Origin of the sequence: Cohnella algarum (assembly GCF_016937515.1) — a bacterium.
In the GTDB taxonomy this organism is placed as follows: Bacteria; Bacillota; Bacilli; order Paenibacillales; family Paenibacillaceae; genus Cohnella; species Cohnella algarum.
Window position 1 is genome coordinate 1,903,848 of sequence record NZ_JAFHKM010000002.1, and the last position, 55,824, is coordinate 1,959,671.

Sequence of the window (55,824 nt, forward strand, 5' to 3'; positions counted from 1 at the left end):
AGATCCCGGTCCATCGGCACCCCGGCGGCCAAGGCGAACAAGGTCAGCGCGCTTCCGAGCGCGGCGGCCGTCAGCAGATTCAGGCCGAGCATCCGGGCAAGGCGGATCCGGAAATGCCGCGGGACGGCGTTCCGGTAGAAGCCGTAGCGCAGCAGGCTGAGATCGCAGTTATAGAACATCGCCCGGCACACCCTTTCTCCGACCGACAGGGCGAACATCGAAATCGCCGTGTAAGGGACAAGCGCCCCCAAGTCCAGCGCGGCGGCATGTTCGCGGTACGCGATTCCGAAAATGACGCCGATCGCGGCCAGCGCGCCGACGATGGCCAGCCGAACGTATAAGGGCTTGTTGACCAAGCTCCGATGCCTGGCGAAAAACAGCGCGTTCAGGTACGCATACCCTTCCTTGCCGTTAAACTTGTCGCTGCTCAGCGCCTTCGGCGAGAAGTCGCTTTCCTTCGTTTTGACTTCGTTTTTCTGCGCGTCCGCCATCATCTGCCCGATATTCAGCAGCGGGTCGTCCCGCTTCGCGGCGGCTTCCACCGCGCCCGCGTAATCGCGGTAGCGCGCGAGCCGAACCGTCGCGTATAAGCCTGCGGCCGCAATCGCAAGCGTTGCCGGCACATTGACGAGCAATGATCCGGTCGGCGGCGCGAACCGGAACAGGATCGGCAAATAGGCGGCCGCGTAGCCGAGGGCGATCGCCAGCCAAACGACCGCGTTGTTTTTGATCAGCACGTGTCCGGTTTTGTCAAACAGCTTCAGGTGAAGAAACTCGACGAACACCCGCCACAAGGCGACCGATACAGCCAGCAGGATACACGGCCAGAGGGTTGCGCCAAGCAGGGAAGCGAACAGAAACAGGGCCGGCACATACGATACGAAAAACAAGACGTACCGGTAGGTCAGCGACGTCCGCATGTAACGGCCGGCCGGCATCCTCATCAGCTTTACCGCGATGTATTTTTCCCGTTTCGGCTCCAGAACGGTGGCGCTGGAGAAGCTGACGACGACGAAGCTGAGCATGGCGAAAATATGGTAAAACAGCAGCAGCCGTTCCTCCTGCGGAAGCGTTTGCCCCCATAAGGCGACCGGCAAATAGACGAGCAGACCCATATAAGCTATTTTCGTCAAAAACGGCCACAGAAGGCTTAAAACGAGCATGACGACGGAAGCCGCCTTTTTCAGCTTCAGACGGGAATAAACGCCGTCCGACACCCGCCCGCCGACGAGCGGAAGCCGCTTGACATAATAGAAAAACCGGTTGGCGGCGGAGGACGTCCGGATCGCGAGCAGCGTATTAAGCGTCCTCAGCATGGCCTTCATCCTTCAGCAGCTCGATGACGCTCCGTTCGAATTCCGGGCTGCGCAGCAGATCGGACGGAACCGACGACAGGCGGCCGTTGTTCAGCACGACAAGCTCGTCGCACAAATCGGAAGCGAGCTGCAAAATATGCGTGGAAAAAATCAAAATATGGTCCTGCTTCATCCCGCGAAGCAGGTTTTTCATTTCCAGCGCGACGATGACGTCGAAGGACGTGAGCGGCTCGTCAAGCAAAATGACCGGCGGCTTCGTGATCAGAAACAGCAGCATTTGCAGCTTGTTTTTCATCCCGTGGGAATAGCCTTTGATCAGGCGGTGCCGGTCTTCCTTGGCGATGCTCATGATTTCGAAATACTCGTCGATGCTGTGGTTCGGCTGCACCTTGTCCCGGTTGATGTCCATGAAAAACCTGACGAATTCGTACCCGGTGAGAAACTCCGGCAAGATCGGCAGCGAGTACACGTATCCGATATCCTGCTCGCGGAGCTCTCTCGTTTGGCCGTTCTCTTCCAGCAGCGCTTTTCCTTCGTCCATCTTCGTCTCGCCGCTCAAGCAATTGAACAGCGTCGTCTTGCCGGCGCCGTTTCGGCCGAGCAGGCCGTAAATGTTGCCTTTCTGAAAGGTGAATCCGGCTCCTTGAAGCACCTTCTTGTCGCCGAATTGCTTGACGACATGGTCCAGGATCAGGCGCCAAATCATCTCCTCCGTTCGAATGCGATACTTCTTTTTACGGGACATCGGTCGATCGGTCGCGTTTATAAGGCGCGATACGCGGGACAACATTACCGTCTCCCGGTATCGGACCAGTGCGGCGGCCGCGCCAGCGACGGCGGCAGCTTCGTGCCGGCATCGCCCTTCGCGGCGTTGAGCTGAGCCTGCGTCAGAAAAAGACTCCCGGTCAAATCGGCTCCCCCGAGATCGGCGTCCCGGAAATCGGCCCCGATGAGGTCCGCCGCCCGCAAGTCGGCCCCTCTGAGGTCGGCCGCGATCAGGTACGCCCCCCGCAAATTGGCGCAGCGCAGATCGGCCCCCTTCAGCTTGGCTCCGATCAGGTCGGCTCCCCGGCGGGCCGCTTTCGGATTCCTCAAAGGCTCCTTGAACCTGCGCCGGGCGTCTTCCCGCGCAAGCTCGCTCGCCTTCAGTAGGAGGACGTTCGTCTCCGCGCGGTGCGCGGAGACGTCCAGCTTCAAGATCGAGCCGGGGTCGAGGAAGGTGAGGCGTTCCGTCGCGTCGAACGCGGCGCGAAGCTCGTCATGGATGGAGCGGGCCGGCTCCAGCGCCAGCGCTTCGGCCAAATACCGAAGCAGCTCGTGCAGCTGAAACATGACCGGAAGCACCTCGAACATTTGCTTGGCCGTTTCCGGCGCCTGCCGCCAGTCTTTTCCTTCATACGTGATTTGCGATACCTTCTGCCCCGCGCCGAAGCAGTCGTAAACCGTGCACCCGCGAAACCCGCGCTGCCTGAGGGTGTCGTGCACGCCGCAGCGGAAATCCGGGCGCAGGTTCGGGCAGGGCTGCCCCGCGTTTTTGTCGATCGCGAAATCGGCCGAGGCCGCGAACGGAAGCGCGACGCAGCACAGGCCGAAACAGTTTTCGCAGTCGGCCTGAAAAGCTTCCGTATACGTTTGCTTGTCCATTTTTACGATACCTTCCGTTTCCTTCGTGTCCATAACTTCATCTTATGATAAATCCGCCACAGATTAAAAGGTGTTTCCTTCCAATGAAACTTGCGGCGGCAAGCGGTCGTCTATTATATAACAGGGATATTTTGGATGGAGCCCGTCGATTAGTCCGACGATTACATCGGATTTTGCGAGGAGGAATTCGAATGAGAACTATCGAAAGAGTCGAAGTTCGCGAGGGCGACTGCTACGGCCGGTTGGCCGGAATCTGGCACCGGGCCGTTCGCGCCACGCACCGTTTTTTGACCGAGGAAGATATCGGGTTTTATCGAAACATCGTGGAAAACGGGGGCCTGGAGGGAGTCGAAATGTGGGTCGAACGGAACGAGTCGAACGAGATCGTCGGATTTATCGGACTTGACGGGACCCGAATCGAGATGCTGTTCGTCGACCCGGAGCACCATGGACAAGGGACGGGCACCCGGCTGATCGAACACGCGGAGAAAATCAAAGGCAGCGCGCTTAAAGTCGACGTGAACGAGCAGAATGAAGGCGCCCGCTCTTTCTACGAACGATACGGATTCGTTCAAACGGGGCGCTCGGAGCTGGACGGGACAGGCCGCCCTTTTCCTTTGCTGCATCTGGAACTGCGGCGGAACGTTACATCCCGCCAGTCGGGGTAAGCGCAGGGTTTGTGCCGCTGCGCCGTTGCCGGTATGATGGGATTAGGCCGAACCGGCCAACCGAGAGGAAAGGAATTTTACATCGATATGGAAATCATCGCCGAACATAAACGCATCCTCGAAGAAGCCGAACGCTTCGCCAGGACGGAGCTGGAAAACGATCCGACCGGCCACGACTGGTGGCACGTTCGCCGGGTCGTGCGAATGGCGGAGCGATTGGCGGCGCAGGAGGGGGCCGACGCTTTTATTTGCGCGCTCGCCGCTCTGCTTCACGACGTCGCGGACGAGAAGCTCAACGAATCCAAGGAGAGCGGACTGCGAAAAGCGGACGATTGGCTTGACGGCCAACCGCTGGATGAGGAGAGCCGCCGTCACGTTCTCGAAATTATCGCGACGATGTCGTACAATGCGGGCGCCAATCCGCCGATGCGCACGCTCGAAGGGCAAGTCGTGCAGGATGCGGACCGGCTGGACGCGATCGGCGCGATCGCGATCGCCCGCACGTTCCTGTACGCCGGCTGGATCGGCCATCCGATTTACGATCCCGATCTCCCGCCCCGCGACGCGATGACCCCGAAGGAGTACCGCCGGGACAAAAGCACGGCGATCAACCATTTTTACGAGAAACTGTTAAAGCTGAAAGACAAAATCAATACCGCCTCCGCAAGAGAGATCGCCGAGGAACGCCACCGGTATATGGAGCAATACGTGGAGCGCTTCTTGTCGGAGTGGGAAGGCCGAAGCTGAAAGGGGATACCGTCATGAGCAAGAAAATGACCGCCGCGATCGCAAGCGCGGCCGCAATCGCCGTTCTCGGAGCGGGCCTGGTTTGGGCGCTCGCTTCTCCGGATAAGGCGGCGAACGGGCGAGAAGAGAAGACGGCCGCCGGCGGCGAGACGAGGTCCGTCTCCGCCCCCCATGCGACGGAGGAGTCCGTTATCGAAGCGGGCAGCATCGAAACGATGGACGGTCAGGATTTGTCGATCGGGCTCGGCGGGGAGAGAAGCAACAATTTCGCGATCATCCCGTGGACGAAAGGCGAGACCGTCGAATTTTCCGTCGAGAACGAGTCGGAAAGCAAGCTGGAAATCGGAATCATGTCCGTCGCGACGGAACGGATCTACAGCCGAATCGTCGAATACGGCTCCGAAACCGTCGCCATTCCCGTTCCCGAAGACGGGGAGTATCGCATCTATGTCAAAAATCACGATTCCGAAGCAGCTCGGTTTCGCTTGATCTTGAGCGAGCCGATCGAAGGGCCGCTCGTCTAAACCCTCGAAGGGAGAGTGCGAATGAAGTTTGCGCCGAAAAGGGACCGCTGGATGTCCGCCGTCATGTGGACTACCACGCTGCTCGTCGCGTTCGTCGGGGTGCCTCCGTTTTTGGACGCGAGCAAAGGCATCGTCGGAAAATCTATCGTTTTCGTATTCTGCTTCGGCTTTGCTTTATTTTGCGTCTGGCTGTGGGCAGGCGTTTCCTATTCGCTAAATGAATCGGAGCTGACCGTCCGGGTGGGTCCGTTCGCCAAATCGATCCCGTACGGCAAAATTACGAAAGTCCGGCCGATCCGGTCCGTGCTGTCGGCTCCGTCCGCCACTTCCGTCGAACGCCTTGAAATTTTTTTCGGCAGGTTCGATTCCATTCACGTTACCCCTTTGGATCGGGAAGCTTTTTTGACGGAGTTGAAAAAGCGCTGTCCGCACGCGAGCATTGTCGCGCATGACGGCGGGGAAGGAGCGTGAAACTTGAATTCGTCCTCTTATTGGAACGAAGTGTTTGACCGGATACGGCAGGGCGGAAACGCGAAGACTTCCTCGTGGCTCCGGCGGTATTTGCCGATTCGGGGACGCGATCCGGCCGCGAGCGTGCTGGAAATCGGCTGCGGCCTCGGAAAGGAAACGGCCTTTCTCGTCGATTGCGGGTACCGGGTTACGGCCACGGACGTTTCGGAAACCGCCTTGTCCGCGGTAAAAAGCGCGTTCCCGTCCGCGAACCTTCTCCTGCACGATACGCGCGACAGGTTTCCGTTTCCCGACGAATCGTTCGATCTTGCGGTCGCGAGTCTTTCGCTGCATTACTTCGGTTACGAGACGATGATTCGAATCCTTGCCGATATTCGCCGACTGCTGAAAAACGGCGGCCCGATCCTGTTCCGGCTCAATTCGGCCAACGACGAGGACGCCGGAAAGGAGCATCCGATCGAGAGGTATTTTTATCGCCCCGAAACGTGCAGAGAGCTGTTCGCGGACTGGAGAGAGGCAGCGCTGAGGGAGGTCGCGGAAGATTATTACGGCAAAACGAAAGTGATGATCGAAGGCATGTTCGAAAAGGCGCCGGCGGGACATCATCTCTAATGCGCGGGGTTGGGCATGTTTCCGCCGATTGAAAGTTTAAGAACGCCGTTCTTGCCTTTTGGTTTCCGTTTTATGGGTGAATAACGGGCCTGAACGAAAATGGGGGTAGGGGATGCGGGCAAAATTCAGCCACACCCGAGTGCTTCGAGCGGCGGCGCTTTTGTCCGTCTTCGCCGGTTGTTTGTATAAGCCTTCGGTTATCCCTTTTGCCATGCCGTTGACCGCTCTCGGCCCGGAAATGGCCGAAGGCCAAAAAGCGGCCAAATGGTGGGCGACCTGGGCCATATACGGGGGCCTCGCCGTTTTGGCGGGTTCTTTTTTGCTGAATCTGGCGAAACCGCTGCTCTTCCATCGCATCATGCAGAGTCTGGCACTGTTCGCGCTGATTGGTATTATCGTCGCATTCGCTGCTTTAAAACGAGCAGGAGGGGATTCGTCCGAAGCGAGGAAGATCACCGCAACTCACTAATCGCCTAAGCATGAAAAATAGAGCTCAGGAACATCGAAACAAGGCCGCCTACAGCCGTTAGCGCGTTTGCGGTCCGTCCGGCCGGAGAGACTCAATGCCCGTCATCGTCGACGCCGACGCCGAGCTGCCGGTTCCGCTCCTTGAATTTCGCGTTGTGGGAGGAAACGTAGGCGACCTTTGGCGCCTCGGGGTCGATATACAGCTTGGCGCTGTTGAGCGCCAGCACGGCGTCGTTGAACGTTCCGGCGATCAAATGGACTTTGCTGTCGTGTTTCACGAAGTCGCCGGCCGCGAATACGCCGGGAATGTTCGTTTCCATTTTGCCGCTGACGTGCACGTTCCAATCGCCCATGTCCAGGCCCCAATCCCGGACCGGCCCGAAATTATACCGCAGTCCGTGATTGACGATGACGGCGTCGACGTCCAGCAGCTTCCGTTCTCCCGATTCGATATGGGCGATCGCCGCTTGGTGGATATCGCGGCCGTTCGCGCTGTGCAGCGACTCGATCGCGTACGGCGTCAGCACCGCGGCCGACGACGACTTCATTTTCTTCACGTTCCGCTCATGTCCGCCGAATTGGTCGCGGCGGTGCACGACGGTCAGACTTGCGGCAATCGGCTCCAGCGCATTCGCCCAATCGACGGCCGAATCGCCTCCGCCGGAGATCAGCACGCGCTTGCCGCGGAATTCCTCCAAGCCCTGCACGGTATAGTGCAGATTGGTCACCTCGAAGCGGTCCGCGCCTTCGATCTCCAGCTTCGCCAGCTCCAGAATGCCGTATCCGATCGCGAGCACGACCGTTCGGGTCCAATGCCGTTCTCCGGTCGCGGAGGTCAGCAAAAACGTGCCGTCCTCCTGGCGGCCCAACGAGACGATTTGCTGCCCGAGCACGATCGTCGGATCGAACGTCTTCGCTTGCTGGACCAGCTGTTCGATCAGCTTGGCTCCCAAAGTCGGCGTAAGGCCGCCGACGTCCCAAATCATTTTCTCCGGATAAATCAGCAGTCTTCCGCCCAGCCGTTCGTTGGCGTCGATCAGCTTCGTTTTCAAATCTCTCATTCCGCTATAGAAGGCCGTATACATGCCGGCCGGGCCTCCGCCGATTATCGTTACGTCAAATAGGTCCAGCTGTTCGCTCACGTGCAGTTTCCTCTCCCCGGGTCGGTCGTCTTTGCCCGCAAACCTCCGGTCCGCATAGTCGTTCCTCATGCTCCCTTCATTTTATTGATAATCATTCTCAATGTCAAACGCGGCTTTCGCCGCCGCGCTTTTGTTCCCGGCAGGATAAATGCGGAACGGCGTTGAAGTTAAAGGAGTTGACAAAAATTGTCGATTTGGGTCGCGATGCAGAAAGGATATGTTTTGCGTATATCCTCGACTGTATCGTGAAGAAAACTATTCGACGAAAAGAGGATACGCATGAGAACCGACTATTGGAAAACGGAACGCCTCCTGCTCCGGGTCCCGACGCCCGCGGACGTCGCTTTGTTCCAGGCGTTCGACGACGAGGTTTCCCGCAATTTGGACATGGTGTATTTGCCCCAATCGGAAGACCGGCAAGCCCGCTGGCTCGAGGGCGAGCTGAAGCCCAAACTGGACGATTCCTATCGCTTGGTCGCCGAGACGCACGACGGCGCGCTTGTCGGAACGATCAATACGTTCGCCTGCCACAGACGAAACCGTACCTTCAAATACGGCATCGCGCTGCTGCCGGAATTCCGGTCGCAAGGCTATGCCGCCGAGATGATCGAACGGGTGGTCCGCTATTATTTTCACGAGCTGAACTACCAGAAGGCGACGCCGCACGTCTATTCGTTCAACCGGGCTTCGATCCGCCTTCACGAAAAAATGGGGTTCGTCCGGGAGGGAACGCTCCGAAGCATGGTCTATTCGAACGGGGAGTACCACGACGAAATTTACTTCGGAATGACCAAGCGGGAGTTCGACGAACGGTACGGGAAATCGGTCTTTTTCTAAGCCGAGGCAGAAAAAATGCTGTTGACTTGAGACAAGTTTTCCCTGTATTGTGTATACATAAAACCAACGAAAGGATGATGGCCGGGTTCATGACGAAGAAGTTCAACCTAAAACCGATTCATAAGCCGACGACCGCCAAGGAAATGGCTTATTCGGAAATCAAAAAAGTCATTTTGAACGGCCATATTTCTTCGGAGGATATTTTTACCGAGGTGCAGATGGCCGAATTGCTCAACACTTCCCGCACGCCGGTCCGCGAAGCGCTCCGGGACTTGATCAAGGAAGGCCTGATCTCGGTCATTCCGCGCAAAGGGATGTCGATCCGGAAGGTGTCCGAGAGCGAGGTCGAGCAAATTTTTTTGCTTCGGTCCACGATCGAAGGCGAAGTCGTCAAAAAAGTCACCCGCGAGTTCGCGCCGAGGCAGCTGGCCCAGTTGAAAAGCATTTGCGACCAGCAGCGGGAGGCGATGCAGGCGGAGGACGATCTGCTGTTCATTCATCTCGATCAAAAGTTTCACACCACTCTGGTGAAGTTTTCGAAATACGAGCTGATCGAACAAATTTTGCTTAACTTGCACAACTTGTCCCAACTGATCGGCCTGAAAGCGATCAAAAAACGAAACCGCATGGAAGAGGTCCTGGAAGAGCACCTGGCCATTCTCGAAAATATGGAGAACGGGAACGAGGAGCAAGCCGTCCTTTCCATGAGCGAGCATTTGCAACGAACGAAGCAGTCGTTATATGTGCAGCCGTAACCAACGATCCGGCTAAAAAAACGGTTCCTCGTCCGCTACATCCGGCTTTTCAGCAAGCGATCGAACGGGAACCGTGTTCGTTGCTCCCCAAGCCCTGCTTATCGTCTTTTATAAAAGCAATGGCACCAATCCGCAAAACCTGCAACCCAAAATCTGCACTCCCTAATTTGCAATCGCCAAGCCCGTATGCTCGTTTTCAAAAAAGCTGACACGCCGTTCGAGATGATCCGACCGATTGATGAGGCGAGAAACCGACCTCTCAACATGAAAGCGATAACTATGACATGACCGGGCGTTAAAGTCTATTTTTTCGACATTTTCCTAGGAATAAAGTAAAGTTTATTGACATGAATCGACGAATGATGCTAGCATAGCAATAACGATAAGACAGGGTTTGGCAGGGGAATTTTACGCGGATTTTGTGCATACACAACACATTACACACAACACAAAGAACACGCTGGAACGGCAAGGAGAGTGAGCGCATGGTCAGAAGCGGCAAGCAGTACGTCGACTCGCTGCGGGACAGCCGGACGATCTATATCGGCGGGGAAAAGGTAAAGGACGTCACGACCCATCCGGCGTTCGCGGGCATCGTGAACACGTTCGCGGGACTGTACGACATGGCGGCGGACCCGGCGAACGGGATGACGTATACGACGGAGGACGGAACGGAAGCGAACAAAATCTTCATGATTCCGCGCAGCCGCGAGGATCTGGCGGAGCGGAGAGCATCGCTGATGAAATGGGCGGAAGCGACGTGCGGCTTCGTCGGGCGGAGCCCGGACCACGTGGCGGGATTTCTCGCCGGGTTCGTCAGCGCGCCGGAGGTGTTCGGGGAGCGGTACGAGAACGTCAAGAAATTTTATACGTATGCGCGGGACAACGACCAGTTCGTGACCTACGTGATCATTCCGCCGCAAATCGACCGGAGCAAGGCGGCGCACGAGCAGGAAGAGAAGTTTTTGCCGGTCGGGGTATGCGAGGAGCGCGAGGACGGCATCGTCGTGCGCGGGTCGCAAATGCTGGGGACGAGCGCGGCGGTGTCGAACTACCTGTTCTGCAGCTGCATCACGCCGCTGCGTCCGGGGGACGAGGAGTACGCGGTTTCGTTCGTGCTGCCGATGGACGCGCCAGGGCTGAAGCTGTACGCGCGGCCGAGCTTCGCGGCGGACAAGCCGAGCGTGTACGACTATCCGCTGTCGACGCAGTTTGACGAAAGCGACGCGCTGGTCGTGTTCGACGACGTGTTCATCCCGTGGGAGCATGTTTTCGTGTACCGGGATATCGAAGCGACGCGGGCGCAGTTCCATGGAACGCCGGCGCACGTGATGGGAAACAACCAGGCGCAAATCCGGCTGACGGCGAAAATGAAGTTCCTGATCGGCGTGGCGCGGAAAGTGACGATGATGAACGGAAGCGACAAGTTCCCGCAGGTGCAGGAGCGGCTGGGAGAGCTGGCGTCGCTGGCGGCGCAGGTGGAAGGGATGCTGAAGGCGTCGGAGTACGACTGCGTGATCGACAAGAACGGCGTGGCGCGGCCGAACGCGAGGTACTTGTACGCGGTCGTCGGGATGCAGGATACGCTGTACGCGTCGGTGATCAAGATCCTGCGGGAGCTGGTCGGCGGAGGGGTGCTGCAGGTGCCGTCGTCGTACAAGGAGATGATCGCCCCGGAAACGCGGGACGACATCCGCCGGTACATCCGGTCGCCGGGGGCGCCGTCGGAGGAGCGGATCCGGCTGTTCAAGCTGGCGTGGGACATCATCGGCTCGGAGTTCGGAGGCCGGCACCAGCAGTACGAAATGTTCTATAACGGAGCGCCGTTCGTGGTGAAGGGCTACGCGTTCCGCAACTACGGCTACGACGAGGCCGTCGGGCTCGTCGACCGCTTCCTCGGCAGCTATTCTTTGCCGGAGGCGTAAGTCAATCGTAACGTATTCCGAATCATTCGCAAATGGCATTATCGCCGTTTGAAAATTTTGAATAATGGGAGTGTTTGAACATGGCAAAACCCGAACTGGAATTTACCGCTTATACCGAATTCGAAGAAAAACCGTTTACGAAAGTGGAAGGACTGTCGGAACGGGTCATCGCCAAAGACGAGGACACCGGGGTAGCGACGCGAATCCTCATCTTCGCTCCGGGAACGGACACGACGCCGAACGGCGTGCAGATTCACGACTTTTGGGAAGAGCTTTACATCATCGAAGGCTCCCTTATCGATTTGACGCTCAATCAGGAATTCACCGCCGGCATGGTCGCCTGCCGCCCGCCGGGCATGAAGCACGGTCCGTGGATCGCGCCGAACGGCTGCAAGACGTTCGAGGTACGGTACTACTCCAAGTAAAGCGAAAACAGCCAATTCAACCTATGGGAGTGCCAGCGAAATGAAATCACGCACGCTGAGAACGTGGATCCGGCATATGGACGAAAGCGGCCAGCTTGCGACCGTGGACAAGCCGGTTTCCACGAGGTTCGAAATTTCCGCTTTCACGAAGCAGTACGACGGAAGCAAAGCCGTCTTCTTCCCGCAGGTGGAGGGGTACGGGATGGCGGTCGTCTCCGGCATCGCCAGCACGCGGGCGCAGTTCGCGCAGGCGCTCGGCTGCTCGGAGAATGAGATGATTCCGAAGTTCCTGGATGCCATCGACAACCCTTTGCCTTCCCGGGAGGTCGCGGAAGAAGAAGCTCCGGTCCAGGAAATCGTCATCGACAAGGACATCGATTTGACTTCTTTATTCCCGATTTCGCTTCATCAGGAGAAGGACTCGGGGCCTTATATCACCGCGGGACTCGCGATCGTGCGGGATCCGGATACCGGCATCCAGAACGTCTCGATTCACCGGCTGCAGGTGTCCGGCCCGAACCGGCTCGGCGCCCTGCTCCTTCCCCGGCATACGTACAACGCCTTCAAAAAGAAGGAGGAAAAAGGAGAGCCGCTCGAAATCGCGATCGTCCTCGGCGTCGATCCGGTGCTGATGCTGGCTTCGCAGGCGATCGCTCCGCTCGGACAGGACGAGCTGGAAATCGCGGGCGCGCTCAAGGGGGAGCCGGTTCCGGTCGTGAAATGCAAAACGATCGATGTCGACGTCCCGGCCGACGCGGAAATCGTGCTCGAAGGCAAAATCATGCCGCACGTTCGCGAGCCGGAAGGGCCGTTCGGCGAATTCCCCGCCTACTACGGCCTGCAAAGCGACAAAGAAGTGATCGAGATCGGATGCGTCACGCACCGCAAGGATCCGATCTACCAAACGTGCCTGGCCGGCTCCGACGAGAATTTGCTGCTCGGCGCCATTCCCCGCGAGGCGTCGCTGCTCCGTTCGATGCAAAACACGGTGTCGACGATCCGCAACGTGCATCTGACGATGGGCGGCAAGTGCCGGTTCCATCTGGTCGTATCGATGAAGAAGCGCAACGAGGGAGAAGCGAAAAACGCCATTTTCGCCGCCTTCGCGGGCCACTACGATGTGAAAAAAGTGATCGTGGTCGACGAGGAAATCGATATTTTCGATTCGGATATGGTGGACTGGTGCGTGGCGACGCGGTTTCAGGCCGACAAGGACCTGGTCGTCGTCCATGGCGCGCTCGGCTCGAAGCTCGATCCGTCCACCGACAACGGCGTCGGCTCCAAGCTCGGCTTCGACTGCACGGTGCCGCTCGACGCCGAGCCGATGGACTACGAAGTGACGGTCATTCCCGGCATGAAGGAGTTCATCGCCAAGGGCAAGGTGCTGGAGCGGCTGCCGGACGAGACGGCGAAGCGTTACTTGCAGACCGACTGAGCGTCCGAGCGAGAAGTCGGCTAGCGAGAAGTCGGCCGTCGTCCGGCGCCGGGCGGCCGGAATGCCGGAAAACGCGCAAGGGAGCGACAGGGATGACCGAACCGGGCGTTTTGCCGCCGGAAGCCGTGAAAATTTTGCAGGGCGAGACGATCGTCATGCTGAACGTCCTTGACCGAACGAGCCGATCCGTTTGCTCTACGGCGCTGTCCGGAGTGTACGCGGTCGACGGGAACACCGTCCGGTTCGCGATGGATGCGCGGTCGGAGTTCGTCGGGAGACTGCGCGAGGCCCCTCGCTTGTCGCTGCACTTCATCTGCGACGGCGCGATGCGGATCGCCGCGGGCCGAGCCAAGGTCGAGGCGGCGAATGTCGGCGCGGCATCGGCCAGGCCCGCCTGGATCGAAATGAAAATCGAAGAAGTCCGGGAGGCGGTTTTCCACGGAGGACGGGTGATGTTTCATCCGGAGTTCGCCGGAGACCGGGGAACGGAGCCAATAAATGTATACGCAACACAAAGAACACGCTGGAACGGCAAGGAGAGTGAACGCATGGTCAGAAGCGGCAAGCAGTACGTCGACTCGCTGCGGGACAGCCGGACGATCTATATCGGCGGGGAAAAGGTAAAGGACGTCACGACCCATCCGGCGTTCGCGGGCATCGTGAACACGTTCGCGGGACTGTACGACATGGCGGCGGACCCGGCGAACGGAATGACGTATACGACGGAGGACGGAACGGAAGCGAACAAAATCTTCATGATTCCGCGCAGCCGCGAGGATCTGGCGGAACGGAGAGCGTCGCTGATGAAATGGGCGGAAGCGACGTGCGGCTTCGTCGGGCGGAGCCCGGACCACGTGGCGGGATTTCTCGCCGGGTTCGTCAGCGCGCCGGAGGTGTTCGGGGAGCGGTACGAGAACGTCAAGAAGTTTTATACGTATGCGCGGGACAACGACCAGTTCGTGACCTACGTGATCATTCCGCCGCAAATCGACCGGAGCAAGGCGGCGCACGAGCAGGAAGAGAAGTTTTTGCCGGTCGGGGTGTGCGAGGAGCGCGAGGACGGCATCGTCGTGCGCGGGTCGCAAATGCTGGGGACGAGCGCGGCGGTGTCGAACTACCTGTTCTGCAGCTGCATCACGCCGCTGCGTCCGGGGGACGAGGAGTACGCGGTTTCGTTCGTGCTGCCGATGGACGCGCCGGGGCTGAAGCTGTACGCGCGGCCGAGCTTCGCGGCGGACAAGCCGAGCGTGTACGACTATCCGCTGTCGACGCAGTTTGACGAAAGCGACGCGCTGGTCGTGTTCGACGACGTGTTCATCCCGTGGGAGCATGTTTTCGTGTACCGGGACATCGAAGCGACGCGGGCGCAGTTCCACGGAACGCCGGCGCACGTGATGGGAAACAACCAGGCGCAAATCCGGCTGACGGCGAAAATGAAGTTCCTGATCGGCGTGGCGCGGAAAGTGACGATGATGAACGGAAGCGACAAGTTTCCGCAGGTGCAGGAGCGGCTGGGAGAGCTGGCGTCGCTGGCGGCGCAGGTGGAAGGGATGCTGAAGGCGTCGGAGTACGACTGCGTGATCGACAAGAACGGCGTGGCGCGGCCGAACGCGAGGTACTTGTACGCGGTCGTCGGGATGCAGGACACGCTGTACGCGTCGGTGATCAAGATCCTGCGGGAGCTGGTCGGCGGAGGGGTGCTGCAGGTGCCGTCGTCGTACAAGGAGATGATCGCCCCGGAAACGCGGGACGACATCCGCCGGTACATCCGGTCGCCGGGGGCGCCGTCGGAGGAGCGGATCCGGCTGTTCAAGCTGGCATGGGACATCATCGGCTCGGAGTTCGGAGGCCGGCACCAGCAGTACGAAATGTTCTACAACGGAGCGCCGTTCGTGGTGAAGGGCTACGCGTTCCGCAACTACGGCTACGACGAGGCCGTCGGGCTCGTCGACCGCTTCCTCGGCAGCTATTCCTTGCCGGAGGCGTAAGAAGGGGGCAGCGTCATGAAGGTGGCCAGCATTCAACTGGAGATCAAGGATTCGGAAACGTACGGCGAACGCATCGCCCGCGCCGAATCGTTATGCAGGCAGGCGGCGGGCTCCGACCTGATCCTGCTCCCGGAAATCTGGGCGACCGGCTACTTCTCGTTCGACCGTTACCGGGAGGAGGCGGAAGCGCTGGACGGACCGTTCGTCCGCCGCTTTGCCGGCATCGCCCGCGAGCTGAACAGCTATTTGTTCGCCGGCAGCTTCGTCGAGAAGAACGGAGACGACTTTTACAACACGAGCATCCTGTTCGACCGGAAGGGCGAGCTCGTCGGAACGTACCGCAAAATCCATCTGTTCCGTTACGGCTCCAAAGAAGGCGAGCTGCTGACGAGAGGAACGGATATCGGCGTTTACGATACGGAATTCGGCAAAATCGGGCTCTCGACTTGCTACGACTTGCGCTTTCCCGAGCTGTTCCGGCAGCAGGTGGACGCGGGAGCGGAACTCTTTCTCGTGACGTCGGCATGGCCGCATCAGCGGCTCGCGCACTGGAACTTGTTCAACAGCGCCCGGGCGCTTGAAAATCAGTGCTTCCTCATTTCGTGCAACTGCGCGGGCACGACGCAAGGCGTCCTGCTCGGCGGCCACAGCCGGGTCGTCGATCCGTGGGGCAACCCGGTCGCGTCGGCGGGCGAGCACGAGACGATCGTCAAAACCGAGATCGATCCGAGGGACGTATCCCGGATCCGCGATACGTTCCCTTCCCTGAAACATAGAGTGCTTTGATGAAAGGCAGAAGGTTCATAGAACCCGAGAAGGAGGCAGCTTAGATGAAATTTGCAATCGGGTCCGAACGGATCGAATGGAGTCCCAAGCGGCTCGTCATCGCCGGATATACGGGGAAAGACCAGGAGATGGTGCGCAAGCACATCGAGGAGCTGAAGGAGATCGGCGTTCCGGCCCCCCGCCAGGTGCCGATGCTGTACGACCTCGCTCCGGAGCTGCTGTCGAGCGCCGGTCAAATCCGCGTCGTCGGCAATGACAGCAGCGGGGAAGCCGAGGTCGTGCTGCTCGACATCGACGGCACCTGGTATGTCGGTCTCGGCAGCGATCATACGGACCGCGTGCTCGAGGCGAATTCGGTGCAAAAGTCGAAGCAAGTGTGCGCCAAGGCGGTATCCGAGGAGCTGTGGCCGCTCGATTCGTTCAAGGACCGTTGGGACGAGATCGAAATGAGGAGCTGGGTCGTCAAGGACGGCGAGACGCGGCTGTATCAGTCCGGCAAGCTCTCCGCTTTTCTGGAACCGGACCGGCTGCTGGACATCGTGAAGGAACGGGGATATTTTTCGCCGGGCATCTGCCTTTACTGCGGAACGCTTCCGCTGGAAACCGAGATCGTGTACGGCGGAACGTTCAAGGCCGAGCTGAGCGATCCCGGGACCGGCCGGAAAATTACGCTGGCGTACGGGACGGAGCCGCTCAAGGACGCGGAAGTCGATTAACGAATCTCGAAAGGGGCTTGTTTCGAACATGAAGGATTGCCCGGTCTACAGCAACTATATCGGCGGAGAATGGACAAGCGCCGCCGCGACGATGGAATCGTACAACCCGGCGACGGGCGAACTGGTCGGCTATGTGCAAAAGTCGACGAGGGAAGACGCGCTGCGGGCGATCGACGCGGCCGAGGCGGCGTTCCGCGCCAGCGATTGGGGCACGAACCCGAAGCGGAGATACGAAGCGCTGCTGGCGCTCGCCCTCAAAATCGAGGAAAACAAAGAGGCGCTGGCCAAGTGGATTACGGTCGAGCAGGGCAAGACGATCCGCGAAGCCCGCACCGAAATCGCCGGCTGCATCGATACGCTGAAATATTTCGCGGGCGCGTCGCGCTCGGTGTTCGGCCGTTCGATCCAGCTGGAGCCGACGAACTTCGGCATCATCGTCAAGGAACCGATCGGCGTCGTCGGGCTGATTACGCCGTGGAACTGGCCGGCGCTCCTGCTCATTCGGGAGCTGGCCCCGGCGCTGGCGGCCGGCAACGCGGTCGTCGTCAAGCCGGCGAGCCTGACGTCGATCTGCTCGATCGAGCTGATCAAGTTTATCGACGAGATCGATTTTTTCCCGAAAGGCATCGTCAGCATCGTCACCGGACCCGGGGCGGAAGTCGGAGAAGCGATGGGCCGCAGCGCCAAGCTCGGCATGATCAGCCTGACGGGCGATACCTCGACCGGCAAGCGCATCCTCGAGATGTCCGCGGTCAATATCAAAAAAGCGGCGCTGGAGCTGGGCGGCAAATCGCCGAACATTCTGTTCGACGATGCCGACTTCGACAAGGCGATTCCGGTGATCGGCAAGTCGATTTTCATCTCGGCGGGGCAAATCTGCATGGCGGGCTCGCGGCTGATCGTGCACGAGTCGATCGCGGACAAGGCGGTAGCGGCGCTGAAGCGGTACGCGGAAAGCCTCGTCGTCGGCAACGGCCTGTCCGAAACGGTGGACATGGGGCCGCTCGTCTCCGCGAGCCAGGTCAAGCTGGTGGAGGAATTCGTGGAGATCGGCCGGCAGCAAGGCCGGATCGTGACCGGGGGCTATCGGCTGACGGGCGAAGGCTACGACAACGGCAACTTTTACGCGCCGACGATCATTGCCGACCTGGCCGCGGACTGCCGGATCGTCAAAGAGGAAATTTTCGGCCCGGTGCTGGCGGTGCAGACGTTCCGAACGGACGACGAAGCGCTGCGGCTTGCCAACGACAGCGATTTCGGCTTGTCGGCGGGCGTCTGGACGACCGACTTCAACCGCGCGGTCCGGTTCGCCAAACGGATCGAGGCCGGCACGGTTTGGATCAATACGTACAACAAAAATTTCCCCGAAGCGGAATTCGGCGGCTACAAGCAAAGCGGACTCGGCCGAACCCGCGGCGTAGACGGGCTGAACGAATACTGCGAAACGAAGCACATTCATTTCGAAGGCGAATTCTAGGCGCCTCGTGAGGAGCGCATAAGATGGAGTTTGAATTTCACATGCCGACGCAAATCCGATTTGGCAGCCAAAAAGCGCGGGAAGTCGGGCAGGTCATGCGCTCGTTCGGCGCCCGCAGATTGATGCTGGTCACCGACCGGGGCGTGCTCGACGCGGGCTTGACCGACGGCGCGGTGCAGGCGCTGAAGGCATCCGGCATCGAATCGGTCACGATCTACTCCGACATCGAACCGGACCCGAGCGTGCAGACGGTGAACCGGGCCGCGGCCGCTTTCCTCGAAGGCGAATGCGACAGCATCGTCGCGATCGGCGGCGGCAGCCCGATCGACGCGGCCAAGGGCATCCGCGTCGTCGCGGCGGGCGGCGGCTCGATTTCCGATTACAACGGCGTCGGACTCGTCAAAGGCACCGGCGGCATTCCGCTGGCGGCCATCCCGACCACGGCCGGGACGGGCAGCGAAGTGACGATGTTCGGCGTTTACACGGACGTGGAGAACGAGGTCAAAATTACGGTGACCAGCTCCCGGATGTCGCCGGACGTCTCGTTTGTCGACCCGGAGCTTACGATGACGTGCCCGCGGCCGATCACTTCGGCCTCCGGCATCGATTCGCTGGCCCATGCGGTGGAGGCGATGTTCAGCACCCGGGCCGTCCCCGCATCGGACGGGCTGGCGGCGGAAGCGATCCGCCTGATCGCTTCGTCCCTGAAACCGGCCTGCGAGACGGGCGGCCGCGCGGCCCGCACCTCGATGTCGCACGGCAGCCTGTTGGCCGGCATGGCGTTCAACATCGCCCATCTAGGCATGACTCACGCCATCAGCAGCGCGTTGTCGGGCAAGTGCCACGTCTCGCACGGCGTCGCCATCGGACTGCTGCTGCCGACCGTCGTCGCCTTCAACGCGAAGGCGAGCCCGGAGCGCGCAGCGAAAATCGCGAGCCTTCTGGGAATCGAAGGGGGCTCGGACGAGGAGCGAATCCGCAGGCTGGGTCCGTTCCTGACCGAGCTCGCGGCGGAGATCGGGCTTCCGACCCGCCTGAACCAGGTCGGCGTCAAACGGGAGCAACTTCCGGATATCGCGCGCGACACGTTCAAAAGCCGAATGCTGCAATATAATCCGATCCAGCCCACCGTCCGGGAAGTGTCGGACCTGCTGGAAGGATTGTATCAATAAAATGTGGAGAGAGAGTGATGGTAAATGAAAAAGAAAGTAAAGCTCGGGATGGTCATGACTCTGATTGCGGCATTGCTGGCGGCTTGCGGCGGCGGAAATAGCGGGTCCAACGCGTCGGAATCCCCGGCGGCTTCTTCCGGCAGCTCCTCCCCCGCGGCGTCCGCGAGCGGCGAGACGTCCGGCGCTTTCGCCGATCCGGTCACGTTCAAATTCGCCAACATCACCAAAGAAGGAAATGCGTACAGCAACGTCGGCGTCGACATGGACACCTATTTGAACGAAAAAACCGGCGGCCGCGTCTCGTTCCAGCAATTCCCGGGAGGCCAGCTCGGCAACGAGGCGGATATGATGCAGCAGCTCAACACGGGCGCGCTGGACTTCGCCGTGATCACGACGGCGCAATTGAGCAACTCGTCCCCCGACTTCGGCGCCTGGCTGATGCCGTTCCTCGTCGATAGCCATCAGCAAGCCTATGAGCTGTGGACGTCCGACGAATCGATGGCGCTGTTCGATTCGCTGACGAGCGAAAACGTCGTCGGCCTCGGGTACGCGTCCGCCGGCTTCCGTTATCTTCTGGCCACGAAGCCGATCGAGACCGCCGCCGATCTGGCGAACATGAAGCTTCGCACGACGCCGAGCCCGACGATTCTCGACTTTATGAACGGACTGAAAGTCAGCCCGACGCCGATGCCGCTGACGGAAGTGTACATGTCGCTGCAAACCGGCGTCATCGACGGCGTCGATATCGACACCCAAAGCCTGATTACGGAAAACCTGACGGAAATCGCGAAGCATATGACGCCGAGCAAACACATGTATTGGGCGGCCGCGATTCTTGTCAACAAGGACCGCTGGAACGGATTTTCCGAAGAAGAAAAGCAGCTTGTACAGGAAGCCGTCACGGTCGCCATGGAGAACAACGTCAAATTCAACGAAGAAACCGAAGCGAAGCTGAACGAAACCGGCGCCGCCGATTACGGGATCACGATTCATCAATTGAAGGACCCTTCGGAATTCGATGCCGTCGTGCAATCCGTTTACGACAAATGGACGGCGCAATCGGATAAAATCGCCAAATTCGTCGAGAAGGCGCAAGCGATTAAAGCGCAAGGGTAACCGCAAGGAAATTCAGTCTAGTCAACGGAGGTCGTCTTCATGAACGGATCCAAACGGAACCCCTTCGCTGTCCTCATCGAGTTCTTAGACAAAGTTTTGGTTTGGCTCGGCATCGTTCTGGGAGCCTCCTTGACTATCAACATGATTGTAGCCGTCCTGTTCCGATACGTGCTCGGCCGCCCGATTTTCTGGGCGGACGACGTATCGTTGTATTTGTTCTGCTGGCTGACGTTTATCGGCAGCGCCTTGGCGGTGCGAAGAAAAGAGATGGCGGCCGTAACCATTTTACTCGAAAAGCTTCCGCCGCTCCTAAGAAAGATAGCGGATATTTTGATCGAGCTTTGCGTTTTGTTTTTTGTCGTCATTATGTTCTACTACTCTTATAAGTGGATTGCCAGCCCGAGCGTGCTTCAGCAAATCTCGCCGACGCTTTCGGTCAAGCTGTGGATCATTTATCTCGCGCTTCCGATTTCGATGGTTTGCATGGCGATTTTCACGATCGAATCCATCGTCAACAAGCTGCGGCCGTCCGGTTCGAAGGAGGGAACCCCCGCATGATCGCGCTGATCGCTTTTATCGTCTTGCTGCTTGTGGGCGTTCCGATCTCCTTCGTTCTCGGAATCACGACGATCGTATATATGATGACGGAAGGCAACATGGCGCTGCTTCTGTCCGCGCCTTCCAAACTGTTCAACGGGCTGCAAAATTTCTCGCTCGTGGCCATTCCGATGTTCGTCCTGCTTGGCGAACTCATGAATCGCGGGGGCATTACCGAGCGGCTCATCCAGTTTGCCAAAGTGCTGCTCGGCCATTTCCGCGGCGGACTCGCCTACGTCAACGTGGCGGGCAACGTGTTTCTGGCCTCGATCATCGGCTCGGCCACGGCGCAATCGGCGGTCATGAGCAAAACGATGGTTCCGGTCATGGAGAAGGAAGGCTATCCGCGCGGCTTCAGCGCGTCGCTTACCGCCTCGGCCTCGATCATCGGCCCGCTCATTCCGCCGAGCATGCCGTTCATCGTTTACGGCGTTACGGCGGGCGCGTCGATCTCCAGCCTGTTCCTGGCGGGGATTATCCCGGGCATCCTGTTTGCCCTGGCGTTCGGCGCCTATATTTTCTTTGTCGCCAAAAAGCGCGGGTACCCGAAGTCCGAGCGGGCAAGCATGAAACAAGTGTGGCAAAGCGCCCTGTACGTTCTGCCGGCTCTCTGCATCCCGCTCGTCATTCTGATCGGCGTCACGAGCGGCATCTTTACCGCGACCGAATCGGCGGCGGTGTCGGTGTTCATCGCGCTCATTGTCGGCAGTCTTTTTTATAAGGAATTAAAGTGGGGGCACGTTCCGGGAATTATATTGCGGACGGCGATCACGTCCGCTTCGGTGACCTTTTTGCTGGCGACGTCGGACCTGTTCGGATGGATGCTGAACTTCGAGATGATCCCGCAGGCCATTACGGATGTGTTCCTGACGGTCGCAAACAACGAATTCACGTTTCTTTTGCTTCTGAACGTCCTGCTTCTGGTCATCGGCACCGTTTTCGAAGGGCTCCCGGCGCTCATCATTTTGACGCCGATCCTGCTGCCGGCCGCCGTCAGCTTCGGGGTCGATCCGGTGCACCTGGGCGTCATCATGAACATCAACCTGACACTGGGCCTCATCTCCCCGCCGGTCGGCTCGGTGCTTTTCGTCACGGCGGCGAACTCGGGCATCAAGGTCGAAACGCTGGCCCGAAACGTAATGGGACTATTAGTCTTTTCCTATGTGATATTGCTGATGATTACGTACATGGATTGGACGTCATTGGCGCTTCCGAAGCTGTTCCTCGGAAACTGAACTATCGTCATATGAGCTTTTTGTCGGGCGGACTCTCCGGAGTCCGCCCGACGGAGCCTTAAGGAGTTTTGGAACGGACACGATCCTAGGAGGGAACAACATGCCCGCCACATTAACGGGAACCCCGTCGCATCGCATGATCCTGCGAATCGGGATGGATCACGCCATTATTTCGTTCGGCATGCTGGCATCGCTGATCGGGGAATTCGGCGGCGATATCGTCGCCATCGACGTCATTCGCGCGGACAAGACGTCCACCGTTCGCGACATTACGGTCGCGATCGCGGAGCCTCGTTTTCCCGCCATGATCGAGAGTTTGAAGTCGGTAAACGGGATCGAGCTGATCCATGTGTCGGATCCGACGTTTCTGCTGCATTTGGGCGGGAAAATCGAAATGCAGCCGAAAATGCCCGTGCGCAACCGCGACGATCTGTCGAAGGTGTATACGCCCGGCGTGGCGAAGGTGTGCACCGCGATTCACGAAAGCCCGGGCAAAGCGTTCACGCTGACGATGAAGCGCAATTTCGTCGCGGTCGTCTCCGACGGCACGGCCGTGCTGGGGCTCGGCGATATCGGGCCCGCGGCCGCGATGCCGGTCATGGAAGGCAAGGCGATGCTGTTCAAGCAGCTGGCCGGCGTCGACGCCGTGCCGATTTGCCTGGATACGAAGGATACCGAGGAGATTATCCGGACGATCAAGAACATTGCTCCGGCCTTCGGAGGCATCAACCTGGAGGACATCAGCTCTCCGCGCTGCTTCGAGATCGAGGAGCGGCTGAAGCGGGAACTCGACATTCCCGTTTTCCACGACGATCAGCACGGGACGGCCGTCGTCGTGCTGGCCGGCCTGTTCAACGCGCTGCGGCTCGTCGGCAAGGAGATGAAGGACGTGCGCATCGCGGTGCAGGGCATCGGGGCCGCCGGCGTGTCGATCATCAAAATGCTGCTGGCCGCGGGTGCGTCGCGCATCGTCGCGGTCGACCGCTGCGGCGTGCTGAACCGGCGGCAGGTTTACGACAACCCGATGTGGAACTGGGTGGCGCAGCATACGAACGCGGAGGGGATCGGCGGCACCGTAACCGACGCGTTGGCCGGCGCCGACGTCTTCGTCGGCGTATCCGGGCCGAACTCCGTCACGGTCGACGACGTGAAGGGAATGGCCGCGGACGCGATCGTGTTCGCCATGGCGAATCCGAAGCCGGAAATCGAGCCGGAGCTGATCGCGGGCCATGCCCGGGTCATCGCGACGGGGCGAAGCGATTATCCGAACCAGATCAACAACGTGCTGTGCTTTCCCGGCATTTTCCGGGGGGCGCTCGATTGCCGGGCTTCGGACATCAACGAGGAAATGAAGCTGGCGACGTCGCGGGCGATCGCCTCGGCCGTGACGGATGCGGAGCTGAACGAGCAGTATATCATTCCGTCCATTTTCAACGACAAAGTCGTCAAGGCGATCCGGGACGCCGTCGTCCAGGCGGCCATCGATTCGGGAACGGCGAGGCGGATTCCGCCGGAGTTTCGGAAGTAATTCGAAGCGGGACTGCCGGAGCTTGCGAACGATATTCGGAGCTTGCCGAACGCCGTTTGTCGCCTGTTTGGAGCGCCGAACTTTGCCTGGAGCAGCGGCGTTCCTCTTTTTTACCCTAATATATAACTATACAGCAATATACCTAAATGGTAATATAACGACATGAAAAACGACAAGCTATTTGAAGTGCTGGCCGAGCCGAACCGGAGGGCGATCCTCGATTGTTTGCGCATTCGGGAACGCACGGTCGGGGAACTGGTAGCGGCCTCGTCGATCAGCCAACCCGGCGTATCGAAGCATTTGCGCATTTTGCGGGAAGCGGGACTCGTTTCCGTGCGCAAAGACGCCCAGCGGCATCTGTACAGCTTGAGGGCGGAACCGCTGGCGGAGATGGACAACTGGCTGGAGCCTTATCGCCGGTTCTGGTCGGACAAGCTGGACGCGCTGGAAAAGCGACTGGACGAAGAAGCCGAAAGGGAGGAATAGATGAATGCTGGCCGTCATTCAAAAAACCGCGAACGGGTACACCGCCCGCTACGAGCGCCGTTTGAAGCACCCCGTCGCCAAGGTGTGGGCGATGCTGACCGAGAACGAGAAGCTGGCCAAATGGTTTTCCGAGCTCAGCGTTGACGATTTGCGGGAGGGCGGGGTGATCAAGTTCGACATGCAGGACGGCACGTTCGAGGAAATGGAAATTCTCGAGCTGAAGGCGGAATCCGTGCTCGAATATACGTGGGGCGAGGACCGCGTCCGGTTCGAACTCTATCCGGAGCCGGACGGCTGCCGCCTCGTCCTGATCGAGACGATCGCGAAGCTGACGGACCATACGCCGAAGGATGTCGCGGGTTGGGACGTCTGCCTGGACGTCATCGAAGCGGTGCTCGCCGGCAGGACGATCGAGTCCAGTAAAAGCGCATGGGAAATCAAGTACGAGCAATACGCCAAACTTTTTGCGGAGCTGGGCTGAAGGCCGGGTTTCCGAACGGGAGGAGGAACGCGCATGTGCCGAAATATTCGTACGCTGTTCAATTTCGACCCGCCCGCGACCGAAGAGGAGGTCCGGGCCGCCGCGCTTCAATACGTCCGGAAGGTGACGGGTTTTACGGCGCCGTCCAAGGCGAACGAAGAGGCGTTTCATCGGGCGGTGGAGGAGATTGCTTCCGCCAGCCAGCGACTGTTGGACGCTCTGGTCACGCAGGCGGAGCCGAAAAATCGGGAGGTCGAAGCGGAGCGCGCCCGCGCCCGATCCGCCAAACGATTCGGCACGGCCGAGCGCTGACATCGCCCGCGGTTTCAACGGGGCGGCAGGAAGACGGCCGAGGTCCGATGGTCGAGCGTCGCCAGGCAACGGGAAGCTGTTGGGCGGGCTCAGGTTGGATTTTGTCTGGACAAAATCCGCTGAAGGGTCGAGCGCTATGCTGGCTAACCAAGCCAAACCGGGCCCGCGGGAATCGCGGCGCCCATCTCCGTAGCGGCATCGCTCCGCCGCTACAACGCCCCCTCCGACTGCACGATTTGCATCGCATGCTCGTAGTCGGCCTCGTCCACGGTCGCCGCCAGCAAAATATCGCGCCCGGCGGTCCGGTTATCCGGCCTTCCGTAGCTGACGCCGCCGACTCCGGCGTCCGGCTTGGCGCCGAGGGTGTCGAATCCCTCGCCAGGCGTCATCTTTGGGAACCCGGCGGATTCTCCGGAAATCGCATTCCTCGCGGCATCCGAGTGCTCGGCTCCGTTGCCGGCATAGCCGTCGAACCGTTCGATCGCATATTCGCCTAGGCGCAGCGCCTTTAGCTTTTCCAAAGCCTGCTTGGCTTGATCGGGCGTATGAAAATAGGCCAGTATCGTCTTCTCCGACATCGTAAGGGTTCCTCCAAATCCGATCGGCCGACTGGTCCTTGATGCCACGTAGTATAGACCGGCCCGCTATCCGGTATTCGTCCGGGGGGCGGGATCGGTCTTTTCATTTTGATTTTATTTAACCAAATGGTTGAATAGCGAGCAGTGCATCGGGGACGGGTACTTCGAGTACCGGCTCCGGGAATTGGTTTATCGCGGCGTTCTCGAAATCAAGGGAGTCCCGCGGGCGATGCGATATTACAGCGTCCGGTTGAAGAGCGACGCATAGCGCCGCGTGGCAATTGCCTTTAGCGGAATAACGCGGGAAGAAACGCCTTATACGCAATAAAAGCAAAGGCCGAGCCGGTGCGCGATCGCGCACCGGCTCGGCTCTCCGCGGTTGCATATAAGTCGGGGCTGCCCAACTCAACCCTCCAAGCGCATCTTGCGGCAGGTCGATGGCGGTCGCCCGCCGCCTTATTGATTGATCATGCCGCCGTCGACCGTGTACAAAGACCCGGTGACGAAGGAGGCTTCGTCGGACAGCAGGAAGTTCATGACCGCCGCCACCTCGTGAGGCTCTCCGTACCGCCCCATCGGCGTAGCCGCTTCGTTCGCTTTTTTGAACGCATCGGCGTCGCCGAAGTTTTGCTCGATTTGGCGCATCATGCGCGTATTGATCGTGCCCGGAAGCACCGCGTTGACGCGAATGCCGAGCGGCGCGAGTTCGTTGGCGGCGACCCGGGTAAGGCCGATGACCGCGTGCTTGGACATGATATAAGGGGACATCCCGGGAGCGCCCATCAAGCCGGCAAGCGAAGAGGTGTTCAAAATCGCGCCCGACTTTTGTTTTTTCATGACGGGAATGACGTGCTGGAGGCCGAGGAAAACGCCGCGCACGTTCACGTTGTAAACCAGGTCGAGCGCTTTGACGCTTTGCTCCTCGATCAAACCGGAAGGGCCTTCGATTCCGGCGTTGTTGGCGAAATAGTCGATCGTTCCGAACTTCTCCAACGCTTTGCTTACGTAGTTTTGCACGTCCTCTTCCTTGGAAACGTCGGCGGCTACCGCCAGGGAATTGGAATCGTTCAGGCCGAGCTCCCCTATCGTTTTTTTCACCGCATCCTCGTTCAAGTCGACGAGGACGAGATTGACGCCGCGCTCCGCGAAACGGCGGGCCAGCTCCTTGCCGATGCCTCCGGCCGCGCCCGTAATGACCGCTGTTTTTTGCGTTTGGCTCATTGTATGTTCGCTTCCTTCGTTATGGATTGAAAAACGGGAAATCCGACGCCGTTCCGAGCGCCGAGCTTCTTCCTAAGGGTAACTCCGTTTCGGGCGTTCGGACAATCATCAACCCGTCACAGAAATGTCACGTATTCAACAAAAAGGATTTCCTGTGTTAAGTTAAAGAGAGAAATTGAACATGGGGCCATGGACTTGCCTAGAATGCGCCTGGCGGAACGAACTTATGCGGCCGGGAGGCAAGCGGGCGAATTGTCGCGCGAGGAGGCGGGCTGTTGGCAATGGATGAGCATTTGGATCGGCGAATCCGCAAAACCCGGCAAGCGTTAAAAGAGGCGCTCGTTGCGCTCATTCTGGAAAAAGGCTACGATGCCGTGACGATTATCGATATCGCGGACAGGGCGGATTACAACCGCGGAACCTTTTACAATCATTACGCCGGGAAGGAAGAGCTGCTAAGCGAAATCCACGGCGAATTTTTGCGCCGGACCGGGGAGTCGCTGCTTGAGCCGTACAAAGGAATGGAGCGGGTTGCGGCGGCGGACATTTATCCTTCGATTTTGCTGTTATTCGAACATATCGAAAAGCATAAAGACGAATTTACGGCGCTGCTGTCCGTCGACCGCAAGCTGGCGCTCGAGCTGAACGACGCCCTGCGGGAATCGATGCGAAGGGATATGCATATCGAAATGGAACCGGGCGCGGCGTCCGTCGATTACGAAATCCTGCTAAGCTATCAAATGTCGGCAACGGTCGGCGTCATCATGCATTGGGCGGAAACCCGGTTCAAATATTCGGCGCGCTTTATGGCGGAACAGCTGCATTCGCTCGTGAACGGGCGCATCGCCTTCATCCAATTCAAACGGTAATGGCGCAGCATTTTTTCGGCGAAAAAATCGGGTATTGACCTTGACGCTGCGTCAACGTGTACGGTTAGGTTGTCGGGAGGTGAAGGCATGGAATATACGGTGCAGAAGCTGGGGCAACTCGCGGGAGTCAGCACTCGAACGCTGCGGTATTACGACGCAATCGGCATCCTTAAGCCGGCAAGGATCAATTCGTCGGGATACCGGATTTACGGTCAGGCCCAGGTCGACAGGCTGCAGCAAATTCTTTTTTACCGGGAACTCGGGTTCGGCCTGGACCGCATCAAGCAAATCGTGACGGATCCCGCTTTTGACCCGGCGCAAGCGCTGCAACAACATCGCAAGCACCTGCTCGACAAGCGAAAGCAGTTGGACGCGTTGATCGCGAACGTGGAAAAAACGATTGCTTTGTCCGAAGGGAGAATGACCATGAGCGACAAGGAAAAATTCGAAGGATTCAAACGCCGAATGATCGAGGATAACGAACAAAAGTACGGAGCCGAAGTCCGCGCCAAGTACGGAGACGAAACGGTGGATCAATCCAATCAAAAGCTGATGAACATGACGCCGGAGCAACACGAAGAGGTGACCCGCCTGGCGGCCGAGGTGCAAACGACCCTCGCGGAAGCGTTTCGAACGGGCGATCCGGCCGGGGAGCTCGCACAGAAGGCGGCCGACTTGCACAAGCGGTGGCTGACCTATTACTGGAGCGGGTACAGCAAGGAGGCGCATGCCGGAGTCGCGCAAATGTACGTGGACGACGAGCGGTTCAAAGCGTACTATGACGAAAAACAGCCGGGCACGGCCGAGTTTTTGCGGGATGCGATCCTCGTTTATACGGGGATCGGAAAGCCCTGAGCGCGGAAGCGGGCGACCCTGGCAAAAGCGGAATGCAAAGCACAATGGAAAGCAGATGAAAAGCATGGAGCCTTGCGAGCGGACGTCGTCCGTCGCGGGGCTTTTTTTGCATGGGTCTTCCGCGGATTCCGTTCGCTCCTGCACCTTGATTAAAATATTTACTTATGTTAATTTATTTATATAAGTTAACTGAAAGTTGAGGATAACGATGAAGTCTGACATTCCGCTGCGGGAAATCAAAAAAGCGCGCAACAAGATCGCGCTGTATGAAGCCTGCTTGACGCTGATCGCGCAGAAAGCTTCGCTCCGGGAAGTGATGCTGGAAGACATCTGTCAGCTGGCCGAAGTGTCGCGGGTTACGTTTTTCAAATTTTATCAACGGAAGGAGGATTTGCTCGTTTATTTTATGCGCGTTTGGCTGACCGAGCGGATCGCGGAAATCGAGACGAACGGGATGCGCGGATTCGAGGCCGTTCGGCATTTGTTTCGAAAGGCGGCCGAAGTGTCGCGGGAACGGCCAAGCATCATGGCGAGCCTGGTTTCCTTTTTGGCGGAGACGAAAATGCACCCCTGCATGCCGGAGATGAGCGCGGCGGAAATCCGTCTGCTGTTTCCCGAGTATGAGGAAATCGGCGCCCGGACGCCCCATATGCATCGTTTGTTTTACCGGTGCATGGAAGAAGCCCGGGAGGAAGGGCGGCTCAACCGGAATACGACGCCGGACACGGCGGTAAAGGTGCTGTTCACCGTGTTTTACGGCGCCTTTCTGACGGCGCAGGCGTATGGCGAGGACGATTTCGAGACCATATACGAAATCCATCTTCAATGGATCGAAAACGCGTAGACGAGGAGAATGTACCGTGAGCAAAGTCGTTCCGGGGCGCTATACCGCCCGGATGGAAGGTTCGTTTGCCGTGTTCATGATCGGTATGCGGGTCAACAAACTGTGGGCGATTCCTAAATGGTGGCCGGTGTTCGCGGCGATGAACCCGATGCTGCGGGAATTGTACGCCCACCCCGAGCTTGGCTTTTTAAGCAGCACTTTTCATCTGTCGTGGAGAGGGCTGACCCTCGTCCAATACTGGAAATCGTTCGAGCATTTGGAGAAGTACGCTCGCGAGGCTCCGAACCATCTGAAGGCGTGGCGGGATTTCAACCGGAAGGTCGGTGCGAGCGGCGTCGTCGGGATCTACCATGAAACGTATTTGATCCCCGAAGGCCAGTACGAATGCCTGTACAGCAATATGCCCGTTTTCGGACTCGCCAAGGCGGGGAGCCACGAGCCCGCGACCGGAAGGCGGGAAACCGCGAGCGGAAGGCTGGAGCGTACCGACGGGTTGTGAAGAAATAACCAGAAGTTTGTCGATTCATGGCGTTATTTTTGAAAATATAGGCTATTCATCCCTCCAATCTTCCTATAAAATCTAGATAAGAACGTGGACGTGAAGTTTTCTGACATCCGCAAGGAGGATACGATGAACGCTTATAGAAGCCATGAAGAGATGCCCGCCATTCCTTCTGAGGATCGAATCGCGGCTTATTACCAGCCTATCGTAGCGGTCGATACGCGGCGGATTTTCGGATACGAAGTGCTGGGAAGGGAGAGAACGGGGGATGGCGTCCGCAGTCTCGGGCCCTTTTTCTCGGATGAACGCGTACCGGTCGAAGACCAGGTTCGGGTCGACCGGTTGCTGCGGGAACAGGCGATCGCGAAGCTTGGGGAAACCGCCGAGCCCCCGTTTTTGTTTTTGAATTTGAAGCCCTCGTGGATTTATCGGCACTATCATTCCTCCGGCGAATTGCATACGCTCCAGCTGCTCGAGAAGTACGGTATTTCCCCTTCGAAAGTGTGCATTGAAATTACGGAAGAAGAATTTCGGGGGTCGATGACCGAGCTGAACGAGGTGATCGACGAATACCGGGCGCAGGGCTGCCGAATCGCCATCGACGATGTCGGTTCCGGATTCAGCAGCTACGACCGGATCGCGCAAATTCAGCCGAACCTGTTGAAGGTCGACATCCACATGATGAAAAAAAGCGCCAGCCACCAAGGTTATTTGGGCGTGCTGCGGTCTTTTTCGACGCTGGCGGAACAGATCGGAGCTTCGCTTCTGGTCGAAGGCGTGGAGACGCGGCAGGATTTGCAGCGGGCCATCCAGATCGGGGCCCGTTATGCCCAGGGGTATTTGTTCGCTCCGGCGGAAGCGGAGTTTCGTCCGAAAGACGATTTTGCCCAAGTGATCGGAGAGGAGCTGGAAGAGCACAAGCGAAAGCTGCAAGCCTCCGAACGAATTTGGCTGCAAAAAGGGAAGCGGCTCTTTATGTCCATTGCCGAAACCGGAACCCGGGAACGCCTCGAAGAGACGGAGGAGGTGCGGAGAGACGGAGCGCTTTCGAACGAAGCGTCCGAACGGTATGACGAGGCGATTTCCCGCTGGCTTCCGGATCTCGACGAAGATTGTCTCCGCGTTTACTTATGCATGGACAACGGCATTCAGCTTTCCTCCAATCATTCGCGGAGTCCGGAAGGAACCTGGCGGATCGAAAAGGACTTCCGCGGCTCGGATTGGAGCTGGAGGCCGTACTTTATTCCGCATTTGTCGCATGCGGAACCGCGGACGGAATCGAAGATTTCGACCAAGTACGCGGATTTGGATACCCATGCCTGGATTCGCACCGTATCGCTGCCGATCGGCCGGGAGCTCGTCTTGTTTTTGGATATCGTAGACCGTACGATTTGACCGCCCAGGGCGTTCGCGCGAACAAACCGGGATTCCTCTTTTTAGGGGAATTCCGGTTTTTTTGTCGTTTATCCATATACTTTTTGATGAAATTATTAGATTTTAACAACAAAATGATTTATTATTTGTTTAGTTTTTATAAGAATCTAACAACAAAGAAAGTCAGGCACTGACTTGGGGAGGCCATTCATGGGCAAGACGATCAAAATCGGCATCGTAGGATACGGGAACCTGGGCAAGGGCGTGCGCCAGGCGATCGGACAAAATCCGGACATGGAACTCGCGGCCGTGTTTACGAGGAGAGAGCCTGCCGGGCTGCAAGCGGGGGAGAACGTCCGCTTCGAGGCTTTCTCGGCGATCGAGTCTTATATAGGGAACATCGACGTCATGATTTTATGCGGCGGATCCGCTACCGATTTGCCGGAGCAAACGCCGCATATCGCCCGCTGGTTCCATACCGTCGACAGTTTCGACACGCACGCGAAAATTCCGGAATTTTTCGAGACGGTAGACGCCGCGGCTTGGCAGGGCGGCAAGCTGAGCATTATTTCGACGGGCTGGGATCCGGGGCTGTTTTCGCTGAACCGGCTGCTGGCCGAAGCGATTCTCCCGGAAGGAAAGGAATACACGTTCTGGGGCAAAGGCGTCAGCCAGGGACATTCCGACGCGATTCGGCGCATCCCCGGCGTGAAAGCCGGCGTTCAGTATACGGTGCCGGTCCCGGAAGCGATCGAGCGCATCCGCTCCGGCGAGACCCCCGATTTGCAAACGCGGGAAAAGCATTCGCGCCATTGCTACGTCGTAGCGGAAGACGGCGCGGACAAGGAGCGCATTCGCGAAGCGATCGTGACGATGCCGAACTATTTCGCGGACTACGATACGACCGTGACGTTCGTTTCCGAAGAGGAGCTGAAAGCCGAGCATGGCGGCATGCCGCATGGAGGCTTCGTCATCCGCAGCGGCACGACCGGAAGCGGCACGAAACAACGGATCGAGTTCGGCCTGACGCTCGGAAGCAACCCGGAATTCACGGCCAGCGTGCTGGTCGCGTGCGCGCGGGCGGGCTTCAGGCTCGGCGAGCAAGGGGCGGTCGGAGCCAGAACGATTTTCGACTTGCCGCTCGGCTTGCTGTCGCCCAAGTCGCCCGAGCAATTGCGCCGGGAACTGCTGTAACGGTTTCGATTCACATTCAGGATAAACAAAGGAGCGCCGCATTCTAGTGACAACGTTAACTTCCGCGCAAGCGCAAACGTCTGCCGAAAGCTACGTGCAATCGGTCTATGAAAATGTCGTCCGTCGGAACCCTCACGAGGCCGAATTCCACCAGGCGGTCAAAGAAATTTTCGATTCGCTCGTTCCCGTTTTCGCCGTTCACCCGGAATATATCGAACATAACATTTTGGAACGGATCGCGGAACCCGACCGCGTCGTTACGTTTCGCGTGCCTTGGGTCGACGACGAAGGGAACGTTCGGGTCAACCGCGGATTTCGCGTGCAGTTTAACAGCGTGCTCGGTCCCTACAAGGGAGGAATCCGGTTCCATCCGTCCGTCAACGCGAGCATCGTCAAGTTCCTCGGCTTCGAGCAAATTTTCAAAAACAGCTTGACCGGCCAGCCGATCGGCGGCGGGAAAGGCGGATCCGACTTCGATCCGAAAGGCAAATCCGACGGCGAGGTCATGCGGTTTACCCAAAGCTTTATGACGGAGCTGTACAAGTACATCGGACCCGACACCGACGTGCCGGCCGGCGATATCGGTGTAGGGGCCCGGGAAATCGGATTTATGTTCGGCCAGTACAAGCGGATTCGCGGCGGCAACGAAGCCGGGGTGCTTACGGGCAAAGGCATCGGCTACGGGGGCAGCCTCGCGCGGAAGGAAGCGACCGGTTACGGCTGCGTCTATTTCGTGCAGGAGATGCTGGCCTCCCGGGGTTTAAGCTTCCGGGACAGCACCGTAGTCGTGTCCGGGTCGGGCAACGTTTCGATTTACGCGATCGAAAAAGCGCAGCAGCTGGGCGCCAAAGTCGTCGCCTGCAGCGATTCCGACGGCTATATTTACGATCCGGACGGACTGGATCTGGAGACGATCAAACAGCTGAAGGAAGTGGAGCGCAAGCGCATCAAGGAGTATACGCTCGCTCGCCCGCAAGCGGTTTATACCGAGGGTTGCTCGGGCATCTGGTCCGTTCCGTGCGACATCGCGCTGCCTTGCGCGACGCAGAACGAAATCGACGAGCAGGCCGCTTTGCTGCTGATCGAAAACGGAGTCAAGGCAATCGGCGAAGGCGCCAACATGCCTTGCAACCTGGAGGCAATCGGGGCGTTCCAACGCGAGGACGTCCTGTTCGGGCCGGCGAAGGCGGCCAATGCCGGAGGCGTGGCCGTCTCCGCCCTGGAAATGGCCCAAAACAGCATGCGTTTGGCCTGGACGTTCGAGGAAGTGGACGCCAAGCTTCACGAGATCATGCGGAATATATACGGCAGATGCGTCGACGCGGCCGAACGTTACGGGTATTCCGGCAATCTGGTCGTCGGCGCCAACATCGCCGGGTTCGTCAAAGTGGCGGACGCCGCGATCGCGCAAGGCGTCGTCTGAACCCGATCGTTTATACGGGGCCGGCTTCCTTCTCCGGAAGGGAACCGGCCTTTTCCATAATCAAATAGACCGGACAATGATCGCTGCCCAGCACGTGGGCGTCGATGCCGGCATCGACGAGCCCGGGACGGAGCCGTTCCGAAGCCAAAAAATAGTCGATGCGCCAGCCGACGTTCCGTTCCCTTACCTTCGGCATATTCGACCACCAGGTGTAGGCGTCCGTCCGATCGGGATAGAAATGGCGAAACGTGTCGACGAATCCGCCTTTCAGCAGCAGCGTCATCTTTTCCCTTTCCTCATCCGTAAAACCGGAGTTTCCGCGGTTGGACCGGGCGTTTTTCAAATCGATTTCGCAATGGGCGACGTTGAGATCTCCGCAGACGACAACCGGTTTTTCGGCGTCCAAAACTTGAAGATAACGCAAGAAGCGATCCTCCCACTCCAGCCTGAGCGGAAGCCTGGAAAGGTCCCGTCTCGCATTCGGCGTATACACGTTGACGAGATAAAAGCCTTCGAACTCCAGCGTCAGGACCCGCCCCTCGGGCTCCGAATCCTCCTCCAGCCCGTAACGCACGCTCAGCGGCCGCATTCTCGTAAAGACGGCGGTGCCGGAGTAGCCTTTTTTCTCGGCATAGTTCCAATACTGCGTATAGTCTTCGCCGATTTCCAACCGGATTTGCCCCGCTTGCAGCTTCGTCTCCTGAATGCAGAAAATATCCGCATCCGCCGCTTTGAAATAATCGTAAAAGCCTTTGTTGACGCAGGCCCTGAGCCCGTTCACGTTCCAGGATACAAGCTTCATTCGACGGCTCTCCTTGCTTTCTATCGTTGATTGCTATCGGGATGTCCTATGTAAGTATACAAAATTTTTTGCCGCAAGCGGTTGACAAAATGTTCTAGAAGAGGATAGAATCAACCTGCCGGAGTAAATGATAATGATTATCATTATTACTTAAATCGGCGAGATTCCATCGTCGACGGGAGGAATGCTTCAAATAGGGACACAGGCTTGAACGCAGTCGTGCATCTGGTAAAGACAGGCTTTGTCGGATAGGTCCAATAGCAATCAAGCGTACAAATCCAAAAATCGAGGAGTGTTTGATGATGGCAAAAGCGATGAAAAAACCCTTGTCTTTGATGTTGATGGCGCTTCTGGCGCTCGTTCTGGCGTTCCCGGTCTCCGCGGCCAGCCAGGAATATGTATTCTACTACGAAGGCGAATATCATGCGCACTCGAGCTCGTTCATCAACGGTCCCGCAGACGTTACGGGAAATACGGTGACGATCACGCTTGCCGGAGATTACTTCCCTTATCTGTATGCCGACGACGGCAATGGCAACTATGTGCTGGCGTCCCGAACGGTATCCGGCGGGAATACGACGTTCACCTTTACGAATTCAGACCCGAGCGAGAACATCCCCGTGCAGCTGTTCGTTTCCGTCACGTATCCGGGCGGAAGCCATAACGCCTTGTACGATCTCGAGATCGTTTGGTAAAAACCCGCGATAAGGAAGCGGCCCGGTCCTCCCGGCCGCTTTTTTCATTATCGCGAGCGAAAAAATAGATTGACAACAAAAGTTGGTTAAATATAGAATGTTGTTTGATTATAAATGATAATGATTATCACATTCATTTAGATGATCTTTATCGTTCCATCGTCATCGGCGGTCTATCAACAAATCGAGGGGGGCTGCTTCGAATCGAAAGAACGGAAATGCGCGGAGTGCTATGCGGGGTAGGCGTTAGTGTAAAAAAGTCCATTTGACAAATTTTTTTTAAAAGGGAGCGTATAAGCTTGAACTCGATAATCAAGAAAGTCGCGGCCTTGCTGATGGCCTGCGCGCTCGCGTTGCCGCTCGCCTGGGCGGGGCAAGCCGGCGCAGCAGCGGCCGTCACGGTGCCGGACGGGGAGTATGCCGTAGAATTCAAGGTGCTGAAGGACAATTCGGAGGAGACTTCCGTCGCCAACGGGTACATAGAGCCGGGATCCGGCAAGCTGATCGTCAGCAACGGAACGATGACGTTTGTCAGCACGTTCAACAACTACGACTGGTTTCATTACTGGGGATATTTGACGCCCGGCAAGACGAAAAGCTCGAGCCCGGACGATTATACGCCGAGCCAGGTCATTTCCGCCGAGGACGCCGTCGTTGCGGGAAGAGGGGCGACCGGTGCGGAGAAGCTGGTCGAAAATTACTATGGCACCGTGAGCATGCCGGTTTCCGACATTACCAAGAAACTTGAAATTTTAATGCATATCAAGATCGAAGATTTGTATTTAGCCGGAACTCCGTTTCTATACGACTATTGGTACAACGCCCAAATCTGGATCGACACGTCCGGCTTGCCGCTTGTTCCGGTCGGCGGGGGCGGGGGCGAAGTCGTGCAAGAGGCTTCCCTGGAGCAGTTGAACCAACAAATTTCCGTCGCGCAGACCACCTACGATACGACGACGGAAGGCTACCTCGAGGGCCAATATGTACCGGGTTCCAAGATTTCGCTGCATTCGGCCATCGTTTCGGCTCGGGAGACGGCAAACGATTCCGGAGCGACCGCGGAACAGATCACCGAAGCCTACAATGCCCTGGTTGCCGCTTTGGCAAACTATGAACGGTTGAAGATTGAGATCAACCGCGAGGGGCTGGGGCGGTTGATCGGGGAAGCGACCGCGTATTCCGACAGCATCATAGTGGCCGGCACGGCGACGGGCACGTCCGGGAGCAAGCTTGTCGTTTCGGAGGGAGAAACGTTCAGTTCCGCCGCGAACGCTTTAAAAACAGCCCTCACTTCGGCGAACAACGTATATGCCAACGCTTCGGCGACCCAGTATCAGGTGGATATTGCCTACGCAACGTTGAGCGACAGACTGGTCAACGCAAAGAAATTTAAGGCGATAAAGGAAACGGTTCGTATGGCGGTTCTGGACAGCGTTCCGGCCACCGACGTTTCCGCGCTTTCCCCCTATTTTTCGGATACGGCCGACCTTCTTCGCATGGATTATTTGGTATATGAACAGTTCACATGGAAAAAGGCTTCCCGCATAGACAAAAGCTCGATTTCCTACTATCGTCCGCTTAGCAATGGAGAGTTCGGGTTTTCGACCTCCAAGTACAGTCCTTTGGAAGTTCCGGGCGATTATGAAGACGACACATGGCGGACCCAAATCACGGAAAACGGAAACGGCGGCGTGTACAACACGAGCGGACTCGTTTATATGACCTTCGCGACGAATGAGGATCCGTCCGTCCTGCATTCCGTTTACTTGAGTTTCAACGTCGACCGGCTGAATGCTTTGGCCTCGAAGGCGAATGAGGCCCAGGCCTTGCTGGACGGATCCTCCGAAGGAACCGGTGCGGGCCAACATTCGGCGGATGACAGGGCTGCCTTGCAGGCGGCGATCGACAGCGCCAAAGCCGTTGCGGATAATCTCGGCTCGACCCGATTGGAAATTTCCGCAGCTTCGGCCGCTTTGCAATCGGCCGTAGACGCGTTCCAGGCCAATCAGGCTCGAAGCGTGTACTTCTCGGCCGTTCATGCGGCGAACGCAACGTTCTCCGCCATGGACAGCTATTTATTGAAGCCGGCTGTCTTCTCGACGGTTAACGGCGCAACGTATGCGAACTTGACCATCAAGGACAGCTCGATCATTCCCTCGTTCAAAGTGAAGCAAAACGGCGAATATGAGAATGCCACGGTCGTAAGTTCGAATGAAGAAGCGGATACGCGGGTCGTGACGTTTAAAGTGGAAAATCCGGGGGCGCTGGTTGACGCCCAGGTCGTCATCGCGCAAGGGTCTTACCAGGCGACGCACGACATTCGGCTGAATTTCAACAATGTCGACAACACTCTGTTGTCGCAGGAGGTACTGGCGGGAACGGCCGCGCTGCGGACGGCCCAGGCGGGAACCGCGCCGGGCCAATATCCGGCGGAGGCGATTGCGGACTACAAGGCGGCGATCGATGCGGCCGGTGCCGAAGCAATCAAGCTGAACGGGACGCAGGAGCAAACCGATGCCATGCTGGGGGCCCTGCAGAAGGCGAAGGCCGCGTTCCGGGCGTCCGTTGTGGGCGAGCCGAATCCGGGAACCGAGCCGGGGCCGGGTACGGAGGAACCGGGAACGGAAGAGCCGGGAACGGGAAATCCGAATCCGAACCCTGACACTGGCACTCCGCCGATTCCGATCCCGATCCCGGGGAACGCGACTGGCGATTCGGAATCCGAGAACGGCACCGATGCCGGTACGGAAACCGATCCGGGTACGGGCGGCGGCGCAACCCAACCGGCGGTTACGTTCAGCGATACCGGCGGCCATTGGGCCGAAGCGTCCATCGCGAAAGCCGTCGAATTGGGCATCGCTCAAGGCTTCGGGGACGGCACCTTCCGTCCGAACGGCGTCGTCACGCGCGCGGAAATCGCGGTTTTTCTCAGCCGCGCCTTGAAATTGAGTGCGGAAAGTTCGACGACGGGACTGTCCGATCTGGGCCGAATTCCGGCCTGGGCAAGAGAGCACGTGGCCAACGTCGCGGGAGCCGGCCTGATGAAAGGGTATGCCGACGGAACGTTCGGAGCGAACGACACGATCACGCGCGCGGAAATCGCCGTCATCGTCGCTCGGGCGTTGAATCTGACGCCGGTTGAAAATCCGGAGTTTGGCTTTGCGGATGCGGATCGAATCCCCGCATGGGCGAAGGGCGAAGTCGCGGCCGCGGTGGAGGCCGGACTGATGCAAGGCAAGGATAACAACCTTTTCGATCCGAAAGCGAGTTTGACGCGCGCCGAGGCGCTGACGTTGATCATTCGCGTTTTGGAAGCCCTGGATCAAGCCTGATTTTCATGGGAAAAACGGCGGCAAGCGCTCTTCGGGCGCGGTGCCGCCGTTTTTTTTGTCATGGAGGACGTGCGAATGCATTCGGGCAGCGGAACATTTCTCAAACAACATCTCCCCCATCCGCTTCGAAGGTCGGGCCGGCCCTCGGCGGATCCAGTTGAGTCGTGACAACTCATCTCAACCCTCCAAACGCCTGCAGCCGTGCGCAGTTGAGTAAAAATGACTCATCTCGCCGACTCGGCACGTCCGCTAACGTTCCAGTTGAGTCGTGGCGACACATCTCAGCACGCCATGCCAGCCATGCGCTTTCTATGGATAGCATTATTCTGCAACGAAAGGCAGGAAAATGACGAGAAATGGCGAATTTTTGAACTTGGAAGATTTGCCAAACTACATCCTAGGAGGACAACTTTATGCATCGACGAATTAGCAAACTGGCGTTGGCACTTCTATTGTTCCTTGCCGCGACAGTTACAGCGACGGCGCCGAAGCCGGCTTCGGCGGCAGGCGTTTCCTTCAAGGACGTAGCCGCGTCGCATTGGGCTTACGCGGCCATCGGCCAAGCCGCAGAGAACGGTTGGGTCGACGGTTATACCGACGGCACGTTCCGTCCGGCGCAGCTTGTGACGGAAGCCGAATTTCTTAAGCTGCTTCTGGGAGCGGCGGTCCCCGGCGAGCTGACGCAGCAGCAAGCGGGCGAAGCTTGGAGCGCGCCTTATTACCGCTATGCGGAGGAGCGCGGATTCCCGTTGGCCGCGGAGGGGCTGTATTCGACCGAGGAGGAGCGGCACAACTTATCGCAGCGTTGAAAGGGGAGAATTTAGGTCGTACCGAGGCCGTGCAGTATTTGCTGGACAACGGCCTTTCCAGCGGCATCGACTCCGCGACGGTAGAGGGCTACCGGATGACGAACCGGCTGAGCCGGGCGGAGGCCGTTCAATTTATCGCCAACGTGTTGGCGGGAGAAACCGGAGGCACGGGCGGCGCGGGTTCCGAGCCCGTTGCGTCGTCGGATGCTCCTTATCGTCTCCGGGGCGTCGGAATCGGGGATACGGAAGCGGCGGTCATCGCGCTGTTGGGCGAGCCGAATCGGCGGGATCCGAGCGAATACGGCTTCCAGTGGTACATTTATAACAAAAATTATGCGCAATACGCTCAAATCGGAATCAGCGGGGGAAAAGTCGTCGCGCTGTTCTCCAACGCGAATGTATGGGAAAGCGACGACGGCATCGGCATCGGGACCGCGAGCTCGGTCGTCACCGGCAAGCTGGGCGCCGCCAAAAGCCTGTCGGATCTCAATACGAATATGAATGTGAACTTGGCAAGCGCCACCTATCCGAGCTATGAGAAGGATGGGGCCGTCCTTACGTTTATGTTGGACGATTTCAACAGCCGCAAAGTAATGGGCATCTATATCGTCGAGCAGGCAACCGCCGCGGCGCGAAGCGGAACCTACGGCAACGTCAGCAAAGCCGTGCTGTCCGCTTACGAGCGCGAGATTTTCGATCTGACGAACGTGGCCCGCGTGCAAGCCGGTCAAAAAGCGTTCGCATGGGACGACAAAATCGCCGCTACGGCGCGAAACCACAGCACCGATATGGGCGAGCGTGCTTTCTTCGCCCACGAAAATCCCGACGGCGAAAGTCCTTTCGACCGAATGGACGCCGACGGAATCGTTTATTCGGCCGCAGGCGAGAACATTGCCGCCGGGCTGCCGAACGCCATTTTCGCGCATGCGGGATGGATGAATTCGGAGGGCCACCGCAAAAACATTTTGAACGATAAATACGAACGGCTCGGCGTCGGGAACGCCTATTCGACCGACTACGAATATAGAATCTACTACGCGCAAAACTTCTATACGCCCGGTTGACGCGATCGATCGAATTCGGGCCCGGAGGAACCTGTCGTCGGACGGGCGCCTCCGGGCCCGTTTTTTTGAGAGGGGGAAATCTCCTCGAGGCGCAACGGCATTTAAAGATTTTTCGTCAGCGCCATGAACTTCACTTTGTCGTCCGCGAAATAAAGGCTGAACGTCGTTTCGCCCAGGAGGTAACTCCACTCGCTTTCCAACTGCAGGTTCGGACTGCCCAGGAGCTCGGCGGCGCGATCCCGCCCGGTTCCGACGGAAACGCCTCCCGGCGTCGAGACATTGTCTTTTGAGAACACGATCGTCCGGGGCAATTCCAAAATGCCCTGCTGCTCGAATACGCGGGATTGTCCGAACCTGGCGGTGTCCGGATCATGGTAGGGGATCTCCTCGTCGGGCTCCAGATGGGCCAGCAGTTCGATCTCCCAGGCCGTGTAATCTTTCCCTCCGATTTCGAACGCCTCGGGGCCATGTCCGATATCGTTCGACACAATTGCGCTTAGCCGGTCCCGTTCCTCCCGATTCGCTCTCATCATCTCGCCCCACTGGCCCCAGGGAGAATCCGGTTTGTACAACGCGTGCATAAGGGTTAGCGTTTCCGGGTATGCAAAAAACAGCGAATCGCCGATCCGGAACATATTTTCATTGAAATCGTAAGGGACGGCATATGCGCTCCCGTCTTTCACCCGAAAGCTGAATTGATAGGGGTAATCCCTCGCCGTAAGCGGCCCATAAGTCGTTCTGCCAAGATGAAACGTCAGCAGATCCGGCATCACGACCCCATACTCCGCATCGGATAAAGTTCGGTACTCGTCCTTCTCGTTGGCCGTTTCGTAGATTCGCAGTTCCGTCACGTCGTTGACGTCGAAGGGCAGCTGGCCGAACGGGGTCCCTTTGGAAATGTCGACCGTCAGCAGCTCCCCGGCGAACGGATGGGCCTTCACCGGGATTCGCGCGTATCCGCTCGCGGCGGGATTGACCGTTCCCGGTTCTCCCGGCGTCCAGAGGAGACTCGCCCCCAAACGGCCGACGCCGCAAAGACGAAAGCCGCCGCTCCGCCCCAGGCGAGCCGGCGACGCTTGCTGCGCGCCGCCGGAACGCTCCCCGCATGCGCCGCCCCTTTTCGCCCGGCAAGGCTCTCGATCCGGTTCATATGCTCGTCCGTAAACGTCCGCTCCCGAAAAGGTTCTCCTTTCAGTCGTCCGTACCAATCCGGGTTTCCTTCATTCATAGGCCATGTCCTCCTTCCATCGATCGGCCATTCGCCGCCTGGCTCTGGCCAGCCTCGACTTGACCGTTCCTTCCGAGATGCCCAGAACGCCGGCGATTTCCTTCATGTTCAATTCGTACTTCGCATGCAAAATCAGCACTTCCCTCCACTTCAGCGGCATGTCCAGCACGGCGGTCCAGATTTCGTCCGTCAGCTCTCGTTCGAGCGCCTCGCGTTCGGCCGAAGGGCTGACGCCATGGCGGGCCGTTCGGTCGGTCAGCGTAACCTTGCGCACGAAAGCCGCCCGCAAATAATTGATCGCCACGTTCCGGATAATCGCCAGCAGCCAGGTGCGCACGCTCGACGTCCCCCGAAACGTCCCGATCGCCCCGAACGCTTTGAGAAATACATCCTGGGAGACGTCGTCGGCGAAATCGCAACGCAGTTCGGCGATCGGTTCCCTTTTCCGGCATAAAAAAACCGCCGCCCGGCCGTCGGCAGCAGGTTGCGGTTGAAAGCGACTTCAAGTTGTCACATGGAAGCCTTGCATAGAAGCGTTCGGCCGAGGCGTGGCCGACCTTCCGCTTAGTCGCGTTTTTCGCCGGACGGCGAAGGTTTTTTCTCCAATTCCGCTTCGAACACATCGCGCAGCTCGGCCAGCTTTTTCGCGTCGTCCGCCGGGATTTTGCCCTCCAGAAACTGCTTGACGACGATGTCCCACTGCGGAACGGTTTTCCGGGCGCGCAGGGAGCGGACGGCGCTTTTGACGAGCCTTCTTTCCTTGGAGTTGGTGTACAGATCCTTGTATTGCTGCTTGAATTCGAAATCCAGCTCGGAAAAAATTTTCCGGAACACCTCGGCCGTCATTTTCGCGTCGTCCAGCGCCCGGTGGGCCGAGCCTTCCGCCGCGATGTTCAGGTCCTGCAGGGCGGCTTCGACGCTGACGTCGTTCGTTACTTTTTTGTAGCGCAAATAGCCTTTGAGCAGGTCGAAATAATGGGCGGCGAGCCAGTAGGAATCGTCCAGCTTGTGCATGCGCGTATCGAGCACGATGCGCTTGAAATCCTCGCCGCCCCAGGTGACGAACAGGCACTCCCCGCCGCGGTCCAGCCATTTCCGGAAATCCGCGATCACGTTGGGGAAGCCGTCGGCCCGGTCGATATCCTCTTGGGGGATGCCGGTTTTTTTCTTGATGAAGGAGTTCAGCTTCGAAAAGTACACCGGCTTGATCAGCGCCGAAAATTCGTCCGTGATCGCAAGCGCGGCGTTCAAACGGACGGCTCCGATCTCGATGACTTCCATCGGCAGTTCGCTGGCGAACTTGCGGCCGTTGAATTCGATATCCAAAACAATATAGTCCACGTTCAAACCTCCGTTCCGAATCCCCATGAATCCCATTTTAACAGAGTTCGGCGGAGAAAAGAAAATCGGGGCCGGCTTTGACATTTGCATGTTCATAGTGTATATATATAATATATACACTATGAACAAAGGTGATTTATGAAAATCATCCTGTCCAACGCATCCGACGAGTCGCTGTACGCGCAAATCGTCCGGCAAATCCGCGACGCGATCATCGGCGGCGAGCTGCTGCCGGGGCAGCCGCTGCCTTCGATCCGGCAGTTGGCCAAAGATTTGCAGATCAGCGTCATTACGACAAAGCGCGCATACGAGGAACTGGAAAAGGAGCGGCTGATCGACTCGGTCGTCGGCAAGGGCTCTTTCGTTTCCGGCGCCAATCCGGCTTTTATCCGGGAGAGGCGCGTGCGGCAGCTCGAGGAGAAAATGGCGGAAATCGTCAAGGAAGGACGAGCTCTGCAGCTCAGCTTGCAGGACCTGCAGGAGCAACTGGCGCTCCTGTTCGAACAGGAGGAGGAGGAAGCATGAATGTGATCGAGACGCGCGGATTAAGCAAGCAATTCGCCCGATTCGCGCTCAAGGACGTCTCTTTGGAAATCAAGCAGGGCTTCATTACCGGCTTGATCGGACCGAACGGAGCGGGCAAAAGCACCTTGATCCGCCTGCTGATGGGCATGGCGGTGCCGGGCGCGGGGGAGATCCGCATTTTCGGGAAGCCGATGCCCGCCGACGAGGCCGCGATCCGGGAGCGCATCGGATTCGTGTCGGAGGAATGCAATTTTTACGAGCATTTGTCGATTGCCGCCATGAAACGGGTGATCGCCCCGTTTTACGGTCGTTGGGACGACAAGCGCTTCAACGATTATTTGGAGCGGTTCGAGCTCCATCCGAAAGCCAAAATCCGGAGCTTGTCCAAAGGAATGAAAATGAAGCTGTCGCTCTGCTTCGCCTTGTCCCGCGGGGCCGATCTTCTGGTCATGGACGAGCCGACGGCCGGGCTCGATCCGGTGTTCCGCCGGGAACTGCTGGACATTTTGGCCGACCTCATGCTGGACGAGGGGCATTCGATTTTGTTTTCCTCGCATATAACGACGGACCTCGACCGAATCGCCGACTATATCGTTTTTATCCATCAGGGAAAGCTGGTGTTCAACGAATCGCGCGAGCGGGTGTTCGAGAAATACGCCCTGGTCAAAGCTGCGCCCGAGCTGCTGGATCGGGACGTGCGGAAGCTGTTCGTCGGAATCCGGGAAACGGCGATCGGCTTCGAGGGGCTGACGGAACGGCGCGAAGAGGCGCTGCGGCTGTTCGGAAAATCGGCGGTTCTGGAAAAGCCCACGCTGGAGGATATTATGTTTTTTACGGCAAAAGGGGGGCGGCAGCATGATTAATCTGATTCGCAAGGAAATTTTCGTGCTCAGCTATTATCATTTGTTCGTCCTTTTGTACGTCGTGTTTTTTGGCGTTCTTTTTCTGTCGAAGCAATCTCCGGCGCTGATTTCGGCCCTCCCGGCCATGATGCTGATGATGTTCGCCTCCAATCTCGAAATGCGCAACAAGAGCGCCCTGTTCGTCGGAAGCTTGCCGGTGCGCCGGAAGCAGATCGTGCTGGCCAAATACGTCTGCGTGCTGATCTATGCCGCGGTCGGGCTTGTTTTGAGCGTCCTCGTGATGCTGCTGAACAAGTACGCGTTGGGCCGGGAGATGGCATGGTCGTTCGAGCTCGCGGCGGCGGCCGTCACGGTCGATCTCCTGTTCTTTTCGCTATACTTTCCGATCTACTACCGGCTCGGGCAAAAAGGCGCGCAATTCGTCGTCTACATCGTGATCTTCCTGATGGCCTTCGGCATTGTCCTCTTGACGAACGAGGGCGAGAGCATGGGCGCCGTACCGTTGGGACGACTCTCCGCTGGCTTCGGTTCGCTGCTGCCGGTCGCGGGACTTGCGCTGCTCGCGGTTTCTTACCGGGTGTCGGCCGCGATTTTTCAGAAAAAGGATATCGACGTTTAAAAAGGGAGCTTGCGAAACGAGAAGCCGCCTCGCCCGGTTCAGGGGCGAAGGCGGCTTTTTCCCGTCAAACGCATACAGCCGCACGCAGTTGAGTAAAAAAGACTCATCTTACCGCCTCCGCACGCATGCTAAAGATCCGGTTGAGTCGTGGCGACTCATCTCAACCCACCGAATCCACACGGCCATACGCATTTGAGTAAAAAAGACTCATCTTACCGCCTCCGCACGCATGCTAAAGATCCGGTTGAGTCGTGGCGACTCATCTCAACCCACCGAATCCACACGGCCATACGCATTTGAGTAAAAAAGACTCATCTTACCGCCTCCATACGCATGCTAACGATTCGGTTGAGTCGTGGCGACTCATTTCGACCCGCTATGCGCATGTTTGCGGCGGTCGATCGCGATGGCGGGCGCCTTTGTCCGACGCGCCGGCGGCTACCCGTCCAGAAGGCGCCCGGCGTAGTTCCGCAAGGCCAATTCGTAATACCGGCGGGCGATGCCGATATCGAAGGCGGCCATTCCCATCGGGTTGAAAAACACGGGCTCGTCGGCGGCAAATCGGCCGAGCGCGTCTTCGTGCAGCACTTGCTTGAGCGTGACCGTATCCCGCTCGCCCAGTCCGAACGCCTGATGCAGGCGCTCGATGTCGGTGTTTTCCCGGCATACCTCCCGCCAGTCGTCGACGACGACGGCGGCGAGCGACCGGACGCTGTGCGGCATATAATCCCGCAGCGACACGTTCAGGAGCAGGGCGCCCGGAGGCGGGGGCTCGTCGATGTAGCGCTCCGGGGCGGTCGTGCACGTAGCGAAAATATCGGCGTGGCGATACGCCTCGCGCCAGCTGCCCGCAATGACGACCGAGTTCCGAAGGTCGTCCGGCACGGTTTCGGGCGCGATCCCGTTCGCGTCGAACAGGAGCGTCCAGGCGAGGCGGTCCCCGAGCAGGGCGCGCAGCATCTCCAGGTGGGCCCGGCCGATCGGCCCCCACCCGACGATGCCGGCCGTCAGCGACCGGTCCGGCCGGCGCTTCAGCCAGCCGCGCAGCATGGCGCCGCTGACCGCGGCCGTGCGCAGGGCGTTCAGCAGGCCGCTGCGAAAAAACGCGATCGGCTCTCCGGTATCCGGATCGTTCAGAATAATCGCATTGTGCGCGCGGGGCAGGCCGAGCTTGCGGTTTCCGGGAAAGCTCGCGATCCACTTGATGCCGCAAGCCTCGATCCCGCCCCCGACGTAGGCGGGCATGGCGATGATGCGGTTGGCCGGATCGCCGAACCGCAAATACGGCTTGAGCGGCTGGGCGATCGCCTCCGTTTGCAGCAGCCCGGCGATTTTTTCCGCTTCGTCGGCCAATCCCGGCCAATCGACGCCAAGCCGCATAATATCGCCGTCGTTCAAATAGATCATTCCGCTTGCTCCTTTGCGGCCGCCTCGGGCAGGGAGGCAACCCATTCGTCGTCGTAAACGGTGTCCCAGTACCGGTCGCCCCGGTCCGGGAGAATGGCGACGCACGTCGCATCCGCCGGGATGTCCGCCCGCATGCGCCGGATGGCCGAAACGACGCCGCCCGACGAAGCGCCGGCGAGAATCGCCTCCGTGCGCAGCAGCTCGCGGCACCCGGCGACGCAGTCGCGATCGGTGACGCGGACGACGCGATCGGCCAGCTCCCGGCGCGCGAGCGGCGGCACGATCGCCGCCCCGAGCCCCGGCAGGCGGCGCGCGCCCCGGCGGCGCCCGCCCCGAAGATCGCGCTGCCGGCGGCGTCCACCGCGACGATCCGCGCGGCCCGCCCCTCGGCGCGAAGCCGCTCGGCGCAGCCGCGCAGCGTGCCGAACGTGCTCACGCCGCAGAACAGAAAATCGATTCGGTCCAGCTCGCGCAAAATCTCCGGCATCGTCGAATTGTAGTGCGCCAGGTAATTGGCCGGATTGGCGTACTGGTTCGGCCAGCAGCAATCGGCGATTTCGGCCTGCAGCTCGCGAATGCGCCGGATCCGGGCGGGCAAATATTCTCCCGTCTCCGGGTCGGGCCGGTCGACCGTCTCGACGACCGCCCCCAGGCCTCGGAGCGCTTGCAGGTGGGCGGCCGTCGTGCGCGGATCCACGACGCAAATAAATCGCAGCCCGTAATAGCCGCAGACGAGCGCCAGGCTGATCGCCAGATTGCCGGAGCTGGACTCGACGACGGTCGTTCCGGGGCCGATACGGCCGTTATCGATGGCGTCCCGGATCATGCCGAGGGCCGCGCGGTCTTTGGCGCTGCCGCCGGGATTCATCATTTCCAGCTTCGCGAATACCCGGAAGGGCGCGTCCGCGAACAGATTCGCAAGCGGCACGAGCGGCGTCCGGCCAATCGCGGACAGCAGTCCTCCCGCAGCTTTCATTCGCTCCACCTCAATCGTAATAAATCTTCTTGCGCTTGATCGCCCCGCCGGCGGGACCGGCCGCAGCGTCGCCGTCCTTGCCGAGCGGCGCGAACTCCACCTTGACCGCCTCCAGCAAGCCGCCCCGGATCATTTCCCCGATCTCGGGGATGCATGCGGCAAGCTCCCGTTCGACGGCCACGCGCCGCTCCTCGCCGCCCGCGCCGCAGAGGATCCGAACCCGCAGCTTGTTGCCCGCAAGGTGCGCCTCGACGGCGGCGGGAGGCTCCACATGGCGATACACGGCGTTTTCGATGTCGTAAACGCTTATTTTTTCCCCGTGCTTCAGCTCCGGTCCGAGCCGTTTGACGAGCGCCCCGAAGCTTTGCCGCCACCGGCCGTCGACCCGAATCGGGCGCAAATCCCGCACGACGTCGTACGTCACGTACCGCAGCGCGGGAAACATGTCGCGCGCAAGCGAAGTCAGCGCAAGCACGCATTCGTCTTCCTTGAGCGTATCCCCGTCGATCAGCCCGTCCGCGAAAACCGCCTTCGTCCCCGCCTCCGCCTCGCTGCCGGATGCGGTCGCGGCGGGCTTCAGCCCTTCCGCTTCGATGCCTTCCGCGAACAAGTAACGCCCGTGCTCGTGGGAAAAATAGGCGATCGTGCCGATTTCGATCGATCCGTACGTGTCCATGACGTCTTCGGCCCGAATGCCGAGCCGCCCCGCCGCGCGGGCGATCCAGGAAGGCGCGGCGGGCTCTCCGACGAGGATGACCTTGCGGATGCCGAAGCTTTCCGGGCCGTCCGCCGCCGCCAGCAGCCGGTCGAGAATGGACGGCATCGTATACAGGACGTGCGGACGGACGTCCCGCAGCCGCTCGAGATGGCGTTCGATCGGAAGCCGGAACGAAACGGCCTCCGCCCGAAGCCCGATGCTCTCCAAAATGCCGACCGCCGTGTCGGCCGCATGGCCCGTTCCCATGTCGGACAGCGCGGTTGCGAGCGGCTCCCCGCCGTCCGCGGTTCCCCGGCACAAAAAACGGGCGAATACGTCCGCCTTGATGCTCGCGTAACGCTTTTCGTCCTCGTCGGAGTAATAAATCGTCTTGCGGTAGCCGCCGCTGGTGCCGGATGTCCGGTACGTTCGAAGGCCCGGCTGGCGGCTTAACGGATTGTCCGGCGTGTAGTAATGCTTCTCGAGCTCGGCGGACGTCAGGAGGGGGAGCGCGGCGAGCGTTGGGTCGGTCCGCTCCTTCCCGAGCAGGCGGCCGTACCAGGGGAAGGCGAGCAGCGTTCGCTCGAGCTTGGCTTGCAATTGCTCGCTGGTCAGCATAGGCGGGCCTCCGGCGAATTTTTTTGTCTTCCGTTCGATGCGGCGATTGTGCTGCAAGCTCTGCGCTATTTGGTTTCATTGTATGTGCCTAGCCCCGGATGGTTCTTTGCCGGCCGTTAGGCGCCAGCCTTTCCTTGAAGGATGAAACTTCCATATGGTATCGGATAGGCTCCCCGAGCCGATCGAAACCGGAGGCGAGAAGAGAATGAAGAGCAATCGAAAAACGCTTTCGAGCAAATGGCTTAAAACGCGGATCGCGGAAAAATCGGCTTCGCTTCGACCGCACGTGCCTGAAACGAAGCGGTGGGGCCGCTCCTCGTTCGAAGGAATGCTGCGGCGGCACGGCCTCGTCTACGTCAAGCCGACAAACGGCTCGTGCGGCGTCGGCGTCATGCGCGCCGAGCTGAGGCGGAGAACGGGGGCGGTCGACGTTCAATCCGGGACAACGCGAGTCCGGCTGGCGTCCCCCGGGAAGCGTACGGATGGATCGAACGCCGCAAGCCGGCCAAGCCGTATCTCGTGCAGCAAGGCATTCGCGTCCTCCGCAAGGAAGGGCGCCCGATCGATTTTCGCGTCGTCATCCAGCGCAACGGGGCGCGCGAATGGGAAGTGTCGGGCATGCTGGCGCGCGTCGCGTCACCCGGCAAAGCCGTTACGAACGGAAGCCAAGGGGGAAGCATTTATTCGGCCGACGACGTGCTGGCCGAGCAGGCCGGCAAGAGCGAAGCGGCGCGAATCGCAGCCGGCTTCGAGCGGCTGGCGAGGGAAACGGCAAGGCAGTTCGCCCTTTCCTATCCGAGGATGAACGAGCTCGGGCTCGATATCGCGGTAGACAAACGGCTGCGAAGCTGGATTCTCGAGGTCAACACGAAGCCCGACCCGCGTCCGTTCGCGCTGCTGGACGACCCGTCCATGCTGCAAAAAATCCTCGAGCTGGCAAAAGGGTACGGGCGAATTTGCGATATGACGGTGCGAAAAGCAAAAAAAGGCCGGTAGGCAGGAGCCTGGCGGGAAATCGCGAACATATAAATGGAATGTATGCGCTTTCCCGCCGGGTTCGGCGCAAGCTTTGACAAGGGCTTCCTCCAGGATCAATAATTGCGGCAACTATTTGACAGATAACATTACATAAAATTATCATTAAAGGACAAAAAACGGATGCCTAACCTTCAAAGGAGGGATAAAACATGACATTACTGCCTTCGGCCGATATTCCCCGGGAGAAGACGAAACTGAACAAACGCTTTCCAATCCATATCGAGGATACGGTAGGCGTCGACTCCGGCTATCAGAAGCTGCATTGGCACGACGCGCTCGAAATCAACCTGATCAAGTCCGGCAGCGGCTATTACATCATTAACGGAGAGACGTTCGAGTTTCGCCAGGGGGACATTTTGCTCATCAATTCCAACGACCTCCATTGCGCCTATGAAACTCGCGATCTCATCCTGCAGGTCGTCTCGTTCGACGGGGGCTGGCTGACCGGGACGCTGCGCTACGATCCGGAAATTCTTGCGCCTTTCAAGGAGATGGGCGTCAACTTCACGAATCTGCTCGACCGCGAGCATCCCCGCATCGGCTTGCTGCGCTCGCTGCTGCTCGAAATGCAGCTCGAGCACGACAGCGAACTGCGTTCCAACACCTCGCTCGTCTACGCCTGCCTGCACCAGTTTCTCGCTTACGTCAACCGCGATTTCCGCTTCGCCCGCAAGGACGGCATCCAAAGCCCGGTCAATGCCGCCCAGCTCGAAAAGGTGAGGCGCGTCATTCACGCCATGGAGACCGACCTCGCCCACCCCTGGTCGCTGCAGGAGCTGGCGGAGCTTGCTTTCCTGAGTCCGTCCCGGTTCTGCGACGTATTTCGCCGGACGGTCGGCGTGCCTCCGCAGCTGTACCTCATCCAGCTCCGGCTGGAAAAGGCCGTCGCGCTGCTGGAGACGACCGATCTGAAAATCGTCGACATCGCCATGGAATGCGGCTTCCGCACGTTGTCCAACTTCAACCGCCTGTTCAACCGCCATTTCGGCTACGCGCCCCGCACCGTCCGCAAGCGGACTTCCTGATAGCCGAATCGGCATCGCGGCGGATCGCGCGCGCAGCAGCGCCCGGAACAGTAAGATAGTATCAGTTTTCGGTTGATTTGGCGAAGAGACGCCGTCCCCCGGAAGGTAAGATAAAGGAAATAAACCGACGGGGGGCTGCAGTGGCATATGGCGCAAACCGAACCTCGCATCCTGCGGAACGCCGCGGATAAACCGTCCGCCCTCATCCGTTTTTTCCGGCAGTGGGACATTCAGCTTATGGTCGTGCCGGCGCTGCTCTTTTTGTTCATATTCAGTTACATCCCCATGTACGGAGTGCTGATGGCGTTCCAGGACTACAGTCTCTTCAAAGGCTTTTTCGGAAGTCCGTGGGTCGGCTTCAAGCATTTCGAAATGTTTTTCAACGCGCCCGAATTTTGGACCGTCATCCGCAATACGGTCGTCATCAGCTTGCTCAAGCTGCTGATCGGGTTTCCGGCGCCGATCGTTCTGGCGCTCTTGCTGAACGAAGTCCGCAGCCGGGTGTTCAAGCGGACGATCCAGACGATCAGCTACTTGCCCCACTTTCTCTCCTGGGTTATCGTGTCGGGCCTCGTCGGGTCGATTCTGTCGACCGAGAACGGCAGCCTCAACCTGCTGCTCCAAAGCCTGAACCTGATCGAGGAGCCGATCAATTTCCTGTCCGTTCCCGAATATTTCTGGACGATTCTCATCACGACCGACGTATGGAAGGAAATCGGTTTTTCCTCCATCGTCTACCTGGCCGCGATCGCCGGAGTCGACCCCCATTTGCACGAGGCGGCGGCCGTGGACGGGGCGAGCCGGTTCCGGCAAATTTTCTCGATTACGCTTCCCGCCATTTTGCCGGTCGTGATCGTCTTCCTCATCCTGGCCATCGGAAACTTCCTGAACGCGGGCTTTGAAAATATTTTGCTGCTCGGCTCGAATCCCGTGCTGCGCGACGTCAGCGACGTCATCGACACGTATGTATACCGGATCGGCATCCAGAACTCCCGCTACTCGTACGCGACCGCCGCGGGACTGTTCAAGGCGCTGATCAGCGTCGGCTTGTTGGTCGCGGCGAATTATTTGGCCCGCCGGTCGGGGAACAGTCTGTGGTAACGCAAGGGGGTGAGCAAGATGAAGCTGTCGGCCGGCGATAGAGCGTTTCTGATTGTCATTTACGTTTTGCTGCTTATTCTCGGATTCGCCGCTTTTTATCCGTTCTGGAACGCAGCCGTCATTTCGTTCAACTCGGGGACGGACACGATGAAGGGCGGGGTGACGTTCTGGCCCCGGGAGTTTTCGCTTGACAATTACCGGATCGTGTTCGAGGACAGCCGGCTCGTGGGCGCTTTCGTCATCTCGATCCTGCGGACGGCGGTCGGCACGCTTTGCACCATTTTGGCGACAGCCGTATTCGCCTACGGCATGACGAAGCGGGAGCTGATCGGGCGCAAGTTTTACATGGTGTTTTGCATCATTACGATGTATTTCAGCGGCGGTCTCATTCCTTCCTTTCTGCTTATTCGCGAGTTGGGGCTGTTCAATACGTTCTGGGTCATGGTCATTCCGGGTCTGATCAGCGTGTGGGACATGATCATTTTCCGGACGTTCTTCATGGGATTGCCCGCCGGCCTCGAAGAATCGGCCAAGGTCGACGGCAGCTCCAACTGGGGCATTTTGTTCCGCATCGTGCTGCCGTTGTCCGGTCCCGTCATCGCGACGCTGTCGCTGTTCACGGCTGTGTACCACTGGAACGACTGGTTTGCGCCGAGCATCTATATCAGCAATGCGGATTTGCTTCCGATTCAGACGAAGCTGCAGCAAATTTTGAATTCCAACATTATGAGCGAGCAGATGCAGCAGATGGATCCGGCGACGCAAGGACGGCTCAACAAAATGCGGACGGTGACGTCCAAGTCGCTTTCGATGGCGACGATGATGGTCGCGACGCTCCCGATCCTGTGCGTCTATCCGTTCGTTCAGAAGTATTTCGTGAAAGGCGTGCTCGTCGGTTCTCTCAAAGGTTGACTTTGGTTGGGTTTAAAGGCGCCAGGCCTTTGCCGCGGATCCTTTTGATTTTTGGGTCCCATATAAAAGAATTGAAGGGAGAGATTGTAAAATGAAAAAGCGAAACAGAGCTTTGACGCTATCGCTTTCGGCTTTGATTGCGGTCGCGCTGATCCTGTCGGGGTGCACGTCGGGCAACAACGAGGCTGCGCCTTCCTCCTCGGCCGCGCCGTCCGCCAGCGCAAGCGGGGCCGAAGAGACGGCGGGCGGCGACGTCTACGAGCTGGGCAAGGAGCCGCTGGAGTTTTCATTCTACGGCCATTACGACTGGTACACGATGCCGAACTGGGGCGAGGACCTGGCGTCGAAATGGATCCAGGAAAACAAGAAGGTCAACGTCGTGCCGGTCAGCTCCGGCGGCAACGCGGCGCAAAAGCTGAGCACGATGATCGTTTCGGGCGAGCTGCCGGACGTCATCTGGACGGAGCGCGGCGCCGACGTCGAGAAGCTGCGCGCGGCCGGCATGCTCGTTCCGTTCGACGAATATTTGGAGAAATATCCGAATTTGAAAAAATGGGCGGGCGAATCGACGCTGAACATGCTGCGCTCTCCCGACGGCAAAATCTATCAATTCCCGAACTGGTACACGACCCAGCCTAACGGCAACTCCGGCTACCTGGTCAACAAAAAGATCTACAACGAGCTGGGCGCCCCGAAGCTCGAAACGATCGACGATCTGTACAACTATTTGAAGCTCGTGAAAGAGAAGTACCCCGACGTCGTTCCGCTGGAAGGCGGGCAATCGGCGGAAGCGATCGATATTTTGTCCTCGGCCTACGCGGAGAATCGTCCGTATTTGTTCAGCGCTCTCAGCATGATGGCCGTTCCGAAAGACGGCAAAATGACGTCCGTATTTCTGGATGAACCGTTCCGCGAGTCGATCGCGTTCGGCGCGAAGCTGTACCGCGAAAAGCTGTTGAACCAGGATACGTTCAGCCAGCCGCTGGAGCAAGTCGAGCAAAAGATCGTCACGGGCAAAATCGCGGTATTCGCCGCGTCGAGCCCGACCGAGTTCGGCGCCATCGGCAACGCTTTGCTGGAGGCGGAGGATCCGGAAGCCGGCTACATCATGATTTGGCCGATTCATAAAGAAGGCCTGGACAAAAATAAAATTTTTACAGGCTACTACAACCAGCTCGGCTGGAACGTCAGCGTTATTACGAAAAACGCGGAAAACCCCGAAGCGATCTTCGCCTTCCTCGATTGGATGACCGGGCCGGAAGGGCAGCGGGTCATCATGTGGGGACCCCCGGGACTGTACTGGGACGGCGTCGACGAAGAGGAGGCTCCGCTGTTCACCGACAAGTTCACGAGCGACACGAAAGGCCGCGACGAACTGATGAATTCCACGGTCAACCTGCAATGGGTCGGCAACACAGTCTATGTGGATAACTCGAAAATGAAGTTCGAATCGACGCTGCCCGACGACCAGAAAAGCTGGGAAACGAAATGGCAGTCGGAAATTACGTGGAAAACGCAATACAACACGACGGAGTTCGTCAACCTCGAGCCTGCCGGCGATTCCGACGAAGGCATTATCGCGCAAAGCGTCAAGGAAATTTACGAGAAAGTCCGCGCCCAGGCGATTCTGAATGCCAAGAGCGACGAAGAGGTGTACGCCCTGCTCGACCAGGCGGAAGCCGACGCGCAGAAGGTCGGATACGAAAAGCTGCTCGAGTACAAAACGCAAAAATGGCAGGAAAATCTGAACATGTTGAAATGACGACGTCGACTAACTATTGACGGCAGCGGAGTCGGTTGGCCGGACGGCATGGCGCTGGCGCAGCGCATGTCCGGCAGGCCGGCTCCGTTGCCGCTGCAAGGGAGCGTGAGGCTGCATGAATTACTATTTGGGGGTAGACGGAGGCGGCAGCAAAACGCTCGCCGTCGTTTGCGACGAAAGAGGCGTCATCCTGGGCCGGGGCCACAGTGGATGCGGCAATCACCAGTCCGGGACCGAACCGGCGAAAGCGAACATCCGCGAAGCGGTGGAAGGCGCGCTGGCGCAGGCGGGACTTAAGCGCGGGGAGATCGCGTTTACGGTATACGGGCTGGCGGGAGCCGACCGGGAGGCGGATTTTCGCGTATTGCGTCCGATGCTGGCCGATCTCGGGCTTGCCGCGCACGACATCGTGTGCGATACGGTCATCGGCCTGCGCGCGGGCACCCGGCAGCCGGACGGCGTCGTGCTGGTGTGCGGCAGCGGCACCAACTGCTACGGAATCAACAAGCGGGGAGAATCGTTCCAGTGCGGGGGCTTCGGCTATCCGTACGGAGATTTCGGCGGCGGCACCGATCTGGCGGTCGAAGCCTTTCGTTCCGTCATCCGGGCATGGGAGGGACGGGGCGAACCGACGCTGCTGACGGAAGCCGTTCCGGCGTCGCTGGGTTACGCTTCCGTCGAGGCGATGTTCCACGACTTCCTGGATCGCGACGCCCGCATTCCGCGCCATCTCGCCAAGCTGCTGTTCGAGGTTGCGGACCGGGACGAGGTGGCTCGCCGGATTTTGCGCCGTCAGGGCAGGGAGCTGGGCCTTTCGGCTGAAGCGACGATCCGCCGACTGGGCATGGAAGGGGACGCGTTCGACCTCGTGCTGGTGGGCAGCGTGCTGACGAGAGGCGAGAGCCGGTTCGTCGCTCCTTACATCGAAGAGGTCGTGCTTCCGACCGCGCCCGGCTGCGGGCTGCGCGTGCTGACGATCGAACCGGTCGGAGGCGCGCTTCTGCTTGCCATGGAGCGGACCGGGCGGGAAGTTCCGGCCGAGGCGTACGATAATTTGTCGCGGGCGCTAGCGGTAAACGCGGCCGACGGAGGAGGAAACGAAGAATGAAAGTAGCGGTTATCGGCGGGGGCTCGTCCTATACGCCGGAATTGATCGAAGGCTTCATCGCCAATTACGACAAGCTTCCCGTGAAGGAGATCGTGCTGGTTGACATTCCCCAAGGAGAGTGGAAGCTCGACATCGTGGGTCGGCTGGCCCGGCGCATGGTGGCGAAATCGGGCTTGCCG

The 55,824-nt window shown here is 58.8% G+C and carries 58 protein-coding genes and 3 pseudogenes (2 of these 61 running past the window's edge); 46 read left to right on the forward strand and 15 right to left on the reverse strand.

Annotated elements, in window-relative coordinates; genetic code table 11:
• The 3 genes in view from JW799_RS08625 to JW799_RS08635 are tightly spaced (at most 44 nt apart) and all read right to left on the reverse strand, a layout consistent with a single transcriptional unit that may run on beyond the window.
• Positions 1 to 1,316 carry the 5' portion of a hypothetical protein gene (locus JW799_RS08625; RefSeq protein WP_205429412.1) on the reverse strand. The gene continues 283 nt to the left of window position 1, outside the view, so the window shows 1,316 of its 1,599 coding nt (coding positions 1-1,316); it begins with the start codon at positions 1,314 to 1,316; its stop codon lies beyond the left edge, outside the window.
• Positions 1,300 to 2,061: an ABC transporter ATP-binding protein gene (locus JW799_RS08630; RefSeq protein ID WP_240353206.1), complete on the reverse strand. Its 762-nt coding sequence runs from the start codon at positions 2,059 to 2,061 to the stop codon at positions 1,300 to 1,302. Before JW799_RS08630 ends, JW799_RS08625 begins: the two co-directional genes overlap by 17 nt.
• Positions 2,062 to 2,105: 44 nt before the next feature.
• Positions 2,106 to 2,960: a pentapeptide repeat-containing protein gene (locus JW799_RS08635; RefSeq protein ID WP_080832202.1), complete on the reverse strand. Its 855-nt coding sequence runs from the start codon at positions 2,958 to 2,960 to the stop codon at positions 2,106 to 2,108.
• 191 nt (positions 2,961 to 3,151) lie between these two features.
• Between JW799_RS08635 and JW799_RS08640 the strand changes: the two genes are divergently transcribed.
• The 6 genes from JW799_RS08640 to JW799_RS08665 all read left to right on the forward strand — a co-directional run bounded on the left by JW799_RS08640 (position 3,152) and on the right by JW799_RS08665 (position 6,451).
• A complete protein-coding gene (locus tag JW799_RS08640) occupies positions 3,152 to 3,628 on the forward strand; it encodes a GNAT family N-acetyltransferase (RefSeq protein ID WP_080832127.1) in 477 nt (158 codons plus the stop codon).
• An 87-nt stretch (positions 3,629 to 3,715) separates the two neighbouring features.
• Positions 3,716 to 4,375: an HD domain-containing protein gene (locus tag JW799_RS08645; protein WP_205429413.1), complete on the forward strand. Its 660-nt coding sequence runs from the start codon at positions 3,716 to 3,718 to the stop codon at positions 4,373 to 4,375.
• Between the two features lie 14 nt (positions 4,376 to 4,389).
• The gene (locus JW799_RS08650) at positions 4,390 to 4,899 is read left to right on the forward strand and encodes a hypothetical protein (RefSeq protein ID WP_139787050.1); all 510 of its coding nucleotides are present in this window, start codon (positions 4,390 to 4,392) and stop codon (positions 4,897 to 4,899) included.
• 21 nt (positions 4,900 to 4,920) lie between these two features.
• Positions 4,921 to 5,370 (forward strand): PH domain-containing protein, encoded by a 450-nt coding sequence (locus tag JW799_RS08655; RefSeq protein WP_080832124.1) that lies wholly within the window; start codon positions 4,921 to 4,923, stop codon positions 5,368 to 5,370.
• 3 nt (positions 5,371 to 5,373) lie between these two features.
• A complete protein-coding gene (locus JW799_RS08660; protein ID WP_080832123.1) occupies positions 5,374 to 5,982 on the forward strand; it encodes a class I SAM-dependent methyltransferase in 609 nt (202 codons plus the stop codon).
• Between the two features lie 112 nt (positions 5,983 to 6,094).
• Positions 6,095 to 6,451, forward strand: coding sequence for a hypothetical protein (locus JW799_RS08665; RefSeq protein ID WP_080832122.1), 357 nt, complete (start codon positions 6,095 to 6,097; stop codon positions 6,449 to 6,451).
• Between the two features lie 91 nt (positions 6,452 to 6,542).
• Here JW799_RS08665 and JW799_RS08670 read toward each other — a convergent pair whose 3' ends face one another.
• A complete protein-coding gene (locus tag JW799_RS08670) occupies positions 6,543 to 7,592 on the reverse strand; it encodes an FAD-dependent oxidoreductase (protein ID WP_205429415.1) in 1,050 nt (349 codons plus the stop codon).
• Between the two features lie 279 nt (positions 7,593 to 7,871).
• Between JW799_RS08670 and JW799_RS08675 the strand changes: the two genes are divergently transcribed.
• The 17 genes from JW799_RS08675 (at position 7,872) to JW799_RS08755 (ending at position 24,863) form a co-directional block, all read left to right on the forward strand.
• Positions 7,872 to 8,429, forward strand: coding sequence for a GNAT family N-acetyltransferase (locus JW799_RS08675; RefSeq protein ID WP_080832121.1), 558 nt, complete (start codon positions 7,872 to 7,874; stop codon positions 8,427 to 8,429).
• Between the two features lie 89 nt (positions 8,430 to 8,518).
• Complete coding sequence (locus JW799_RS08680) at positions 8,519 to 9,184, forward strand: GntR family transcriptional regulator (protein WP_176220579.1); 666 nt, start codon at positions 8,519 to 8,521, stop codon at positions 9,182 to 9,184.
• A gap of 485 nt (positions 9,185 to 9,669) precedes the next feature.
• A complete protein-coding gene (locus JW799_RS08685) occupies positions 9,670 to 11,109 on the forward strand; it encodes a 4-hydroxyphenylacetate 3-hydroxylase family protein (RefSeq protein ID WP_080832119.1) in 1,440 nt (479 codons plus the stop codon).
• An 80-nt stretch (positions 11,110 to 11,189) separates the two neighbouring features.
• Positions 11,190 to 11,534: a cupin domain-containing protein gene (locus tag JW799_RS08690; protein WP_080832118.1), complete on the forward strand. Its 345-nt coding sequence runs from the start codon at positions 11,190 to 11,192 to the stop codon at positions 11,532 to 11,534.
• A gap of 40 nt (positions 11,535 to 11,574) precedes the next feature.
• Positions 11,575 to 12,969 carry a UbiD family decarboxylase gene (locus JW799_RS08695; RefSeq protein ID WP_080832117.1) on the forward strand — a complete coding sequence of 465 codons (1,395 nt, stop codon included), beginning with the start codon at positions 11,575 to 11,577 and terminating at the stop codon, positions 12,967 to 12,969.
• A gap of 92 nt (positions 12,970 to 13,061) precedes the next feature.
• Complete coding sequence (locus JW799_RS08700) at positions 13,062 to 14,957, forward strand: 4-hydroxyphenylacetate 3-hydroxylase N-terminal domain-containing protein (protein ID WP_240353207.1); 1,896 nt, start codon at positions 13,062 to 13,064, stop codon at positions 14,955 to 14,957.
• Positions 14,958 to 14,972: 15 nt separating this feature from the next.
• Positions 14,973 to 15,743 carry a carbon-nitrogen family hydrolase gene (locus JW799_RS08705; protein WP_080832116.1) on the forward strand — a complete coding sequence of 257 codons (771 nt, stop codon included), beginning with the start codon at positions 14,973 to 14,975 and terminating at the stop codon, positions 15,741 to 15,743.
• 44 nt (positions 15,744 to 15,787) lie between these two features.
• The gene (locus tag JW799_RS08710; protein WP_205429418.1) at positions 15,788 to 16,459 is read left to right on the forward strand and encodes a DUF2848 family protein; all 672 of its coding nucleotides are present in this window, start codon (positions 15,788 to 15,790) and stop codon (positions 16,457 to 16,459) included.
• A gap of 28 nt (positions 16,460 to 16,487) precedes the next feature.
• Positions 16,488 to 17,936 carry an aldehyde dehydrogenase family protein gene (locus tag JW799_RS08715; RefSeq protein ID WP_080832114.1) on the forward strand — a complete coding sequence of 483 codons (1,449 nt, stop codon included), beginning with the start codon at positions 16,488 to 16,490 and terminating at the stop codon, positions 17,934 to 17,936.
• A gap of 23 nt (positions 17,937 to 17,959) precedes the next feature.
• Positions 17,960 to 19,108 carry an iron-containing alcohol dehydrogenase family protein gene (locus JW799_RS08720; protein ID WP_080832113.1) on the forward strand — a complete coding sequence of 383 codons (1,149 nt, stop codon included), beginning with the start codon at positions 17,960 to 17,962 and terminating at the stop codon, positions 19,106 to 19,108.
• A 24-nt stretch (positions 19,109 to 19,132) separates the two neighbouring features.
• Positions 19,133 to 20,224: a TRAP transporter substrate-binding protein gene (locus JW799_RS08725; protein WP_080832112.1), complete on the forward strand. Its 1,092-nt coding sequence runs from the start codon at positions 19,133 to 19,135 to the stop codon at positions 20,222 to 20,224.
• A gap of 39 nt (positions 20,225 to 20,263) precedes the next feature.
• Positions 20,264 to 20,782, forward strand: a complete 519-nt coding sequence (locus JW799_RS08730) for a TRAP transporter small permease (protein ID WP_080832111.1) — start codon at positions 20,264 to 20,266, stop codon at positions 20,780 to 20,782.
• Positions 20,779 to 22,056: a TRAP transporter large permease gene (locus JW799_RS08735; RefSeq protein ID WP_080832110.1), complete on the forward strand. Its 1,278-nt coding sequence runs from the start codon at positions 20,779 to 20,781 to the stop codon at positions 22,054 to 22,056. Before JW799_RS08730 ends, JW799_RS08735 begins: the two co-directional genes overlap by 4 nt.
• 100 nt (positions 22,057 to 22,156) lie before the next feature.
• The gene (locus JW799_RS08740) at positions 22,157 to 23,584 is read left to right on the forward strand and encodes an NAD-dependent malic enzyme (protein WP_275901452.1); all 1,428 of its coding nucleotides are present in this window, start codon (positions 22,157 to 22,159) and stop codon (positions 23,582 to 23,584) included.
• Between the two features lie 162 nt (positions 23,585 to 23,746).
• Positions 23,747 to 24,070 carry an ArsR/SmtB family transcription factor gene (locus JW799_RS08745; RefSeq protein ID WP_080832109.1) on the forward strand — a complete coding sequence of 108 codons (324 nt, stop codon included), beginning with the start codon at positions 23,747 to 23,749 and terminating at the stop codon, positions 24,068 to 24,070.
• A 4-nt stretch (positions 24,071 to 24,074) separates the two neighbouring features.
• On the forward strand, positions 24,075 to 24,551 hold the full coding sequence (locus tag JW799_RS08750; protein WP_205429420.1) for an SRPBCC family protein: 477 nt from the start codon (positions 24,075 to 24,077) through the stop codon (positions 24,549 to 24,551).
• 33 nt (positions 24,552 to 24,584) lie between these two features.
• The gene (locus tag JW799_RS08755; RefSeq protein ID WP_205429423.1) at positions 24,585 to 24,863 is read left to right on the forward strand and encodes a DUF2277 domain-containing protein; all 279 of its coding nucleotides are present in this window, start codon (positions 24,585 to 24,587) and stop codon (positions 24,861 to 24,863) included.
• Positions 24,864 to 25,072: 209 nt separating this feature from the next.
• On the opposite strand, the gene JW799_RS08760 is transcribed toward JW799_RS08755, so the two are convergent.
• The gene (locus JW799_RS08760) at positions 25,073 to 25,441 is read right to left on the reverse strand and encodes a hypothetical protein (protein ID WP_205429425.1); all 369 of its coding nucleotides are present in this window, start codon (positions 25,439 to 25,441) and stop codon (positions 25,073 to 25,075) included.
• A gap of 130 nt (positions 25,442 to 25,571) precedes the next feature.
• On the opposite strand from JW799_RS08760, the gene JW799_RS08765 reads away from it, so the two are divergent.
• Entirely contained in the window at positions 25,572 to 25,709 is a 138-nt protein-coding gene (locus JW799_RS08765) for a DUF3658 domain-containing protein (protein ID WP_080832105.1), read from the forward strand.
• 188 nt (positions 25,710 to 25,897) lie between these two features.
• Here the strand turns inward: JW799_RS08765 and JW799_RS08770 are convergent, their stop codons facing one another.
• Positions 25,898 to 26,662, reverse strand: coding sequence for an SDR family NAD(P)-dependent oxidoreductase (locus tag JW799_RS08770; protein WP_205429427.1), 765 nt, complete (start codon positions 26,660 to 26,662; stop codon positions 25,898 to 25,900).
• Positions 26,663 to 26,943: 281 nt separating this feature from the next.
• Here JW799_RS08770 and JW799_RS08775 point away from each other — a divergent pair, with 281 nt between their 5' ends.
• The 7 genes from JW799_RS08775 (at position 26,944) to gdhA (ending at position 33,723) form a co-directional block, all read left to right on the forward strand.
• Complete coding sequence (locus JW799_RS08775; protein ID WP_240353585.1) at positions 26,944 to 27,531, forward strand: TetR/AcrR family transcriptional regulator; 588 nt, start codon at positions 26,944 to 26,946, stop codon at positions 27,529 to 27,531.
• 87 nt (positions 27,532 to 27,618) lie between these two features.
• Positions 27,619 to 28,386, forward strand: a complete 768-nt coding sequence (locus JW799_RS08780; RefSeq protein ID WP_080832102.1) for a MerR family transcriptional regulator — start codon at positions 27,619 to 27,621, stop codon at positions 28,384 to 28,386.
• Between the two features lie 208 nt (positions 28,387 to 28,594).
• Entirely contained in the window at positions 28,595 to 29,230 is a 636-nt protein-coding gene (locus tag JW799_RS08785) for a TetR/AcrR family transcriptional regulator (RefSeq protein ID WP_205429428.1), read from the forward strand.
• Positions 29,231 to 29,246: 16 nt separating this feature from the next.
• Positions 29,247 to 29,729 carry a monooxygenase family protein gene (locus tag JW799_RS08790; protein WP_205429429.1) on the forward strand — a complete coding sequence of 161 codons (483 nt, stop codon included), beginning with the start codon at positions 29,247 to 29,249 and terminating at the stop codon, positions 29,727 to 29,729.
• A 132-nt stretch (positions 29,730 to 29,861) separates the two neighbouring features.
• Positions 29,862 to 31,127, forward strand: coding sequence for an EAL domain-containing protein (locus JW799_RS08795; protein ID WP_205429430.1), 1,266 nt, complete (start codon positions 29,862 to 29,864; stop codon positions 31,125 to 31,127).
• Between the two features lie 189 nt (positions 31,128 to 31,316).
• Entirely contained in the window at positions 31,317 to 32,300 is a 984-nt protein-coding gene (locus JW799_RS08800) for a diaminopimelate dehydrogenase (RefSeq protein WP_205429431.1), read from the forward strand.
• 46 nt (positions 32,301 to 32,346) lie between these two features.
• A complete protein-coding gene (gene gdhA / locus JW799_RS08805) occupies positions 32,347 to 33,723 on the forward strand; it encodes an NADP-specific glutamate dehydrogenase (protein WP_205429432.1) in 1,377 nt (458 codons plus the stop codon).
• 10 nt (positions 33,724 to 33,733) lie between these two features.
• Here gdhA and JW799_RS08810 read toward each other — a convergent pair whose 3' ends face one another.
• Positions 33,734 to 34,525, reverse strand: a complete 792-nt coding sequence (locus tag JW799_RS08810; RefSeq protein WP_205429434.1) for an exodeoxyribonuclease III — start codon at positions 34,523 to 34,525, stop codon at positions 33,734 to 33,736.
• Between the two features lie 302 nt (positions 34,526 to 34,827).
• Here JW799_RS08810 and JW799_RS08815 point away from each other — a divergent pair, with 302 nt between their 5' ends.
• The 4 genes from JW799_RS08815 to JW799_RS08830 all read left to right on the forward strand — a co-directional run bounded on the left by JW799_RS08815 (position 34,828) and on the right by JW799_RS08830 (position 40,425).
• Positions 34,828 to 35,220, forward strand: coding sequence for a hypothetical protein (locus JW799_RS08815; RefSeq protein WP_080832095.1), 393 nt, complete (start codon positions 34,828 to 34,830; stop codon positions 35,218 to 35,220).
• 299 nt (positions 35,221 to 35,519) lie between these two features.
• Positions 35,520 to 38,552: an S-layer homology domain-containing protein gene (locus JW799_RS08820; protein ID WP_205429436.1), complete on the forward strand. Its 3,033-nt coding sequence runs from the start codon at positions 35,520 to 35,522 to the stop codon at positions 38,550 to 38,552.
• A 413-nt stretch (positions 38,553 to 38,965) separates the two neighbouring features.
• A complete protein-coding gene (locus tag JW799_RS08825) occupies positions 38,966 to 39,361 on the forward strand; it encodes an S-layer homology domain-containing protein (RefSeq protein WP_205429439.1) in 396 nt (131 codons plus the stop codon).
• Between the two features lie 29 nt (positions 39,362 to 39,390).
• Positions 39,391 to 40,425, forward strand: coding sequence for a CAP-associated domain-containing protein (locus JW799_RS08830; RefSeq protein ID WP_205429441.1), 1,035 nt, complete (start codon positions 39,391 to 39,393; stop codon positions 40,423 to 40,425).
• 101 nt (positions 40,426 to 40,526) lie between these two features.
• Here the strand turns inward: JW799_RS08830 and JW799_RS08835 are convergent, their stop codons facing one another.
• The 4 genes and pseudogenes from JW799_RS08835 to JW799_RS08850 form a co-directional block, all read right to left on the reverse strand.
• Positions 40,527 to 41,366 (reverse strand): hypothetical protein, encoded by an 840-nt coding sequence (locus JW799_RS08835; RefSeq protein WP_205429443.1) that lies wholly within the window; start codon positions 41,364 to 41,366, stop codon positions 40,527 to 40,529.
• Positions 41,363 to 41,653, reverse strand: a complete 291-nt coding sequence (locus JW799_RS08840; protein ID WP_205429444.1) for a hypothetical protein — start codon at positions 41,651 to 41,653, stop codon at positions 41,363 to 41,365. Before JW799_RS08840 ends, JW799_RS08835 begins: the two co-directional genes overlap by 4 nt.
• Positions 41,646 to 42,101: pseudogene (locus tag JW799_RS08845) on the reverse strand (RNA polymerase sigma factor); the annotation flags it as partial. The pseudogene JW799_RS08845 and the gene JW799_RS08840, both read right to left, overlap by 8 nt.
• A gap of 116 nt (positions 42,102 to 42,217) precedes the next feature.
• On the reverse strand, positions 42,218 to 42,994 hold the full coding sequence (locus tag JW799_RS08850; RefSeq protein ID WP_205429445.1) for an exonuclease domain-containing protein: 777 nt from the start codon (positions 42,992 to 42,994) through the stop codon (positions 42,218 to 42,220).
• A 138-nt stretch (positions 42,995 to 43,132) separates the two neighbouring features.
• Here JW799_RS08850 and JW799_RS08855 point away from each other — a divergent pair, with 138 nt between their 5' ends.
• Genes JW799_RS08855 through JW799_RS08865 form a run of 3 tightly spaced genes read left to right on the forward strand, consistent with a single transcriptional unit; the run spans position 43,133 to position 45,001 of the window.
• Positions 43,133 to 43,519: a GntR family transcriptional regulator gene (locus tag JW799_RS08855; RefSeq protein ID WP_205429446.1), complete on the forward strand. Its 387-nt coding sequence runs from the start codon at positions 43,133 to 43,135 to the stop codon at positions 43,517 to 43,519.
• Positions 43,516 to 44,382 (forward strand): ABC transporter ATP-binding protein, encoded by an 867-nt coding sequence (locus JW799_RS08860; RefSeq protein WP_205429447.1) that lies wholly within the window; start codon positions 43,516 to 43,518, stop codon positions 44,380 to 44,382. Before JW799_RS08855 ends, JW799_RS08860 begins: the two co-directional genes overlap by 4 nt.
• Positions 44,375 to 45,001, forward strand: coding sequence for an ABC-2 transporter permease (locus JW799_RS08865; RefSeq protein WP_080832086.1), 627 nt, complete (start codon positions 44,375 to 44,377; stop codon positions 44,999 to 45,001). The genes JW799_RS08860 and JW799_RS08865 overlap by 8 nt, the downstream gene beginning before the upstream one ends.
• Positions 45,002 to 45,439: 438 nt before the next feature.
• Here JW799_RS08865 and JW799_RS08870 read toward each other — a convergent pair whose 3' ends face one another.
• The 4 genes and pseudogenes from JW799_RS08870 to JW799_RS08880 all read right to left on the reverse strand — a co-directional run bounded on the left by JW799_RS08870 (position 45,440) and on the right by JW799_RS08880 (position 48,699).
• Positions 45,440 to 46,408 (reverse strand): 2,3-diaminopropionate biosynthesis protein SbnB, encoded by a 969-nt coding sequence (locus JW799_RS08870; protein WP_080832085.1) that lies wholly within the window; start codon positions 46,406 to 46,408, stop codon positions 45,440 to 45,442.
• Positions 46,405 to 46,689 (reverse strand): pyridoxal-phosphate dependent enzyme, encoded by a 285-nt coding sequence (locus tag JW799_RS29545; protein WP_338026243.1) that lies wholly within the window; start codon positions 46,687 to 46,689, stop codon positions 46,405 to 46,407. The genes JW799_RS08870 and JW799_RS29545 overlap by 4 nt, the downstream gene beginning before the upstream one ends.
• A 74-nt stretch (positions 46,690 to 46,763) precedes the next feature.
• A pseudogene (locus JW799_RS29550) lies at positions 46,764 to 47,384 on the reverse strand (pyridoxal-phosphate dependent enzyme); the annotation flags it as partial.
• 10 nt (positions 47,385 to 47,394) lie between these two features.
• On the reverse strand, positions 47,395 to 48,699 hold the full coding sequence (locus tag JW799_RS08880) for a phenylacetate--CoA ligase family protein (RefSeq protein ID WP_205429448.1): 1,305 nt from the start codon (positions 48,697 to 48,699) through the stop codon (positions 47,395 to 47,397).
• Between the two features lie 205 nt (positions 48,700 to 48,904).
• Between JW799_RS08880 and JW799_RS30005 the strand changes: the two are divergent.
• The 8 genes and pseudogenes from JW799_RS30005 to JW799_RS08915 form a co-directional block, all read left to right on the forward strand.
• Positions 48,905 to 49,057, forward strand: a pseudogene (locus tag JW799_RS30005) (YheC/YheD family protein); the annotation flags it as partial.
• A 17-nt stretch (positions 49,058 to 49,074) separates the two neighbouring features.
• On the forward strand, positions 49,075 to 49,695 hold the full coding sequence (locus JW799_RS08885; RefSeq protein WP_205429450.1) for a YheC/YheD family protein: 621 nt from the start codon (positions 49,075 to 49,077) through the stop codon (positions 49,693 to 49,695).
• A gap of 191 nt (positions 49,696 to 49,886) precedes the next feature.
• Entirely contained in the window at positions 49,887 to 50,762 is an 876-nt protein-coding gene (locus JW799_RS08890) for an AraC family transcriptional regulator (RefSeq protein WP_205429452.1), read from the forward strand.
• Between the two features lie 147 nt (positions 50,763 to 50,909).
• Complete coding sequence (locus tag JW799_RS08895) at positions 50,910 to 51,863, forward strand: ABC transporter permease (protein WP_080832081.1); 954 nt, start codon at positions 50,910 to 50,912, stop codon at positions 51,861 to 51,863.
• An 18-nt stretch (positions 51,864 to 51,881) separates the two neighbouring features.
• On the forward strand, positions 51,882 to 52,775 hold the full coding sequence (locus JW799_RS08900) for a carbohydrate ABC transporter permease (protein WP_080832197.1): 894 nt from the start codon (positions 51,882 to 51,884) through the stop codon (positions 52,773 to 52,775).
• A gap of 91 nt (positions 52,776 to 52,866) precedes the next feature.
• The gene (locus JW799_RS08905) at positions 52,867 to 54,537 is read left to right on the forward strand and encodes an extracellular solute-binding protein (protein WP_205429453.1); all 1,671 of its coding nucleotides are present in this window, start codon (positions 52,867 to 52,869) and stop codon (positions 54,535 to 54,537) included.
• A 115-nt stretch (positions 54,538 to 54,652) separates the two neighbouring features.
• Entirely contained in the window at positions 54,653 to 55,645 is a 993-nt protein-coding gene (locus JW799_RS08910) for an N-acetylglucosamine kinase (RefSeq protein WP_205429454.1), read from the forward strand.
• Positions 55,642 to 55,824, forward strand: the start of a protein-coding gene (locus tag JW799_RS08915) for a 6-phospho-beta-glucosidase (RefSeq protein WP_205429455.1). The gene runs 1,107 nt beyond the window's last position; the window shows 183 of its 1,290 coding nt (coding positions 1-183); it begins with the start codon at positions 55,642 to 55,644; the stop codon falls past the right edge of the window. Before JW799_RS08910 ends, JW799_RS08915 begins: the two co-directional genes overlap by 4 nt.

Excerpts from the sequence above, each read along its gene's own strand:
- JW799_RS08630 (WP_240353206.1), bottom strand. The coding sequence starts at position 2,061 with ATGTCCCGTAAAAAGAAGTATCGCATTCGAACGGAGGAGATGATTTGG.
- JW799_RS08635 (WP_080832202.1), bottom strand. The coding sequence starts at position 2,960 with ATGGACAAGCAAACGTATACGGAAGCTTTTCAGGCCGACTGCGAAAAC.
- JW799_RS08640 (WP_080832127.1), top strand. The coding sequence starts at position 3,152 with ATGAGAACTATCGAAAGAGTCGAAGTTCGCGAGGGCGACTGCTACGGC.
- JW799_RS08645 (WP_205429413.1), top strand. The coding sequence starts at position 3,716 with ATGGAAATCATCGCCGAACATAAACGCATCCTCGAAGAAGCCGAACGC.
- JW799_RS08650 (WP_139787050.1), top strand. The coding sequence starts at position 4,390 with ATGAGCAAGAAAATGACCGCCGCGATCGCAAGCGCGGCCGCAATCGCC.
- JW799_RS08655 (WP_080832124.1), top strand. The coding sequence starts at position 4,921 with ATGAAGTTTGCGCCGAAAAGGGACCGCTGGATGTCCGCCGTCATGTGG.
- JW799_RS08665 (WP_080832122.1), top strand. The coding sequence starts at position 6,095 with ATGCGGGCAAAATTCAGCCACACCCGAGTGCTTCGAGCGGCGGCGCTT.
- JW799_RS08675 (WP_080832121.1), top strand. The coding sequence starts at position 7,872 with ATGAGAACCGACTATTGGAAAACGGAACGCCTCCTGCTCCGGGTCCCG.
- JW799_RS08680 (WP_176220579.1), top strand. The coding sequence starts at position 8,519 with ATGACGAAGAAGTTCAACCTAAAACCGATTCATAAGCCGACGACCGCC.
- JW799_RS08685 (WP_080832119.1), top strand. The coding sequence starts at position 9,670 with ATGGTCAGAAGCGGCAAGCAGTACGTCGACTCGCTGCGGGACAGCCGG.
- JW799_RS08690 (WP_080832118.1), top strand. The coding sequence starts at position 11,190 with ATGGCAAAACCCGAACTGGAATTTACCGCTTATACCGAATTCGAAGAA.
- JW799_RS08695 (WP_080832117.1), top strand. The coding sequence starts at position 11,575 with ATGAAATCACGCACGCTGAGAACGTGGATCCGGCATATGGACGAAAGC.
- JW799_RS08700 (WP_240353207.1), top strand. The coding sequence starts at position 13,062 with ATGACCGAACCGGGCGTTTTGCCGCCGGAAGCCGTGAAAATTTTGCAG.
- JW799_RS08705 (WP_080832116.1), top strand. The coding sequence starts at position 14,973 with ATGAAGGTGGCCAGCATTCAACTGGAGATCAAGGATTCGGAAACGTAC.
- JW799_RS08710 (WP_205429418.1), top strand. The coding sequence starts at position 15,788 with ATGAAATTTGCAATCGGGTCCGAACGGATCGAATGGAGTCCCAAGCGG.
- JW799_RS08715 (WP_080832114.1), top strand. The coding sequence starts at position 16,488 with ATGAAGGATTGCCCGGTCTACAGCAACTATATCGGCGGAGAATGGACA.
- JW799_RS08720 (WP_080832113.1), top strand. The coding sequence starts at position 17,960 with ATGGAGTTTGAATTTCACATGCCGACGCAAATCCGATTTGGCAGCCAA.
- JW799_RS08725 (WP_080832112.1), top strand. The coding sequence starts at position 19,133 with ATGAAAAAGAAAGTAAAGCTCGGGATGGTCATGACTCTGATTGCGGCA.
- JW799_RS08730 (WP_080832111.1), top strand. The coding sequence starts at position 20,264 with ATGAACGGATCCAAACGGAACCCCTTCGCTGTCCTCATCGAGTTCTTA.
- JW799_RS08735 (WP_080832110.1), top strand. The coding sequence starts at position 20,779 with ATGATCGCGCTGATCGCTTTTATCGTCTTGCTGCTTGTGGGCGTTCCG.
- JW799_RS08740 (WP_275901452.1), top strand. The coding sequence starts at position 22,157 with ATGCCCGCCACATTAACGGGAACCCCGTCGCATCGCATGATCCTGCGA.
- JW799_RS08745 (WP_080832109.1), top strand. The coding sequence starts at position 23,747 with ATGAAAAACGACAAGCTATTTGAAGTGCTGGCCGAGCCGAACCGGAGG.
- JW799_RS08750 (WP_205429420.1), top strand. The coding sequence starts at position 24,075 with ATGCTGGCCGTCATTCAAAAAACCGCGAACGGGTACACCGCCCGCTAC.
- JW799_RS08755 (WP_205429423.1), top strand. The coding sequence starts at position 24,585 with ATGTGCCGAAATATTCGTACGCTGTTCAATTTCGACCCGCCCGCGACC.
- JW799_RS08760 (WP_205429425.1), bottom strand. The coding sequence starts at position 25,441 with ATGTCGGAGAAGACGATACTGGCCTATTTTCATACGCCCGATCAAGCC.
- JW799_RS08770 (WP_205429427.1), bottom strand. The coding sequence starts at position 26,662 with ATGAGCCAAACGCAAAAAACAGCGGTCATTACGGGCGCGGCCGGAGGC.
- JW799_RS08775 (WP_240353585.1), top strand. The coding sequence starts at position 26,944 with ATGGATGAGCATTTGGATCGGCGAATCCGCAAAACCCGGCAAGCGTTA.
- JW799_RS08780 (WP_080832102.1), top strand. The coding sequence starts at position 27,619 with ATGGAATATACGGTGCAGAAGCTGGGGCAACTCGCGGGAGTCAGCACT.
- JW799_RS08785 (WP_205429428.1), top strand. The coding sequence starts at position 28,595 with ATGAAGTCTGACATTCCGCTGCGGGAAATCAAAAAAGCGCGCAACAAG.
- JW799_RS08795 (WP_205429430.1), top strand. The coding sequence starts at position 29,862 with ATGAACGCTTATAGAAGCCATGAAGAGATGCCCGCCATTCCTTCTGAG.
- JW799_RS08800 (WP_205429431.1), top strand. The coding sequence starts at position 31,317 with ATGGGCAAGACGATCAAAATCGGCATCGTAGGATACGGGAACCTGGGC.
- JW799_RS08810 (WP_205429434.1), bottom strand. The coding sequence starts at position 34,525 with ATGAAGCTTGTATCCTGGAACGTGAACGGGCTCAGGGCCTGCGTCAAC.
- JW799_RS08815 (WP_080832095.1), top strand. The coding sequence starts at position 34,828 with ATGGCAAAAGCGATGAAAAAACCCTTGTCTTTGATGTTGATGGCGCTT.
- JW799_RS08825 (WP_205429439.1), top strand. The coding sequence starts at position 38,966 with ATGCATCGACGAATTAGCAAACTGGCGTTGGCACTTCTATTGTTCCTT.
- JW799_RS08840 (WP_205429444.1), bottom strand. The coding sequence starts at position 41,653 with ATGAATGAAGGAAACCCGGATTGGTACGGACGACTGAAAGGAGAACCT.
- JW799_RS08855 (WP_205429446.1), top strand. The coding sequence starts at position 43,133 with ATGAAAATCATCCTGTCCAACGCATCCGACGAGTCGCTGTACGCGCAA.
- JW799_RS08860 (WP_205429447.1), top strand. The coding sequence starts at position 43,516 with ATGAATGTGATCGAGACGCGCGGATTAAGCAAGCAATTCGCCCGATTC.
- JW799_RS08865 (WP_080832086.1), top strand. The coding sequence starts at position 44,375 with ATGATTAATCTGATTCGCAAGGAAATTTTCGTGCTCAGCTATTATCAT.
- JW799_RS08870 (WP_080832085.1), bottom strand. The coding sequence starts at position 46,408 with ATGATCTATTTGAACGACGGCGATATTATGCGGCTTGGCGTCGATTGG.
- JW799_RS08880 (WP_205429448.1), bottom strand. The coding sequence starts at position 48,699 with ATGCTGACCAGCGAGCAATTGCAAGCCAAGCTCGAGCGAACGCTGCTC.
- JW799_RS08890 (WP_205429452.1), top strand. The coding sequence starts at position 49,887 with ATGACATTACTGCCTTCGGCCGATATTCCCCGGGAGAAGACGAAACTG.
- JW799_RS08895 (WP_080832081.1), top strand. The coding sequence starts at position 50,910 with ATGGCGCAAACCGAACCTCGCATCCTGCGGAACGCCGCGGATAAACCG.
- JW799_RS08900 (WP_080832197.1), top strand. The coding sequence starts at position 51,882 with ATGAAGCTGTCGGCCGGCGATAGAGCGTTTCTGATTGTCATTTACGTT.
- JW799_RS08905 (WP_205429453.1), top strand. The coding sequence starts at position 52,867 with ATGAAAAAGCGAAACAGAGCTTTGACGCTATCGCTTTCGGCTTTGATT.
- JW799_RS08910 (WP_205429454.1), top strand. The coding sequence starts at position 54,653 with ATGAATTACTATTTGGGGGTAGACGGAGGCGGCAGCAAAACGCTCGCC.